A 57,671-nucleotide genomic window follows, 5' to 3' on the forward strand; every position below is an offset into this window, starting at 1 on the left:
CGTCCTGAGCCAGGATCAAACTCTCCATAAAGGTGTTTGACTTGCTCATTTATAACGTTGACTTGCTTCACTCGTTGTTCAGTTTTCAAAGAACAAATTTCCATGTCGCTTTCAAGCGGCGACCTTCATAATATATCACAGTCGCCTAGATTAGCGCAAGCATAATTTTTCAAGATTTCTTGAATCCCTTGATAACACTGCGTTTTTCTCTGTCCCTCTCGAAGCGGCGAGATTTAATTTAACACATGCATCAAGGAGCCGTCAAGGGCTGTTCGACATTTTATTGATATTCTGTTCTTGTCGTCAGCCCCCGAAGCGGCATTGCCTTATTGCTGGCGATGAACACCTGCTGCTCCCGCCGTATAACCGATAATCCGCAGCGGAACTTCCGCTTTCTTTCGAACGCCGTTTTCATACTGGACCTCGAATTGAACGGAATACAGGCCTTTCTCCAAACCCGAGTCCAATTCCCCCCACTGGGCGTGGTGCATTTCTCCGCTATAGACAGTATTGGCAAGCGTAGGCTTAAGCACCGTTCTTGTCTCCATTATGCCGCCGTCTTTCCCGACAGCCCGTAGATAAGCAGTTACGTAACGCACTGGCGCCGGAGAAACATAACCATAGACGATCCACTTCTCGCCCGCGTAGAAATCCTTTGGATTTCCGCTGATTGCATGGCCTGCATCGGCATGGATACGCCGCCATTCCGATGTATGTTCAATATCGCCAGTCAAAGTGAGCGGCAGGACTTGGATCTGTTTGGTTATCTCGCTTTGAAGTTTGCCGTCGCTCACCACAAGCCGAACGCGGTACATCCCTGGCTCCGCCGAAATAATCGTCGAAGCACTGTTCACAATGGTACGTTGCCCGGATGGGCTGGCAATCTCCCACGTTTCCGTAAGCGGATCCCCATCAGGATCAGAGGAGCGATCCAGCAGTACCAACGAGTCCCCTTCATATGTAGGTTTAGGCGACCAGTCAAATTCGGCGATAGGCGGTCGATTGGGCTTGATCCAGAAATAACCGGGATCACTCCATGCGCTCCAGTCAAACCCGTCGAAAACGCGGACCTGTATATACATATAGACACCCTCGGGCAAATCGGAATTCGGTCTCCAGCTATTGGCCGTGCCTGGCAGGACAGAGGAATCGAATAGCTTCTCTCCGCCATACCGGTAAACGATAAGTTGAAAACGAGTTTGGACATCTTGATCAGAATCGGAATAAACAAATCGGAATAAGGGCTTCCGTTCCATCATCTCGGTTGGCTTAAGCTGATCCTTGCTCGCCGGATCGGCAAGCATGACAGACGGCAACCGATTAAGAATGGTTACCTGTTTTTCCATCTGGGCCTCAGACCCGCTTGAATCCTGCACCAATTGACGAATGCGGAACAACCCGAGACTGCTGAACGTTTTTTGCCAGCTCGTACGAGAGCTGCTGGCTATCGATTCCCCGCCGTTGGTCGTTGCATTTCGCAAATACCAAGTATGAGGGAGATTCTCCCGACTTCCGTCCTCCTTGTCATAGGCAGTGGAGTCAAACGTGATGGAAACGCCACGAAAAGTGCTCATGTACGTTTGATTGAATCCAGGAATCGGAGGAGTGTTGTGGGCAGGTATAACCCCTATGTTCACCGTCTGAATGGAATACGCTGACCAAGCCCCGTACTCATCCTTGACGGCCATCCCGACTTCGTAAATTCCTCTTTCTTGAGGTGTGACGAGTTTCTGATAGACGGTTTCCCCGGATGGCGTCACATAGTAGAACTTCTTCTCCAAGATTCCCTTTGTCGTCCAATAATCGATGCCAGTATTCTCCGTAGAGAAGTTAGTTGAACTAACATATCGGTCCGGATCATAGCTGCTATCGGTCCAGATGACCTTTCCATCCGCTGCAGGCGATACCGTGAACTGAGAAACCGGGCGCCGGTGAACCGTCACCTTTTTGATGAAAGGATTCGAATCTTTACGGTATTCTCCGAATCGATCGTCCGGATAGCGGTAATCCGGATGCGGATCGTCCTTTGCCTGCAGCCTGACGAGGTAATCCCCCACCTTATCAAAAGTCAGCTGCTCGGATTCAAACGTGCGGCCGTTGAGAGCCGACAAGCTCTGATTATTCAGGAATCTTGGCGTGTGTTCAAAGCTCCATAAGTAGGAGCCCGCTCTAGGATCGCCTTCCGGATCGAAGAACTGAATGTTTTCATACTGCACATCAGCCCGCGCCGTGCCTTCATCCCAAATGGCATAATCCGCAGACCACTCCACTTTGTTTTCGACGGCCTTGTAAGTCAGAGCGCTGAATCTGACATAGGCTTTGTTGGCGTAGTATCCGAACTTGCCCTCTGTAAACTGGCCGTCTGTGGCGCTTAGAGTGGGAATGTTGTTCAGGAACGCTTCGATATTATTGCCTACTGTCTTGACCTTCAATCCGTAGCTGACATCCGACTGGAAAGGGTAGCTGCCGCTCTGCAGGACGGACCTGGATCCATTCACATACTTGACCAGATCGAACGAGTGTCCATCCGTCTCTATCGCGTACCGGTTCCGTGGATCCTGCATGCGGAAGCTGAATCCCATGCTCTCCTGATCAACGTCCACATCCGTCATGCGAAGACTGAATTTCATCTCCGCATCGTTCAGCGAAACGTCGGATACCATCTGTCCGTTCGTGAACGTTTGTCGTGCGAGTGGACCGGTCGTAGGATTACCTACGGCCATATAGACGTAAGGAATTTTTTGCGGGTAGGCAGGTTCCAAGACTTCAAACAGCACCCCGTTGCCTGTGTACTCTCGGAAAAATGCGCATCCGTAAGCATTGCAGTCGCCGCCGGTGTTGGCATTATCCGCTGTAAGGGTCGTGTTGCTTCCCGTCCTGTTTCCGTTCCAATCTAGGAAAGTGCTCGTTCCTGCGGGGAGCTGTTCCTTGATTGTGCCATCCCGCATGCTCAGCCGCAGCACGCTGGATTCAATGTTTGTCGATCCCCCGTTTTGAACAAGAGGGACGTATAAATCATCCGTCGATGGCGACATCGTCATTGGATGATAATTCAAGGTCGTCATCCCCCGGTAAAACCCGACCTGGTTCCTGTTTAGTCCGGCTTCTCGATTGATTTCATTCAGGTACTTCTTCCAGACTAGATTCATGTTGGAGTCGTATTTGTTAACCGTTAAGTCCAGGTAAGAGTGAATCGGGTTCCATGTCTGTCCTGAAGTAATTTTAGTGCCATGGCCTTCATACGTGTATGTGTTCCCATATGGGTCGGTATACCATTCATCCGCAATATGATAATCAAAGCCGGTCCAATACGTTCCCGGCCTTAATGGTACGGATTTGATCGTTCCAAGACGCTTCGGAGATAAATCAGGACCAAGCTTGACGAAGTATCCTGCATCCCCGCCGTCAGGCAGCGTGTAGTCGGAGGAATGATTATTGTAGAAGCTGCTAAAAATGATGGTTCCGTCATTTCCGGAACGGGATATTTTCCATTCGTCAAAAGATCCCCATGACTTGTCTCGCTCTGCTACGGTTCCGTCAAAGCTGGAGGTGAAGCTTCTTTCCTTGACGAGTTGTCCAGTTGCTACATTGTAGGCAGCAACCCTTACTTCTCCCTGAGCCGTCTGGATTAGATACAGGTAGGTTCCCGATACCGTAAACCACTTCCGGTAGGCATTGTCGATGGTGATCATGTACTCATACGGGCTGCCATTCGTCCATTTCCGTTTAGGGGAATAGGGATTGCTGTAATCCCACACGACAGGCGATAACTTCTTTGGATTTAAGCCATAGATCGTGTAGCTTGAGCCTTTGTAGCCAGAAAAAATCGTGAGTTTCTTCGTTGAATAGACTTGAGGCAGGAAGTGATTGTACAAAATGTTGCCGTCACTTCTAACTTGCATTAGTTCGTTGTCTTTATCTAGGATGATGTCATTAAAGGTGTTCTTGTTCGTGAGTGCGCGCCAAGGCGAAAGGGAGTTGGGTCCGAATCCATTGTCGGCTTGCGTTCCCATTGTCCAAAATACAGTGTCATTTCCTGTTGCTCTATTCATTTCGTATCGGTTCATGTTGTTCGCTGCCCCGCCGAAATTGCGGCCTTCGCCACCGACCAAGCTGCCGCCGTCAACACTCCACAGCTTGAGCTTGTCGTACACCTGTTCCAATGTGTTCGGGACATAAACAGGCCATTCGAGCATCTTCTCCGGACGAATAGTCGTGCTGGCGTCCAGATCCGGCTGCGGGTTTTTGCCTTTGAGATCGAAGGATACCTCTGGAGCATTGTTCACGATATTCAGCGTAAGCGTGGGCTGGGTTTGATTATCTGTATTGCCTGTCAGACCGTAGTCCTCGGTTACTTCTGTCCAAAACAAGTACTTGCCGACCTTGCTGCCGGCAAAAGTGACTTGCTTCAACGTCCCGGTTAATGTCTGCCAAGGATCATCTGCAAAGCCATTGTTCAGCGCGTCATATTTATACTTATATTTTGCTGTCACAATCTCATCGCCGTCAGGGCTGTATGACTTATTCAGAATGATATTGGGTTCGTTTCGGATTCCAAGTGTCGGCACATCTAGCTTGGCCACCGGCGGTATATCTGGCTTCACCGTAATATCGCAGACTGCCGGGGCATCGGATCTCCGTCCTTTTGTATCATAGACAGCCAGTTGGACCTGCACGATGATATCCTGACCGGTCCCATTCGCATAACTGGTTAACTTGTTCTGCCATTCGTCGCGGGAATGATCGATCGGTGTCCCATCTGGACTATAGCTGCCACTGGAATCAAATGAGCTGCTTGGAATGAAATGATTTTCAATGACCGTAGCCGGGCATTTGATGATTGGGATGGGACTTCGCGAGAGAACATTTATGAAGGTGCTGGCCTCTGCGGTTGCTCCCCATTGGTCGCGGCCAGTTCCGTAGACCGTATGAGTGCCTTTCTCCATTCGAACCTCGTACATGCCCCATTCATTTGTCGGGTACTTGCCATTTAAGCTTTTGATCCATGGCGTTCCTCGGGTGTAATCGAAACCGTCAAAGATGAAGTCATCCCCGTCCGGATCATTTGGGGTAGGGATTGATGGATCTTGAATAACGACAAGATCAAGGATATCTCCTTCCATAGCTTGACGAACAGGCTTTGTCGGTTCGCCGCGCTTTACCCAAGCAATTTTGAAGGTTGGTGGATGGTTGTTCTTTGGCCCTTTGACTTCGAGGGGCTTCGGGCCGATCCAATCGGTTGCTCCGCAATCGGTTAATACTTTCATATAGACCTGATGATTGCCTTGCCCGATTGCTCTTGGATAGTCTGACCGGGTATAGGACGTATCAGAATAACTGCTGAACCATCCGGTGACGCTTTCGTTGCTGCCGCGGACGTATTTGTACATGTGACCGGTATACGTGCAGCTCCCCAGCTGCAGATCCTTCGGGTGGACTGTGAAGCTATCCCCGTAATCAATTGAAGAGGGCAGGACGTCAAAATCGGCCTTGATCTCTTTGTTCGGAGTTGGCGTCGGTGTCGGAGTTGCACCAGGCGTAAAGGTGCGCTGAACCGTGTTGTTGTTCTCATTGGATTCATCGATGACAGCTCCACTATCTACTGTGAGCTTGAAGGTCTTAGAGGTATTGGCTGTGAAGGTGCTCGTGAACGTCAGGCTGGCCGATTCACCACTCTTAATTGATGGTTTGATATCGAGCTTGAGTGTGGCTCCTTTTTCGTCCGTCACCTTTACATTGAAGGCTTTATTGATATCCAAGCCCTCGTTATGATAAGTGGCCGTGAAGGTCGCTGATTTGCCGACCTCGATGGCAGTTGGGCCGGTAATGTCGTCAGCAATCAAATCTGGTTTAGTTGGGGTTCCTATCCTTTCGTATGTAACAGTTACCTCATATTCCAAAAGATATGTCACACCAGACCAAACTGTATTTGAATCAAGTAAATAATCTCTACCTTGAACGTTTCCGCCAAGTGAATTATCAACGCGGTAATCAATTCCTTCAAAATTATAATTTGCACTCAGTTGTTTGTGGACTTTCAGAAAACCGTAACCGTCAGCGCCCTTTCCTTTATAATCTATAACTAGACCTCTAGTGCTCGGGGTAGCTTGAGTAATATTAATTGATTTCGGATCAATTTTAGAAATTGACACTTCCTCTTGTGAGGCTGTAAACATTGAATCAGGTGGGGGTATTTTATCTGACCATGAAGCAGCGCTCCCATCAGAATATCTTAATTCCAAGGGGATGCTCTTTCCGCTATTATCTGTGCTTGGAATTAAACCTGGATATTGAGAAACCCCGCCAGTAATGGTTTCCGATGGCGCACTCCATATGAAGTCTCCTGTAGAGCTTTTGCCAGTCCTCCAATTCCTACCACTTGAATCTCTCCATATAGAAAAATACATAGTGGAAATTCCTGCAGAATCAACGTTTATTGGGTCACCATTGATTTGAGGTATTTCAATCTTCTTTATTGCTTTATTGTACGAACCAAGTTGCCCTTTTTCTAAGCCATTTTTTTTGATTGAATATGATTTCACGTCGAAGCTTTGATATTGGGGAACATTAATATTGAAGTCATTGATTATCTGGCTCGGATAAAATTTTTGGTATCCAGGATTATTGGTTGAACTGAATGTACTGGTAAATGTATCTGAAGATGCAGCTGAGACTGGTTGTGAAAATACTGAAATATCAGACGTAATAAATGAAAGAAGTAAAAGGATTACGAAAAAGTTCTTCAATTGTTACCACCACCGAAAATCCGTCCTTCTTTTTCTAAATAAATCTTATTTTGCTTATTGGACCAATCAAAGTACAAGAAAGGCCAATTACCGTTTTTAATATTGGTAAAATCCTTTTTATCTATGGTGACGAGATGCCATACTTCGGTCGTGCTGTTTTTTTGTGCTTTCAAGGTTTGAAGTTTATTTAATTTAGATTCGGAATTTGATGGGTAAATGGCTGCGAAATTCATATAAGGATTACTTATCATCTCTCTGAGGTAGCGTTCAGTATTTTGTAATGTATTTGTAGCAGTCATAACTACATTGAAAGCTAATAGATAATCGTTGCTCCAACTTTTACCATCTGCTCTGATAAGACTCGGCACTAGATTTCTGTAAGGACTATTTTTGTCAGCTAAATCTATTACGAGCATTTGCTTAAATGTACCTTTAGCATAAGGGGAGATATCTTCTGTGAATGGAAATGGTCTAATCATGGATGTTTCCCACATTGTTTCGGCATTTATTCCTCGATAAGCAACCTCTGCATAGGATGCTGCTCGTTTGTCTGCAGGAAGATTCCCCCCATTTAGAACCGTAAGCACACGATCCACAATAACCGTTGCCTGAGCGCGTGTAGAATTTTCTTTCAAGCCCAGCTCGCCGCCGGTTAGGCCGGACAGGATTCCGCGCTTCGTTGCTTCATAGACCAACTGCGTGTCGCTAGTCTTTGTATTCCGCAACGTTTGATCAACGGCCCTTACTGTAATGCGCGCCATTTCCTGGCGGCTGATCGGCTGAGTCCAATTTCCATTAAAATCGGATGTATTGTGTATGCCAGCTTCTACAGCTGCGCTTACATACGGCGTGTACCAGGGCTTGCCGGATAAGTTCGCGGGGATATCCAGTTGAAGGGAGACATCAACAAGCTTTAAGAATTCAGCCCGGCTGATCTCTTTATTGGGTTTGAACGTGCCGTCTTCGAATCCATTGACCAGCCCTTCCGAGATGAGTTTTTGAATCGAGCTGTAATACCAGTCGCTGGATTTCACGTCCTTAAAGGAAGCACTGGCGGCAATAGATGGAGCTGCCTCAATCGATGCTGAAACGGAAGAAAGGATAAGAGCTGCAGCTGTTAGACAGGTGGTCAGTTTGGATAGTTTCATTTAATCCGCTCCTTAACATTTGTTATAATCTTGCTGTTTCCTATACCTATTTGTGTTTGGTCTTATATGACTTGATCGGGCGATAGAGCAGCGACTTACTCTCATTGGTAAAATGGATGCTAGACTTTGTCCTTCCTTTATCATTTGACGGAAATATGCATAGCCGTCCGCTTTTTAGGAATAATACAGATTAATAAAATGGGTATAGTAGTTCCACTGTAGGTAACTGTATTGGTGTTCCCTGTTATAATTAAGCCAACACTAGGAAACGTTCTTAATTGCCATCTAGGAAAAGTGAAAGGTACAAAAATTTTATCGTTGTTCCCAAGCCTGCTCCGCAATAACCATCGATCTGGTCGAGCTGATGGATTCATACATGATCAAACCCGAACCGGCGAGCATAACCATAGCCGACAAAGTAATAAACACCAACCGAACCATGTTGCATTCCTCCAAAAACGTCTTTTTGCCTTATATCGGGAATTTTAATGATTTATTCCATATCCAGAACAAAAAAACACCCGTCCCAGCATCAGCTGCGGACGGGTGCTTCCCGATTCCAAATCATTCATTTCTTCCTATTATATCCATGTGGAATCATTAATCAACAACAAATTTAACTCGGGAGCTTGTATCTCAGCTCAAGCTCATCGGATTCACTAGGATCGGCCATGACAGCGACTTCCCGAACATAACCTCGCTGAACGAGCTTCTGCAGGATGATTGAAAGATCCACATGAAGCCCGTTCATGGAAGGATGGCTCGTCAGTTCCATGATGCTCCAAGGCTCCTCCCTCGTCTCCAGAATATGAAAGATCAGAGCGGAGCAGGACCGCATTTTGCTCATGATCGAAAACTCGCAAGCGAGAAGCACGAGCTGAATGCGCTGTTCAAGCGTCTCCGGACTCGACGTAAGCTCCTCATACAGCTTATAAATACCCGGATGGAATCTTCTCATCTGCCGCCAAACGGAAGGCTCCGGATGGAGTCCCGCTTCAATCAGCTCCATATGGGCATAATGATTCAGTGTTTTGATGATATCGTTATGAGCATCGAATTGAAACCCGTCCGAAAGGTTTTGCTTGGCTTGAAGGCATGATTTCAAAAAAGCCTCATACTCCACAAGCAGCTTCCGCTTCAAGAGCTCATCCGGGAATTGGCTGATGCGTGCCTTGATCTGTACGAGGAAGCTTTCCTTGTCGAAGACAACGTCTCCTCGAAGCAGCCATTCGATGATCTTGCTGTCACTCCCGTTGGAAACCCATTGCTCCAAGCCCACGCAGGTTGTCCGGCGGATCATGACGCGCTGCCCTTCCATTCGCAAATGTTCGATCGATGGCTGATTGCATGCCGAGCTCGTGATGACGAGCAGCAGCAGGTCCAACCCGTCGATCTGCGGATGAAACGGATAGGGATGAGAGACAGACACAAGCCCGATCACTCCTTCTTCAAACTGGAGCATACTCGAAACGTGTTTTTTCATAAGTTCCAAACGGTTATCCCCCATATAGCTTCCACCAGAAGTTTCCGCTATAATATTAGTCTGTAGGGTATGATTCGACAAAAACAGGCGGTTTCCTGCCTTGCTTACAAGAAATCGGGCCGCTATGCCCGAGCCAATGAAAGGGAATGAATTCGAGTGCTACTTAAATCCAGCAAGATCAACGAGTTCCGCCTCTGGGGGCTTGTCCTCATCCTTGTCGGCATGGGGGTTATGATTCTTGGTACAGCTGGCATCGTTTTCTGGGGCCAGACCGGCAAAGTGATTGCCGCCGTATTCATGGTTATCGGCATGATCGCCCTGCTCGTCAGCGTCGGCATCTACTTTTGGGCAGGCATGCTCTCGACCAGCGCGGTCATGCTCATCTGTCCGGAATGCGGACGCCAGACCAAAATTCTTGGACGCACCGACCGCTGCATGTACTGCAAGACGATCCTCACGCTGGACAAAGATATGGCGACGCACGGTCTGGACAGCGAAGAGGAGCTTCCTGCCGCTGCAGGCAAGACCGATTCGGGACCGGCGGCAGCCGCTCCGCCTTCGTCCCAGGCCTGAATTTCATAAAAGCCCTCCGCGCAGCGACTTCGCTTGGAAGTCATGGCGCCGAGGGCTTTTTTGATCGTGATTAAAGCGTCCTTGAATCAAGATGGATTGCTGAGGCCGTTGTGGATGACAGACCAGATATCATCCGCCTGGAAGGAGCGGCTCCATGTGGCCACGCCTGCCAATCCGTATTTATGGACCAAGGCGATGCGCGCCTCCAGGGAGACTTTGTCTTCGATCCATATCCGGCTCAGCCCTCCTTCTATGGGGTACTGAACGTAATTCTGGCCCGTTGACGGATCAAATTCCGGCTTCAGCTTATTCGTAGCGATCAGCTCTCTGATCTTGTTCATTCCGACAGCCTTCGACGATACTTTCACCGACCCGTCCGAAGCGGTTTTCTCCGTCCAGATCCGCGTGTATAGAGGCATGCTCAAAATAAGCTTGGAGCCAGGAATCTTATCTTCTTCCAGCAGCCTCAAAATCGAATTTTCCACCCAAGGCAGCGATGCGACCGAGCCCGACTCGGGACTGGATGCCCAATGCTCGTCATAGGCCATGAGCATCATGTAGTCGACGCTTTGAATCAATTCGGCCCGGTCCAGGAACAAGGACCACATTTCGCTGTTGGACTTCGGCGTCACATCAATGGAAACGACAAGACCCTGCTCATGCAGCATCGGCGTCAGCTCGCGCATGAATTGAACGAGTGCACCTTTGTCGGAAGTCCGTACATTTTCGAAATCGATGTTGATGCCTTGAAGCTGGTACATTTTGGCGTAGGCCAAAAGCTGTTGGATCATGGAAAAGCGGGTCTCGACATTGGCCAAAGCTTGAGTCGTCCGTTCCGGATCAAAGCCGTTGCTGAACAGCGCCCACACCTGGATACCCTTGCTTCTCGCCCATTTCGCATAGTTGGCATCCGCCTTGCTGCGGATTTGCCCGGCTCCGTCCATTAATTCGAACCAGGTGGGGCTGACGACGTTGACCCCTTCCATGGCGGGGAACTTGGCCGGATCGGGAGCCGCGTTGTACACCGCTTCCCAAGTCATATTGATTTTTTGTCCGGTCGATTTCCACGCCAATTCAGGCTGCTGTTCGACAGGCTCCTGGGTCGTCTGCTTGTCCGACAGCTGCAGCTCCGATTTGCGGGCATAACCGCTGTACCCGCTTGGCCCTTGGACGGAGTACCAATCTCCTTCTTCCTTCCAGACCGTGAGCTTGCCCTCCAATGGAACCTTTTCAATATAAGCGCTATGGATGCTCGGCTCGTTGCGGACAGCCATCTCCTTTTTGCCAGGAATCGCATACTGGACGCTGTCGCCTCCCTTGGCAAGCGTCACGGCTCCAGTCGCCGGCGATACTTGCGCTTGGACGCCGTACAGCGTGTTCAGCGGAGTCAAAGGCACATAGACGATGCCCTTCCGGGTTTCCGGTGCGACAGCCAGCTTGAACGGCTTGCTGCCAAGCTTGGCGGTGAGAGTATCCGTTTTCATCCTCAGCACTTGACTGCCATTGGTTAAAATGATGGATTCCGAATCGGCTTCATAGCGAATCGGAATCTCGCTTCCGAGCATGGAAGTGACGGCTTCGATCGGCAGCTTGATCTCATCGCCTTCCAGCAGAGCTCCCGCTTCCATGAAATGGCCTTTATAAAACAGCGGATGCTCGACCGAGAACACCGGCGTCTCCTGTTCGTTGCTGGGCATAAGAAGCTGATATCCTGCCCATGCTCCTGCCATGATACCGATACATACACAAAATCCCAGCAAGCGGCGAAATCCTCTTCCCTTGCGCCTGCCCGCAGAGGTCATGCCCCTTCTCATTGCTCACACTCCTTGCGTATACAAAGATTAGACGAATACGGAACGCAAAAAGTTGATCGACTCCTCTCTATGAGTCTATTAAGAGAGGGCTATATTCATGCAAATAAAAAAAAACCGTTTGGAAGCATCGCTTCCAAACGGTTTCAATTCACGGTCGTTTTAGCGCATTGCGTGCATACCCCGTAAATTTCCATTCGATGTCCTTCGACACGGAATCCGGTCTCTCTGGAAGCGGCTTGCTCCACCTCCATGAGAGGGGGATGCTCAAAGTCGACGATATCTCCGCATACTTTGCATATGGCGTGATAGTGGTCGGACAAGTCGGCATCAAACCGGCTGGAGTCATCCCCATAGGTCAGCTCCCTGACCAAGCCTGCCTCGACGAACAAACGCAGGTTGTTGTAGATCGTAGCGACGCTCATGCTCGGGAAGTCGGGTGACAAAGCTTTATAGATCTCGTCCGCAGTCGGATGAGTCATGGAATTCATCAGAAACCCAAGTATCGCGTGACGCTGCGGGGTCATGCGGACGCCGCTTGCCTTCAGCTGCTCCAGAGCTTGCTCAACGCTGGCTCCCATTCCCGATCACGTCCTTCGTAGTTTATAGTTGTATTTACTTTGTAGTAGTTCTATTGTAAGCCTGGATTTTACGTTTTGTCAATGAAGAGGCTTCCATCCAAGTTTTCTCTTTCGATGGGCCTATGCGGTTTCATCCGGGACCAGGATAAGAGGTAATCCGAATGTCGCTGTTGGCATCGACCCGGATCCGGTACGTACCGAGCCCGATTTGGCCTTTAACCGTCTTTTTCTCGATTTGGAGAGGAAGCTCGGCACGGATCGTCCCGAAGGTAACCGATCCATCTACCGTATAAGAGCCGTCCGCCGGCAAGGATAAGAGAATTTCGCCAATGGAGCTGTTGATGTCCCAAGTGCCCCCGACGACAGAGCTTGCCAGGCTGATTTCTCCATTCAGCGTATCCGCCTGCACGCTCCCGCTGACTTCACGGACATGGATGAATCCGTTCCTCGTCTCGAGCAGCGCTTCACCACGGACATCGTTGATGTCCAGATTGCCATTGGCCGTGGAAGCGGTCAGCTTGCCATGGATCGACGAGGCTGAGATCGCTCCTTCCTTGGCCGACAACGCCGCGTCTCCGGTAATTCTCCGGGCCTTCACCTCGCCGTTGCTAGTGCCTGCTTCCAGCGGTCCGGTCAAATCCATCGCTTCGATGGAACCGCTGCGATTGCGTACGACAAACCCGCCGGTTGCGCGGATGCCGCTTAGCTTGACGGAGCCGTTGCCCGCATTGAGCAGGAATTTGACCGATCTCTCAGGAGCAGCGGGAGGAGGAGCGGGACTCGCAGCGTCCGCCTCTGGAGAAGGGGATGGCTCCGTACCATCAGGAACATTCTCTCCTGGCAGGGCCGTTGCCGTCGAAATAGGAACCGGAGAAGGGGATGCTCCTGGAACGGACAGCAGCGTCTCCAAATCGGCTGGAATCGTAATCCGAAGATTGAAACGCGGCATCCGCGCCCCGTTGGCGCCGTAAGGCATCCCCTTCGTCTCGATATGCAGCTTTCCTTCCGCAGAAAGGGTGACGGCTGATTTTTGCTCCACCAGATCCGCTTCCTGCTTGTTGTCGGAATCGACCCAGAGCATCGCTTCAACGGTTACTTCCCGGCTGTACGGGTCTGTCGAAGGTACGACCGACACGTCTCCGTTGGGGTTATCGACCACGACATCGTTCAGCGGTTCCGTAATTACGGCGGATACTGGCTTCAAGCTGTAGCTATACCCCTTTTCCTCCGAAAGATTTTCCATCCTCGCACCCGTTCCGTATTGGTCCAGCCAGCGGAAAGGAAGCCCTCCATATTGGGTAATCGAGTAGGCTGATCCTGCAAGCAGAAGCGCTGCAAGAAGCGAGCCAGCGCCTGCCGACAGCCGGCGGCCAGCTTTTTTCCTCTCCAGCAGCTGGTAGACCAGCATTTCGATCCCGGCAAGGACGAACAAGAGCGGCCACCAGTCGGCTAACAGCCCGATGTCATTGCGTCCCGCAACCTGATCCCACAACAGCAGAACTCCGCATGCGGCCAGCACAGCGGCGCTGCTGAGCCTGCCGAAGCGGAAGAAGCCCGGCTTGATCCGAAAAGCCATCCATCCGGCGATGATCAGGAGAATGACTCCCGATGCCATATCCCCAAGCCAATCCAGTCTTGGCTGGACAGCTCTTGTCGGACGGATAAGGAAAAACAGAATGATTCCACCGGCGACAAGAATCATGCTATGAGTCATCGCGAAGCCTGCATGCTCCGGCTGAAGGCGCGCTTCGTCTTCAGACAGACGCCTGCGGCTGGCAATCTGCAGGGCATCGAACACGCTGACGAAATACAGCGCCGGCAGCGCCATTCCCAAATAAACGAGCAAAAGGGCTCGGCTGCCGCTCGTTGCATCGGAAAATCGGACGAGAGCCGCCAGATCCAGCAGCACCGCAAGCAAAATGACCAGGCCGCGTCCATAGCGACCGATATAGAGATGGCCTCCGCCGGGAAGCAAAAAAGCAAGCAGCCCGGCAAGCCAGCGACGTTTCGGTTGGGATCGGGTATTGTTCATTCCGCGCTCACGGCATGCACACCATCCAGCGATTTGATTTCTTCAAGCAACTTGATCATATTGCACGATCGGGGGAAATTGACATACAGCAGCAGCATCACCCTCGGCCCTTCCATTTCCCAGTCCCCGTGCTCCTGCAGCGACATCTTGCGCATGACGATGCCTTGCTGCTGGAGAAGAGCGCTGATCGCCTGAAGAAGAGCGTTCGTTTCGTCAGCCAGAATCTGCAGGTGATGTTCTTTTTTTCCGTTGCTGAATTTGCGTTCGACTTTATTAAGGACGATAAGGACGATAAGGACGATCACCGTGACGGACACGGCAGGAAACAGAAATCCAGCCCCGACCGCAAGTCCGATGGCGGAAACGACCCATAGCGTAGCGGCCGTCGTAAGGCCCGTAATGGATTTCCCGGTAAATAAGATGGTGCCCGCTCCCAGAAAACCTATGCCCGTAATGACTTGCGCAGCCAGTCGCGCCGGGTCGAGACGGACATTCGTCTCGTTGATGAAGGCTGAAAATCCATATGCCGACAAAAGCATCAGCAGACAGGAGCCAAGGCAAACTAATATATTGGTTCGAAGCCCCGCCGCATGATTCGACTGCTCCCGCTCGAAACCGACAAGCCCGCCGAGCAGAACAGCCATCAGCAGCCGGAGCAGCATCTCCCATTCGCTGATATACCACGGGCTGCTCGCAGCCAAGGATGCGCTCATGATGTCATCCCATCCTTTCTCTTCGTTGCTGCGCGCCTTTTCAGGCTATTGTACCTTACTGCATGCGTCGACATGAAGCATTCTTCGCTTCCTCATACTTTAACACGGATGCAAGGTTCCGTAACGGTCAAGACGAGCAGGAGCGATAAACTTCGTGCTCACATGGCATATTGAAAAAAGCCGCTCCCGATAGGGAACGGCCGTGAAATCAACGGTTGAGATAGTCGGTCAAAAGCTTGTTGACGAGTCCCGGGTTCGCTTTGCCGCGGGATTCCTTCATCACTTGGCCGACGAGGAAGCCGATTGCTTTTTCCTTGCCAGCGCGGTAGTCCTCCACCGACTGCGGGTTCGCTGCGACGACCTTTTCGACAATGCCTTGAATGGCTCCTTCGTCGCTGATCTGGACGAGTCCCTGCTCTTCCACGATCTGCTGCGGAAGCTTGCCGCTCTCGAGCATTTCCTTGAATACTGTCTTGGCGATCTTGCCGCTGATCGTTCCTTTTTCGAGGAGGCCGATCATTTCTCCCAAGCCTTGGCCCGTGATCGCGACGCCGTCGATCTCCTTGCCCGTCTGATTCAGATAAGCGAGAAGATCGCCCATGATCCAGTTGGACACGGATTTGGCATCGTTCGTATACGCCAGGCTTTCTTCAAAGAAATCAGCCAGCTTCTTGGAAGAGGTAATGACGCCGGCATCATAAGCAGGCAGACCGTACTGAGAGGTGTAGCGAGCTTGCCGTGCATCCGGAAGCTCCGGAATGGAAGCGCGGACGCGCTCCTTCCACTCGCTGTCGATCAGCAGCCGAACCAGGTCAGGATCGGGGAAATACCGATAGTCATGCGACTCTTCCTTGCCGCGCATGGAGAAGGTTTTGCCCTGGGAATCGTCCCAGCGGCGCGTCTCCTGCACGACGGTACCGCCGCCATCCAGAATGTCGGCCTGCCGCATCTGCTCGTACTCGAGTCCGCGCTGCACGCCGCGGAAAGAGTTCATGTTCTTGAGCTCGGCACGGGTTCCAAGTTTCTCCTGTCCCCATGGGCGCAGGCTGATGTTGGCGTCGCAGCGCAGGCTGCCTTCTTCCATCTTCACGTCGGACACGTCGCAATACTGCATGATGGCGCGGAGCTTTTCCAAATAGGCCTTCGCTTCCTCCGGGGTACGGAGATCCGGCTCGGATACGATCTCCACGAGCGGAGTGCCGACACGGTTGAAGTCCACGAGGGAGGCGAAGCCGCCTTCTACGTGGGTCAGCTTGCCGGCGTCCTCCTCCAGATGGAGGCGGGTAATGCCGATCCGCTTCGTCTCGCCGTTCACTTCGATGTCGATCCAGCCGTTCTCGCCGATCGGCTGATCGAATTGGGAAATCTGATACGCCTTCGGAGAATCGGGATAGAAATAGTTTTTACGGTCGAACTTGCTGATATCGGCAACGGTGCAGTTAAGCGCCATGGCTGCCTTCATCGCGTACTCGACCGCCTGCCGGTTCAGCACCGGCAATACGCCGGGATGGCCGAGGCAGATCGGGCATGTATGGGTATTCGGCGGCGCGCCGAACGATGTCGAGCAGCCGCAGAAAATTTTGCTGGCGGTATGCAGCTCCACATGCACTTCAAGCCCGATCACCGTTTCATACGAATTGTATTCCGTCATGGATAACGTTCCTCCTGCTTGCAAGATACGGGCGCTTACAGCTGCGGGCGCGCCTTGTGGTGGTCGGTATGCTGCTCGAATGCATGGGCTGCGCGCAGCACAGTCGCTTCATCGAACGCCTTGCCGATCAGCTGCAAGCCGACAGGAAGGCCGTCCGCGAAGCCGCATGGCACGCTGATGGCCGGCACGCCGGCCAGGCTGACCGGGATGGTGACGATGTCGTTGAGATACATCGTCAGCGGGTCGCCGATCTGCTCGCCGATGCGGAATGCAGGCGTCGGAGCCGTCGGTCCGAGCAGCAGGTCGAAGTTCTCGAATGCCTGGTCGAAGTCGCGCTTGATCAAGGTGCGGACCTTTTGCGCCTTCAGATAGTAAGCGTCGTAGTAGCCGGAGCTGAGCGCATACGTGCCGAGCATGATGCGGCGTTTCACCTCGTCGCCGAAGCCTTGGCTGCGGGACTTGCGGTACAATTCGATGAGATTGTCCGGATTGTCGGCGCGCACGCCGAACCGGACTCCGTCGAACCGGGCCAGGTTGGAGGAAGCTTCAGAGGAAGCGAGCAGGTAGTAGGTCGCGACCGCATACTCCGTATGGGGCAGCGATACTTCTTCCCATGTCGCTCCGAGGCTCTCGTACACTTTGAGCGCGGCCAGGACGGATTCCTTGACTTTAGGGTCGATGCCTTGACCCATATATTCCTTCGGAACGCCGATGCGAAGCCCTTTGACATCTCCTGTCAAAGCGCTGACGTAATCCGGAATGGAAACGTTCGCCGATGTCGAATCCATGCCGTCATGTCCCGCAATGGCTTGCAGCACATAGGCGGAATCCTCGACGTTTTTGGTCAGCGGCCCGATCGCGTCCAGCGAGGAAGCGAATGCGACCAGACCGAAGCGGGATACGAGGCCGTAGGTCGGCTTCAAGCCGACGACACCGCAATAGGATGCTGGCTGGCGGATGGAGCCGCCGGTGTCGGATCCTAGAGCGAAATACACTTGGCCGGCTGCAACCGAGGCAGCCGAGCCGCCGCTGGATCCTCCAGGGACATAGTCCGTATTCCAAGGATTGCGGACGGGGTGGAAGCTGGAGTTCTCATTGGAACCGCCCATCGCGAATTCATCCATGTTGAGCTTGCCGATCGTAACCGCTCCGGCATCGCGCAGCCTGGAAGCCGCGGTCGAGTCGTAGATCGGATCGTAATTGCTCAGGAACTGGCTGGCGCAAGTCGTGCGAAGCCCCTTCGTGACAATATTGTCCTTGATGCCTGCGGGAAGCGCGTGCAGCAGCCCCTTCTCCGCTCCTGCGTCGCGGTCCAGCCCTGCAGCCCTGGCACGCGCGGATTCCTCGTTCAGCGTCAGGAAAGCCCCTATCTTGCCGTCCGTCTCCGCGATGCGCTTGAAGGAAGCATCCGTCAGTTCAGCAGCCGAAAGCTTGCCGGCAGCGAGCTCGTTATGTACATCCTGAAGTCTCTTGTCAAATAAAGCCAAGCGTTGTTCCTCCTTTCAGCTAGGGATCCTATTCCAGCACGGCAGGCACTTTGAACTGCCCGTCCTCTTCATCCGGCGCGTTCAGCAGAGCGGTCTCGTTGGACACCGATTCGCGTACCTGATCTTTCCGCATGACGTTCGTCACCGGCAATACATGACTCGTAGGCTCCACATCCGTCGTATCCAGCTCTCCGAGCTTATCTGCATAAGCGAGTATGGCGCTGAGCTGCTGGGCAAATTGCTCCTTCTCCGATTCCGTGAACTCCAGCCGGGCCAGTCCCGCCACATGCTCCACATCCCGAATCGTTATATTCATCGCGCTGTTCCCCCTTGCCTGTTCGTCATTCCTTGTATTATACCTTGAGTTCGACAACATTCTCAATGAGCTGCATATGCAAAAAAAGAAGGCGTCCGCCAAGTTGGCGGCGCCTTCTGCGCTACTTGCTTGCTGTGCCGGAATATCACTTCCAGGCAGAGAGATCGACCTTGGAGCCCGGCTCGACGACCTGGCCCTTCAGGCCGAGCCCTCTCAGGCTCTCGACGAAAGCGCCGGCATCCTGACGGATCGGCGGAAACGTATCGTAGTGGATCGGCACGACATGCTCCGCTCCATACCATTCGGCCGCCTGCAAGGCATCCTCAGGCCCCATCGTGTAATGGCCTCCGATCGGGATGAAGGCGATATCCGGCTTGCTGCGCTTGCCGATCAGAGCCATGTCAGAGAACAGGCAAGTATCGCCGGCATGCAGAATCCGCTTGCCGTCCACCTCAATGACAAATCCGGCCGGCATGCCGCCGTATACGATTCTCTGCTCGTCATCGAGCACGATGCCCGAACTGTGGAAGGCCGGTATCATCGTCGCCTTGGCGAATCCGAGGTCGACCGTTCCACCCATGTTCATGTCGATCGTCTCGGCTCCTTGCCAGGACATATAGGCAGCCAGTTCGGGAATAGCGACGATCGGAGCTCCGTTGGCCTTGGAAATGTCTGCGGCGTCCAGAATATGATCCTGATGCGCATGAGTAAGGAGAACGTAATCCGTGCGGATATCGGACGGATTGCTCTTGGACAGCGGATTGCCGCTTATGAATGGATCGACCAGCAGGGACTTCCCGTTATCCGCCGTAATTTGAATGCAAGATTGGCCGTGAAAAATGATTTCCATCCTCATCATCCTCCTGTATCAACTAAAGTCCGCGCCTTCTTAAATCCAGGCCTTGAGATTGACTTGCCGGATAAAGTCGTCGCGGCTCTGCAGCTCTTTGGATCCGGGATCTTCGGCAGGCTCTTCGGCTTCTTCGCCGTTCATGATCCGGTTGAACAGCTCTTCGTTGCGGGTCGCCAAGGCATAATCGATCAGAGCCTCCCGCTCCACGCGGTCAGCCTCCAGACGAAGGAGGATCTCCTCCAGCTCCACGTCATCTCCCGGAACGAGAAAATTGCGGTTTTCCGCAGGTATGCGGACGACATAATCAAATACATTATCCGCATTGCGGTCATAAGCAATAATATATCCATACTCCCCGACAGGAAGATTCTGCTCATATTGATCAGCGATGATAACGACCTTGTCTCCGAGCTTCAGCATTGTCACTCGCCCCCCTGCTCTTTGCCGCGGCCCATTGAAATATACAGAAATGAAGGGCTCGCGGACAGCTCTTTTAAAAAGTTTACTAGAAGTAGCGGGGTAAGTGCAAACTGATGTGTTCAAGAGCTGGTAGATTAAGAGAATAAGCCGAGCTGGAGGAAAGGAAATCAATAGCCTTGACACGGAATTTTCCTGTCCGGCATCAACCATCCGCTGCGGTTCCTGATTAGGGGCTAACGCTCGAATAGACGGCATTCATCGGCCCGGTCAGCTCAGCCGTTCCTTTCACATGCCAGACAATCGGCTCCATCATGGAAAACAACCGCGGGTAAGAGACGGCTATGATCATGACGACGCCGGGCCGATCGAGCGTCACTTCGTAATTGTATCGGGAATTGCGGTACGTGAAAGGAAACGGCTGGCCGGCGTTGATGACCGCCCAGTCTTCCAGCACGACGAGCTGGCGCAGCCTGGAGCCGGGAAGCGGCTGGCCCGAAGCATCCAGCAGCAGATTGAGCTGTAAGTACTCCATTGCCGTTTCGTACGCCGCCTCTTCATTGATCGTGAACCGGCCTTCGGCCAAATCCTCCTTGTTCAGCTGCTGGGCGGCCGCATGGACGGCTCTGCTGACGGAATGCTTGCTCTCGAACAAGGTGCGGATCGATCTTTCCTCGTCGATCTGCAGCGCATGGGCGGAAGCCCAGACGGTCAGCATGAGCATGATAAGCAGCAGTTTGGACATGTTTTTCCCCTTGTATGATTAGGTTCAGGCATTATGGCACGTATTCGCTCATTTTAATGCCCGATGCGGACATCCTCTCCTCCGGATCAGGCACAGCAACCCCTATTAGGCTGTCGATCTGGAACAGCCTTTCGTAGGGATAGCTGATCGTAAGAAGCAGCCCCGTTCCTCTCAGCAAAGGTCTGGCCGAAGAAGTGGCGTCGCCTCCATCCGAAGCCGATATGCGATACCGGATCTGATCCCGCCTCATTCCAGCCTGCTCCAGCCTGCTGCGGGAGGCTTCGACCATGGCATCGTCGATATAGCCGCGGCTGCCGCTCGCCCCCGTCTCGAGAAGGAAATCCACTTCTTTCTGCAGGAGAGCTTCTCTGACGATGAAGACATGCTTGTAAAGCGGCGAAAACATCATCCAGCACAGCATTCCGGCAAACAGGACGAACACCAGAATCTGCTTCATGGATCGGTGCTCCGGATTTCTTCCGCCATCCGGCTGCCCATCGAGGCTAATCGGCCTTGGGACCCTTCCGCTCCGTCCACGACGGATAGATAAATGGCGATGACCGTTACCAATAAAAGCATGGATACGAGCAGTTCCTTCATGGATCCCCCTTGCTTTCAGCCAATCGATTGGACACTTAGTATTTTAGGGCAACAGACTGCTGATTTGGCCGTTCGCAGCCGTTCCGTGATTCTGAATCTGTACCCGCGTACCGGTGCCGTTATCCGCGATAATGGAGTTGAACAGCAGCATGACGACAACCAGCATCATGACCGTGACTAAAATATTGCGCATCATCTCACCTCCTTGAATAGCATTTGCCATAAACCGGATCATGGATCAATGGAGTCAAGCGGGAGTCGATCTAGTGAGTTGCTTTAGCTGTCCAGTCGGATGAGCTGTCGAGTTGCTATAGCTGTCGAGTTGGATGAGCTGTAGAGTTGGATGAGCTGTCGAGTCTGATGAGCTGAATCAGGTACTTGTTCAGCTCAGAGTGGTTGCGCTAATTGAGCGAATTGAATAGAACTTGGCTCTCCCTCACCCATGGATAGATAAAGACCTGAAAGGTATACAGAATCGGAATACCCGCGAGAACGAACAACATGTATGAGCTCGACTCCTTGCGGCTTTCCTTCAAAAGCTCCAGCTTGTCCTTATAATCGCGGATACGCTCCCTTAAGAGGACGTAATAAGCCTCATGATCATGCACCCGCAGCGATTCGATCGTCTCGGCGAAGCTCATTCCCTCCTCCGTCCCGATCCGTTGCTTGAACTGGCGGATGGATCCTTCGGCATCGTGATACCATTCGCCGAGCAGCCGCTGAAGGTCGCTCCGAATGGATCGTGTATAGAGCACGCATCTCATGAGTTTGGCGTGAATATGCAGGCTGGAGCCTTGCAGATACAGCAGCTGTACGCTGATGGCATGCACTTCCTGGATGACACGCCTCGATCGGGCTTTCTTCCAGGCACCGAGAATGGATTTGTCGGCATAGGCGCAGACAAATACCGCCGCGGATACAGCCATGATTGCTGCTTGAACGGGTCGCGCCGCTCCTAGTGCCATCCAGGCTCCAAATCCCGTCACCGCGAGCATGCAAGCCAGCATTGATATCCTCCGTACAAGCAGATAAAGCCCCGGATCGTATTCCAGACCGCATCCGGCCAGCAGCGCCGCCCTTGATTTATAATCGAGGCTGTCCTTAGAAAGCTTCCAAAATGCAAGCCGTTCATCCGTCACCCGAACATGCTTCCAAGGACGTTCGGGAAGATGGAGCCAGCGCTTGCGCCTCGCCGGAAGCAACCTCCCTAAGAAAATGATCGAAACCGCGATAAGCACGAACTGTCCCAAAGCAGATGCATAGAATATGGCAGTGGCCCAGCCTTCCATCATGATCATAAACACCTGTGTCCTTTACATTTTTTTGCGTGAGAGCCAAAGCCCCATCAAGAAAGACATGAATATAAGCAGCAGCGCATTCAGAAGCATGTCCCTGCCTGCGGCGTCCTGCAGATAATACCGGTAGGAATTGTCTGCGTTGTACCGGATATTGATTCCCATGAAGATGGCAAGAAAAAGGATCGGCGTAAAGTTCGCGATTCGAATCTCCAGAAGCTTATGGCGTTCCTGTTCTGCAATCCGCCTCGACTTGCGCATGTCTCCCACCAGTTCCCGCAGATTTTCGGATACTGGATTGCCTTCAATGAGGGCGATTCGGAGAATTTCGACCAGATAATCGCCCCACATATGACCGAGCGACGAAGCGAAGATCCGAAGGCTGGCTTCGTCATCCCCTCGGACGGACAGGTTGCGGTACAGCTGCTCGAAAACGGGCTGCATCGGTCCAAGAAGCCGCTGTTCCTCGACAACCCGCTGCAATGCCCTGCGGATCTGCCGTTCGCCCGTAATCATATAACATTGGTAAAAGAGTTCCACCGCCGGAAGGAAGTCCATTCTCGCCTGCATCTGGCGATGCAGCAGCAGGCTTCTAAGGAAAACGTAAGGGATCAGCCCTCCCATGGCTCCGGAAAGCAGACTTCCTTTGATGCTTAAAAACAGCAGCGCCCCTCCCGTTGATCCTGCAGACAAAAGAAAGAAGGATAAAAGCAAAAAGCCTTCGGGTTTGATTCTAGACTGCACCGATTCAAGCAAGAGAGAGAGATGACTGTACATACGCTCCTGCTTGGCCAACAAGGAAGCAAGCCTTGCCTTGAAGCTGCGGTCGCGGCGGTAGTGAAGTCTGGCAGCCGAATAATAGGCCCTCTCCCCGTGACGAAGCATCGTCATCACCAGGATGAAGAGGCATAGTCCGAGAAGCAGGGAGGCCGCGGCGGCAAGGACCCCTCCGGTCACAGCTGCAACGCCTTCATCGGAATCTCCGTCCTATATTCGCCAGCTTCAGCCTCGGAGACATCAAAACCGGCAGAAGACATCGAATAGCCTGCTTCGGCAAAGCGCCTGCAATCATCCGGATCAGGAGAAGCTGCCATATGCCAACTGCCTGATCCGCGTTCATACACGGCCCAGTCGAGCACGCTTGCTTGTCCACGATCCCAGCGTATCCGGCCTATTCTTACGATTCTTCGCTTGCCGTCCAAGACTTGCATCTGGATGCCGATCTGGGTCACATAACCTGCAATCCGCTTGGACAATCGTTCCGGATTCATGGCTCTTCCATCAAGCATGCACATGTCGCAGATCGTATCCGGTATATCTTCAAGACGGTTCGCATGAACGGTCGTCATGCTGCCCGAGTGCCCCCGGGTGCAGGCCCTTACGTAGATGTTCGCATCGTCATCCCGAATCTCGGCATGGATGATCCTATCGGGGGATTGTCTGAGCGCCAGCTTGAATGCTTGTCCGGAACGGTGGAGGGGATCATCCTCGTCCATTTCGTATTCCACCGCGTTCTTATTTGGAAAATCGCGGCTCAGCATCATCTCCAGCCGGCTTTCCAGCGTGACGAGACGCTCGTCGTCGGGCAGTTCCGCGATGAGAGCCTTAAGCAGATGGGTTTTGCCTGATCCCGTCGGTCCGATAATGACCAGATTGTACCGGCACTCAAGCGCGGCTCTAAGCATGGTTGCCATGGCGGCGTTCATCGTGCCGCACTCGGGAGAGATCAGCTCTTCCAGGCGAAAAGCCCTTGAAGCGTAAAAACGAAGCGTAAGCGTTGGCTGGGACGTGAATCCGAATCCCGTCATCGTAACGCGGGTGCCGTCCCGCATCATGACTTCGGCCCATCTTTTGCGGGGATTGATGCGGTCATTATTGTAGAGAACAAGATTTTGCTGGATCCGCTCCACCTCCTTCAATGACTGGAAGCGACACGGAGATCGCGAGACCTGGCCTTCCCGCATCACATAAATTCTTGTTCCTACGACCTGGATTTCTTCCAAGCCGGTCCGCTCCTTAAGGACAAGCTCCAGCGCCCCCAGCCCGATGACTTCTGCGAACAGCGCCTCCGCCAAGGAAGGGTACCCGCCAGCCGTTCCGGGCAGCTCGTGAATGCGAAGCCTCAACAGCCTGTCCGTGATGAGAGCCAGAATCTCCTTGCGCTCTCCCGAATAACCGAGAACGGCCCGATTCAGCTTCTCGCCGTATTCTCGCCGCTCTTCCTCCGTCAAGCCGCGCGGCGAAGCTAGATATGCCCTCATGTCATCGGCCGCTTTGGCAAAGTCGGATGGCTTCCGAGCCTGATCCTCGTCAGCTTCACCGACGTCTTTCATCATCATCCGGACGACCGGAACAGTTCCGGCTTGCTTCGGCAAGCTTTCGTTCGCGTCCTCGTTTTTGAGCTTCGCGGAATAGGCGGAGGGGGAAAATCTCTTCTCTCCGCTCATACTCCCAGCTCTCCCCGATGAGCGCGCAGCCGGCGATACCAAGGCTGCGATTCCACAGCCGGCCGCTGCCTCAGGCCATGCCGATTCACAAGCGTCTCTGCTGGACCGCTCATGACCTGGGTACCGGCAGCATCCTTCTTGAGCCAATGCCCGTATCGGCCATGGTCAAGGGAATCATAAAAGGCTTCGTTCGTTTGGAAACTTCCGATCAGCGGCAATCCTGTCTCTTTTCCGATTTCCTTCATCTTGTATCCTCCTGTTCTCCATGGAGAGTGTATGGGAAGCAGCTCATATCGGCTTGGATCGACTCCGAACAAAGGGGACACCTGGCGAATCCAGCGGCTGCAATCCTCCTGGAAATGCGAGAGCGCTCCGGTCGTGCACAATACCCGGGAATCGGCGCGCCGAGCCGCGCTGATTGTCGCGGCATTGTCCCAGTAGCAGCCGGCATCCGCCACGACCGCCGAGAAGGTCAGGGCAGCTGTCTCCAGCAAATGCTCTGCTTCCTCCGGCGTGAAATATTCGGCCTGGTCCCTGAGCAGATTGCCAAAGAGAGCATGTACGCCAGGCTCATCCGGGGATGGCCAGCAAGCTCGCCTCAGCATCCGCGGTGTCAGGGAGCGGGATTTCAGCTCGGGACGGATCGCATCCAGAGTATGCGCAGGAGCATCGCTCCCAAGGTAACGATGAATCTTGGCGCTCTTCAAGTTCAGGCATAGGAAGCCGACCTCTCCGCCGGTCTGCTCCGCGATTCGGCAGGCCGCCGCATACGCCGCCGCCGTCGTCCCGATGTTGGGCGTCGTCCCGATAAAGGCGATCAGCGGTGCCGTCATGGCCTGCCTCCCGCGGCGGCAGCCGCCACAGCGTTGAGCGAGTCTGGGCTATAGGCCACGACGAGCTTGCTCTCTCCCGACTTGCAAAGCGAATCGATCCGGAGCCACTGCTCTTCCGTCAGATTCAGGTTGATGTCCTCGATCCTTCCGTTCGCATCCCGGCGGGAAGCATACATCTTCTCGCGGTCGCCAGCGGCAAGCGACAGCAGATTGGGATTGTCCATGTCGTCGATCTCCTGGTTTCCTCCAGTCTTCACCGAAGCGACGATGACGGGTTCCGGGAACAGCCTTTCCGACAGCTCAGCCGCTCCCGAGACATACAGCTGCACCCGATCGCCGGCGCGGATGCCGTTGGATACCGAAAGCACATAGCTTCGGGGCAGCTGGAAGGTGGATTCGTTCTTGGCCGGCATCAGCCGGTATCCATCCATCTTCCAGCTTCGAAGCGGCTCTCCTTCCCCAAGCGGAACGACGGCCTCCTTGCCTGCCGCCAAACCCATATCCGTCATCATGTCGGAATTGAACGCCATCTCCGGAATCGCCATGTAACGGAGATCTTCCGCCGATATCCTCTCCCCGGCCGCAATGAAGCGCTTGGGAGCGACGATCTGCACCGACTGCTGCCTCTCCAGCATCTTGGATTGGACTTGATAAAGACCGTATACAAGTACGGCTGATAGCGCAGCTGCCAGAAAAGCGGTGGATTTCTGATTTCTTTTGAACATGTCGCTCCCTTCTCTGCCCAGGAAAAACAAAAAACGCAAGCAGGAACCGGTGATCCGGTTCAACTGCTTGCGTTCTTCGCGAGCAAAACGATGCCATGCATCGTATACGGTTATGTTTGAGTCTATAGTATCAACAGAATAAATACCTGTCCAGCATTTTTTTCCATATTTGCCTCATCAGACACAGTCGCCAGGCAGAAAATGGCGGAACCGATTCCTGCCGGCTTAGAAGTCGATCAGACCAACGCTGATCTGCAGCGCGTCGTCGACATGTCTCATCATCTCGTCGTCGAGATGCGTGATCTTGTCTGTCAGACGCTGCTTGTCGATCGTGCGGATCTGCTCGAGCAGGATGACCGAATCGCGATCGAAGCCATGAGCCTTGGCATCGATCTCAACATGGGTAGGAAGCTTCGCCTTCTGGATCTGGGCCGTAATGGCCGCTACGATGACCGTCGGGCTGAAGCGGTTGCCGATATCGTTCTGAAGGACAAGCACCGGGCGCACGCCGCCTTGCTCGGAGCCTACGACGGGAGATAAGTCTGCAAAGAATACGTCGCCGCGTTTGACGATCAAGAGCTACACCCCGCTGACGAGGCGGCCCAGCGCACGGTCTGCGTCTTCCTCCGCGTGGAAAGCTTCCGAGGCCATGTTCAAGTTGATCTTAGCCATTTCCAGATAACCGCGCTGCATCAATTCACGGATCTGACGTTTTTTGCGCTCCACCAGGTAAAGTTTCATCGCCTGCCGGATGAACTCGCTGCGGTTGGAGTTCTCTTTGGCCACGATTCCGTCCACTTCTTCAAGGAGCTGGTCCGGGATACTGATCATGATTCGTTTGGTATTCTGCAGATTGGCCACCAACTCGCACCTCCAAAACTTGTCAAAGCCTATTACCATTATGTCTCCGTTGGTATCGAGCTATACTCAACCATACCTATGAAAGGGCACTTTTCGTTAGAACGGCAAGATCCTTCAATAGTCGTTAAAAGGCTATTCGCCGCATAGCGACGCGATTCCTGCTTGACTTCTTCAAAAAATGACAAGAAGCCTCACATCCCTCCGCCGAGAAGCGGATTCGACACTTCGACGACTGCACCGCCGCGCGTATAGATGCGCGGCACGCGCGCAGCCAGCATGCATGTAAGCTCGTAATTGATCGTGCCGAGCATGCCGGCCACTTCTTCGGCCGAGATCGTCTCCTTCCCTTGGGAACCGATGAGCACGACTTCCTCGCCCGGGCGCACCGCCGAACAATCCGCCTGGTCTGCGGCTGCAAGCGCAATCATGCACTGATCCATGCAGATCGTGCCGACGACCGGTACTCTGCGCCCTCGCAGCAGCACTTCCGCCTTGCCGGTGAGCATCCGGCTGAAGCCGTCGGCATACCCGACCGGCAGCGTGCCGATGCGGGTATCCGTCGCGGCAACGAAGCGGGTGCCGTAGCTCACTCCCCAGCCAGGGGGCACCGTCTTCACGTGCACGACTTCGGTCTTCAGGGACATGACCGGCCGCAGGCCGACACTTTCGATGTCCACTTCATCCGAAGGATAGAGGCCGTACATGCCGATGCCGAGACGGAGCATGTCGCCGCCCAGCTCCGGAGTATCCATGCCTGCCGCCGTATTCGCGCTGTGCAGGATCGGAATCGGAAGGCTGCGGCTGCGCACGTAATGCATGATCTGGGCAAACCGCTCGTATTGCAGCAGCGTGTAGCTCTTGTCTGCCTCATCCGCTTTGGCGAAGTGGGTGAACACGCCGTCGACCTGGAGCTGCGGGATCGCGAGCGCCTTCTCGATGAACCGTTCGGCCGCTCCGCTGCCGTCGGCGAGCGTCCCGAGCCTGCCCATTCCGGTATCCACTTTGATATGAACCTTAAGCCTGCGCCCTTCATCCTCGGGCAGCGATGCCGCCGCCTCTAGCACATCCTCCCGGAACAGGGCGATCGATACATCATGCCGGCGCGCCGCCGGCAGTCCCTCCGGCGGAACGTATCCCAGCACGAGAATCGGCGCGGCAATGCCCGCTCTGCGGATCGAGAGAGCTTCGTCAAGAAAAGCCACACCCAGATAGTCGATTCCGCGAGCCTCGGCTTCGCGGGCGACCTGGATGAGGCCGTGTCCATAGGCATTCGCCTTGACGGATGCCATCATCTTCATGCGTGCCGGCAGCGTGGAGCGGAAGGCTGCGATATTGTGAGCCAGGGCATCCAGGGAAATATGAGCTGCGGTCGGCCGATAAAATGCCGCTTCATCCATCGTATTTCAGTCCTTTTCTTTTGAACCCAGTGCCTCTAATGTTATACGCTGACCCCCGGACTGTCAATGAAACGGGGCCGATTCGGCACTGGCACCTGTTGCCAATCCAGCATCGGCAGGTAGGAAAAAGAGGCGCCGCCTAATGCCCGCGAACGCCTCTTGCACTTTGATTTATTTGCCCATTTCATCCACTACAGACTGTGCTACCGCAATCATTTGGTCCTGCGGAAGATCGCCGCTAGTCAAGCGGAATTCCTTGCCTCCGTAGGTCCAGGTGAGCGTCGTCTGGTCGCCTTCGTTAAGCTGGGCCCACGTATAGCCGAGGTCCACCATCCGTCCGGTGCCCATGGCCACCGCCGTATCTTCCGGCTGGGTTTCGATCAGCGTGTAATTGTAGGTGCCCGTGTAACGCTGGATGTATCCAGGCTCTCCGCCGAATACGATCTCGCTGGAATCCTTCAGCGCGATGCCGTCGCCGCCCAGATAGGAGGGCTCCATCGGCACGAAGCTCGTCGGATCGGCTGCGGCATCCTGCTGCCCGTCCTCATCCTGCGCTCCGGATGGATCCGCCGAGCCGGCGCCTTGCTGATCATCGCCTGCAGATACCGCTCCGCCTTTGCCTGCATCCCCGTCTTTGCCGGCCGGGTCGGCAGCCTTGCCGTCCGTCGCATCCGACTCCGGAACGGCAGTCGTTGGCTGCGAGCCCGCCGCAGGAGAGGATTGGAGATTCGTCTTCGTATCGAACACGCTTTTATCCAGCTTTTCATTGAATTTGAAGGAATCGAACTTCACGTCGACCAGCACGGAAGCATTCGAATCGCTTACTTCGACCTGCTTCGGCGCATAGTCCGATTTATTCAGCCAGATTTTCTGCCGGGCCAGGGAAGCATTCTGATAATTAGCCATCACATCGAACACATAGCTGTCCTTTTCGGAGGCGAACTGGCGCGAGTTGTCGAGCAGGATGCTCTTCACCAGCGTCTGATACAGATAGACTTGACCTTGGTCTTCCGGCCAGTTGCTTTGGAAGCGGAATACCTTGTTCAAGCTCGGGGTCAGGACGAACACGCCCTCGTCGTTGCGAAGCACGATCTGCGTCAGGTCTTTCTTCTCGTTGGTAAGCGCGATCCGGTAATAGTTGGGCTTCTGGAACTTCACGTCCACCTTGTACTCCAGCGGCTGCGTGGCGGTATGGAGCGTCATCGTCCCCGTTCCTTGGTAAGTCTCAGTCTTGTCCTGCAGCTTGCCCAGCTCCTTCACCACCGAGCCGGCGTCCTTGCTGCCGCATCCGGCCAGCACCAGCGTAATGCAGGCAATCAAAGCCGCGATCCATGTGATGCGACGCATGTAATCATCCCCTCTGCACATTGGTTTTCCTAAGCTGATAACATGTCTATGAGGGGTCTTGGCCAATTATGCGGACGGGTTTCAGCTTGGCCGAGTTTTTGTCGGAAGCAAACCCGCAGAAGGCCTATAATTCAGTAGATTCATGCATGTGCAGGACTTTACCGGGCGGGGGGCCGCTCGATGCGGCTTGTGCCAATCAAATCCGCCTTAATGAAAGAATAGAATTCAATCTCCATATCCGAGCCGAACCAGGCACTCCGCATGCTTGCTATGCGGGAATGCGCCCCGAGATCCGAGCTCCGGAGCAATAGAGACTCCAGAACTCCTGAACCCCCATAATCCCAGAAACTCCAGAGCGCAATCGCCGCCGCGCTTCAATCGGCAACGCGACTTGCGGCCCATTGATTTCATCCCATCTTCCCTTCCTCTGCAGCATCTGGAAATAAAAAGATGATTTTCCCCTATTGGCCATAAAATAATCCCCCATGCCCGTAGGAATATCCCCCTCCTTTAGAACCAATCTTGCCTTGGCGGGCTGGTGGAAACCTTCTAGACTTTACTTAAGCAGATCAACGATCTGTACGATAAGACTTAGCTAAACTAAGGGGGATCATCGTCTATGAAGAAGAAGTCCCAAGCTCTATGCGCCCTTTCCGTGGCGACTGTGCTGCTCCTGTCCGCATGCGGCGGCAACAACAACTCCGGGAATACCGGCGGAGACGCAAGTCCGGCACCAAGCCCGGCTGCGAGCGCCGCGCCGAGCCCGGAACCGTCCAAGGCTCCGGAAGCCAAAGACGTCACGCTCCGCGTATTCTCCACCTTCGCCGGAACGGACGCAGCCAAGCCTGCTTTCCAGAAAGCGCTTGACGATTTCTCCGCCAAATTCCCTAACATCAAAATCACGAACGACGCGATGTCCGCGAACGACGACAGCTTCCGCACGAAGGTCAACACCGACATGTCCAGCGGCAACGAGCCGGACCTGCTCTTCTACTTCGTAGGCGCCGACGCCAAAGGCTTCGTCGATGCCGGCAAAGTCGTGCCGCTGAACGCCCTGCTCGACGAGGACGCGGACTGGAAAGCGGGCTTCAACCCTGCGGCTCTCGACGCCGTCAAGCAGCCGGACGGCAACATCTATGCCGCTCCGCTGACGGGCTACTACGAAGGCCTGTATGTCAACAAGGACATCTTCAAGAAATACAATCTGGAGCTTCCTACCGACTGGGATAAGTTCACGACGGCAATCAAAACGCTGAACGAGAACAAGGTCATCCCGCTCGCCGCTCCATACGATCAATCCCACTATCTGATCGAGCACTTCGTCCTCGGAGCCGCCGGCGGTCCAGGCCACAACTCCGGCATCCTGGACGCCATCAATCCGGATTGGGAGCTCGGTCTCTCCAAGCTGAACGAGATCGGCAAGCTGGGCGCCTTCCCTAAAGACGCCGCGACGATCGACCTGAACATGGCTGCCAAGTATTACTCCCAAGGCAAGGCAGCCATGGTCATCGAAGGCTCGTGGGCCCAGGGCGGCTTCTCCGACGAAGTCAAAGCAGCATCGACCGTTCTTCCTTTCCCAGCTATTCCAGGCGGCAAAGGCGACGGCAAATCCATCATCGGCGGCTTCGGCTCCGGCTTCTACCTGTCGAAGAGCACGTACGACAACGCGGACAAGAAGGATGCAGCTGTCCAACTGCTCAAGTACCTGACTTCGCCTGACACGATCAAAGCGATCGCGCAAGCCAACTCCGGAACTCCAGCCGCTGCCAACGTGCAAGTGGAAGGCCTGCCGCAACTCGCGCTGGACGGCTTCAAAATGGCCAGCGAAGCTCCATCCATCAACGCTCCGATCGACTCCCAAGTCGCTCAGGAAACGTTCACGACGATCCGCCAGCATGTCCAAGGCATCGTGTCCGGCAAAGATACGGCGAAAGCAGCCCTGGAAGCCGCGCAGAAGATCGAAGTCGCGAACAAGAAGTAAGGCGTCCATATCCAGGCGATAGCCAACCCGACTCGCCGCCCGCTTGCTTGAAGGGCGGCGAGTTTCTTTAAAAGAATGAGGCTCGACGATAAACCGCAAAAAGGTGATTTGATGAAGGGCGATAAGAACTATATTTTGGCTTTCCTGCTGCCGGCTTTCCTGCTGCTCGGCACCTTTGTGTACTATCCGTTCCTGAAGAGCTTCTACCTCAGCTTCTACCGTACGAACGGCTTCTTCAACAAGAAATTCGTCGGCCTGGACAATTACGAGCGCCTGTTCTCCGATAACCTGCTCGGCGCCGCTACCTTGCATACGCTGGAAATCATGCTCTACGTCCTGCTCTTCCAGGTCGGGATCGCCCTTGTACTGGCCGTCATGGTCGACAGCATCTCCAAAGGCAAGCAGTTTTTCCGCACCGTGTTCTTCTTCCCGATCGTCATTTCCGGAGCCGCAATATCCCTGCTGTTCGTGCTGATCTACAACTACCAGTTCGGCCTGCTCAACGGCATCATTGCCAAGCTGGGCCTCGAGCCGATCCTGTGGATGAGCGAGACGGGCTCCTTGAAAGCTGTCGCGGTTCCGACCGTATGGCATTACGTCGGCTTTTACTTCGTGCTCTTCCTTACCGCCATGTCCAAAATTCCTTCCGATTTCTATGAAGCAGCCAAGCTGGAAGGAATCGGCGGCATCAAAAAAACAACCATGCTGACCATCCCGCTTATTTTGAGCGACATCAAGGTCGTCATGATCCTTGCCATCACCGGCACGCTCAAAATTTTCGACTTCGTCTTTATTTTGACCCGCGGCGGGAACGGGACGGAACTGCTCGGCACGTACATGTACAAGAAGGCCCTCGTGGACCAGAACTTCGGTTACGGTTCCACTATTGCGATCTACATCGTCATTTTCGGGGTCATCCTGTCCTTGATCACGAACCGTCTCCTCAAAAGAGAAGAAGTCACATATTAAGTTGCAATGGGGTGGAAAGTGAATGCAGCAAGTCAATCCTGCCAATACCGTACCTGTAACGAGAGGCCGCGACGGCAAGCGATTCCCGTTCGGGATGGCCTTCGTTTATCTCTGTCTTTCCCTATGGGCGCTCACGACGATCTATCCGCTCATCTGGATCATCAACAATTCGTTCAAGTCGTCCGACGAGGTCATGGACAATTCGTTCAAGCTGGCGATTCCTCCGGATAAGCTGAATTACACGAACGCTTTCGAGAGCATCAGCATCGGCCGGGCGTATGCCAACAGCTTGATCATGTCCGTCTCCGTCGTCCTGCTCGTCTTGATTGTCGCCGGGCTCGCGGCCTATATTCTAGCCCGCTTCAAGTTCCGCGGACGCAATCTCATCAACTCGCTGCTGGTCGCGACGCTGCTCATTCCGACCTTCGCTACCGTCGTGCCCGTATACGAGCTGCTGATCAAGTGGAAGGTGGTCAACACCTACTTCGGCCTCATCCTGCCTCAGACGGCAGGAAATCTGTCCTTCGCCATCCTCGTCATCGCAGGGTATCTGGCTACGATCCCGAAGGAGCTCGAGGAAGCCGCCTTCATCGACGGCTGCAACCGGTTCAACATGTTCACGAAAATCTTCCTGCCCGTAGGAAGGCCGGTCTTCGCTTCGACGAGCATCTTCGTCTTCCTGTGGTCCTACAATGACCTGTTCTCCGCCATCATCTTCGTCAACAAGGAGTCGGTGAGGCCGATCGTGGCGCTGCTCGCCCAGATCAGCTCCCAGTACGGCACCGACTTCGGCCTCATGGCTGCCGCAGTCGTGCTCACCGTCATTCCCGTTCTGATCGTGTACCTCTTCATTCAGAAGTACATTGAAAAAGGAATGACCGAAGGCGCGATCAAAGGCTGATTCCATCGCAAAAACAAATAACCTCGCGGTCTCGACCGCGAGGTTATTTCGTCTTCATGTCCTTCATAGGGCTTGCTGCTAGCTCGATCCGTCTTCCGCGGCCTCATCGTCCCCGGAAGGAGCGGACTTCGGTTGATCCTCCGCAGCTTGCGGAGGGAGGCCCTTGAGCCTGCCGTTCTTCTTCAGCGATTCGCGAAGCAGATATTCGATATGAGCGTTTACGCTGCGGAATTCGTCGCCGGCCCATTTCTCCACGGCCTGGTACAGCTCCAGGTCCAGGCGCAGCGGAAACGCCTTGCGTTCTTTGGCCATTAGGCGGCCTTAATTGTAGAGCGTACCGGTGTTGATGACCGGCGTCGTTCCCCGTTCGGAGACGATGGCAACCATAAGATTGTTGATCATCGCCGCACGCCGTTCGTCATCCAGTACGATTCCGTGGTGCTTCAGCTGCTGCAGGGCCGACTCCACCATGCCGACAGCACCATCTACGATTTTTTGCCGGGCTGCTACGATGGCTTCCGCCTGCTGGCGCTGAAGCATCGCCCCGGCAATCTCGGCTGCGTAAGCGAGGTGGGAGAGACGGGTTTCCAGCACCTCCACGCCGGCAACGCTGAGGCGGTCCTGCAGCTCGGAGAGCAGCCTGCTGGAGATTTCGTCCGCATTGCCCCGGAGCGAGATGACGGAGTTGTCCTCGTACGTGTCATACGGATATTGCGCCGCGATATGGCGGATCGCCGTCTCGCTCTGGATTTCCACGAACGTCTCGTAATCGTCGACGTCGAATGCCGCTCTGGCCGTATCCGTCACCTTGAACACGACCACCGCGGCGATCTCGACCGGGTTGCCGGATGCATCGTTAACCTTGAGCTTCTGGCTGTTGAAGTTCCTGACTTTGAGCGACATCCTGGATTTGACCGTGAACGGAACGACGATCCACAGCCCGCTATCCGACACCGTTCCTTTGTAACGTCCGAAAAACGTGATGATCTTCGCCTGATTCGGCTGAACGACCGTAAGCGAGCTGAACGCCACGAGCGCCAGCAGCAGCAAGACGACGCCCAGCACATTCATGCCCGTCGATCCATCCTCGGCATTGCCCGACACAAAGCACCAGATTGCTGCCGCAAGCGCTGCGATAGCAGCCAGCGTCGCCAGGAAACCGTTCGCATGCCAAGCCTGATGTTCCTTCATCCCCATCACACTCCATATCAACTTGATATAATTATGATATCACTTTTTCTTTAAAATGGAAATAAAAAAATCCTTCCATATCGGAAGGATTTTTATCGCACCAGCGGAAGGATTTTTATCGCACCAGCGAAGGGATCTGATGCTGCTTCCATCGCCCCTCTTTCATCAAGAGGGCTGTGTACCGTCCGTCTGATGAGCCGGATCCTTCGGCGCAGGAGACTTCAGCTTGCCCTGCTCATGCAGGCTTTTCAGCTCGTCGCGAAGCTGCTCCTCGGACTTGCCCTCGACTTTGATGCCTTGCTTGGCGGCGAATTCCTTCATTCTCGCGAAGCGCTTTTCTTTCATGCTCGCTTTGAAGGCCATCCATTTCTCCGGCTGCTTTTCCTTGGCGGCATGAACTTCCTGGCGAAGCTGATCCTCCGTCTTGCCGTCGGCCTTGATGCCGAAATAAGCGGCGGCTTCCTTCAGCATGGCGAGCTTCCGGGCTTCACGATATCGGTCATGATGCGGATGGCCTTTCGGATTCCGCAGATCTCCTTGATGGTTGTAGCGATCCGGAGCGCCCATATCCTGCGATGCATGCGGAGATGCCTGCGGAACTGCCGGAGATGCCTGCGGCGCGGCGTAAGCGGCGGCTGGCAGGGCAAGGGCGGCAAGCAGCAAGGCGGCCGCTGTCCATGTTGATCTCATCGATGCTGTCATCCTTTCGGTCTTGTATTCCTTCCTTTCGTATACTCCCCTATTATTGTTTAATTATTCCAACCTTTCGAGAAATCAAAAAAGCGTCCCCGGAGGGACGCCCGCTGCTGTATGAAAAGGAATGGACTTATACGGACTGGCTTTGGAGCAGTTCGCTGAACTGCTGCTCCGTCAGATCGTCATCCAGCACTTCCGTCACGGGAATTTCCGGACAATCCGCTTTCGTGAACGACTTGCCTTTGAGATAATAACCGCTCTTCCTCGCAATGGAGTAGAAGCTGCACAGCTGATCCGCAATCTTGACCGCTTCTTCTTCCGAAGTGGAGCTGGCCAGATTGTTGCCGAAGCTGAGCGGATTTTTGGAGCTCTGAATATTGACTCGGTACGGAGCAACAGAGTCCGACTCTTCATGCTTGACCAGAATCTCGATGTCGGAGCAAGTATTACGATATTTGATGGTCATCATCAACACCGCCTGTTAAGACCTCGTTCGAGGTAGATTCGGTCAGTGCATTCCAGCGCTGCCGTACTAGCTATTACACGGCTCAGGCATCTGTTAAACAGCGTGCCCAAGCCTCCCCGCAAACATTTGCAGCCGAATGCCTTCACAGCCGCTCCCGGCGGTTGTCCTCCCGGAGAAGGTCCCCCATCCAGCCTTTCGTCCGCATCCAGAAATATACGCCGACCGTCGCCGCCAGAATGACGGCAAGCCCGAATACGTATCCGAGCTTCCACTTCAGCTCCGGCATCTGCTCGAAATTCATCCCCCAGATCGCGCCGATCGCCATCATGGGCGTGCAAAGAATCGTGAACACGGTGAGCGTCTTCATGATTTCGTTGCCGCGGTAGTTCGAGATATTGTCCTCGAGCAGAAGCAGCGACTCCACCTCCTGCCGGTACTCTTCCTGCAGCATGATCATTCTCTCCAGACGCGAGTTGAACGCCTGGTGGATGAGGCTTTCCTTCATCTCCTCGGGAAACGCCTCTTCAAGAGCGAACCGGATTTCGCGGACCGGCCTCGTCAGTCCGGTCCAGTGGAGCAGGCTGTATCGGAGCTCCAGAATGCGGTGGAACATGTATCCGCCATTGCGGTCACGGATATTCTCCTCCATCTCGCGCAGCTTCTGCTCGAACTTGTCCATCCCGTCGAAGAACGGCTCCATGATGCCGGCGAGCAGCTTGATGAATCCGTCCAGAGCCGTCTCCGACTGCTCGATTTCTGCAAAAAAATGAGCCGCTCCTTCGCAGCCGTCGATAATATCCTCTTCTTGAAAGCCGATCGTATACAGATTGCGATGCCCCAAGTAGAAATGCATCGTGCAATTGCTTCCCTGATCGTCATCCGCTTTTCCAACGACGAGCGTCCCGAACACCGCATTGCGTTTCCCTTGAAAGGAAACCGCCGCAAGATGGTTCACATCCCGATCCTTGCTCCTGTCTATCCATTTCCGCACAGCCTCGTCCTGCCGCCACATCTGCACAGCTTGCCCGCTGTCATCGCTCTGATGCCACGTCCAGCCCTCGCCTGCCGCTTCTGAGCGCTCCTCCTCGTTCCCCATCCTGATCCCACTCCTGACTAGCTGCATCTTGACCTGACTACCCTATCTTTACCCTGCCCGACCGTTCCCGGAATCAGTTGAAGGGATGGCAATGATTGAAAAAAAACCCCGCAAGCGGGGCTTCGACTCTCAGCCGATAATGATCCGGCCTTCCGGATATCGGAACGGTTCTTTTTTGGATTTGGAGCGGACCGCGAACGCCAAGGTAAGCAGCCCGAGCCTGCCGGCAAACATCAGGAAGATGATCACTCCCTTGCCGACAGCGGTCAGGTCCAAGGTAGCTCCGAGGCTGAACCCGACAGTGCCGAACGCCGACACGGCCTCGAAGAGAAGAACGAGGAAGGAAGAATCCTCTACGGTCGTCAGGATCATCGTGGAGGCGACGATAATGATGACCCCCATGAGCGTGACCGTGATGGCCCGATACAGCTCCTTGGCTGCAATCCGGTACCGGAAGATAACCGCATCCTCGCGGCCGCGCAAGATCGCGTGGATGCCGGCAAGCAGCACGACGAAGGTGGTCAGCTTGATCCCTCCCCCTGTAGAGCCCGGCGCGGCTCCGATGAACATGAGGATGATCATCAGAAGCTGGGTCGCCTGACGCAGCTCCTCGATCGGCACCGTGTTGATTCCTGCCGAGCGCAAGCTGAACGATTGGAAGAAGCTGGCCCAGATCTTGCCGTTCAGCCCCAGATGACCGAAGCTCCTTGTATTCGTAAATTCAAAGATGAAGAAAAGAATGGCGCCGCCCAATGTGAGGACGACAGAAGCCCATAACACGACCTTGCTGTGCAGGGATATTTTGCGCTTCTCGGGAAATCGGATCAGATCCGCCATGACAATGAAGCCGATGCTGCCGAAGAAGATAAGCGTCATCGTAATCAGATTGATGGCGGGATCGCTGACGAACTGGCTCCAGCCCCCGATAATTTCAAAGCCGGCATTGTTGAACACGGATACGGCATGGAATACGCCGAAGTAGGCCGCTTTGGACAGCGGCATGGACTCCATCCAGATGAGCGTGTACAGCAGCGCTCCGATTCCTTCGATAGCGGCGGAGAACAAAAAGATCCTTATAACGAGCTGGACGATTCCGCTCATTTCCGTCTGATTGAGGGACTCCTTGAGCACGAGGCGGTCACGGAGCGATATTTTGCGGCCGAACGCCAGGGCAAACCAGGTAGCGGCCGTCATGAAGCCCGTCCCTCCTAGCTGGAACAGCACGAGCAGCACGATTTGTCCGAACAAGGAATATTCGGTGCCTGTGTTCATAATGGTGAGCCCCGTCACGCATGTAGCCGAAGTCGCCGTGAACAGAGCATCCAGTACAGGAATCCGCACCCCGTCAGCCGAAGCGGCAGGGGTAGCGAGAAGAATCGTGCCAAGCACGATCAGAGAAAGAAATCCGCCCGCAAGCACCCTCGGAGGTGTCAGGTAGGTAGAGCGGATATAACGATTGGACAGCACGGCTCGAAGCCCCTTTCCGCTTCAGTTCTAAAAGCGTGGTGAAAAATAGATGACCTGCGGTCGGAACGGGTCGCCAATCGCTGTTGTCTCCTTGGCAAGCCTTCCCGGCCCGGACATGCAAAAAGCAGCCCACATCAATGCGTGGACTGCCTGCCCATGGTCCAGTCATAATCCAGATACCGGCCGATTATCGCTTCAAGCATCTCCAGCCGGATCGGCTTGCTGATATAATCGGTCATCCCGGCTTCCAGACAGCGCTGCCTGTCTCCCGGCAGCACGTTGGCGGTCATCGCCACGATGACCGGCTGCTTGCCGGCACGCGCGTCTCCGTTGATGAGCCTTGTCGCCTCAAGTCCGTCCATGACCGGCATTTTCATATCCATGAAGATCATATCATAGAATCGGTTTTTTGCCATCGTCACGGCCGCTTCCCCGTTCTCCGCCACATCCGCTTCGATGCCGAGACGATCGAGCAGCTTGAGGATCAGCTTCTGGTTCACGTCGTTGTCCTCGACGACGAGAACCCGGGAACGCTCGCTCGGCGCCGGCACGCCGCGATCTCCAGTGCCGAGCGTGAATGGCAGGACGTTGGCCTTCAGGACAAGGCGGCTGGCTGCGCTCGTCTCGCTGGCCGCAGTAGTCTCGGTATAGGTCTCGCTCAGCATGGCGGAGAAGGAAAAGGAATCCGAATGAGGAGGGGCTTCCCATGGACGTGAGCCGGGCAGCGGGTGGTCTTCGGCTGGATCTCCCTCCAAAGCCGGATAACATTCCTCCATCTGCTTGAGGCGGACGGTGAAGGTGAAGCAGGCTCCTTTGGGCTCATTGGCGCACGCTTCGATCGTCCCGCCCATCAGCTCCACCAGATTTTTGCAGATGGCTAAGCCTAGTCCGGTTCCTCCGTACTTGCGGGTCATGGAGGAGTCCAGCTGGGAGAACGGCTGGAACAGGAGGGGGAGCTTATCCTCCGGAATGCCTACCCCGGTATCGCTCACTCTGAACTGGACAACGATGCCCTCTTCCTGGCGCTCGGCATCGTCGGGCGAATCCTCGGCAAGGCGAACGTCGACATCAATATGCCCTTCATGCGTGAATTTGATCGCATTGCTGATCAGGTTCATCAGAATCTGGCGCAGCTTGGTTACGTCCCCGTACAGATACTCCGGCAAATCCGGGGATATTGAACAGAGGATATCGAGATTGCTCTCGCGCGACTTGGCGATGAACAGATCCAGCGATTCGTCCACGCAGCTCTTCAGATCAAATGGAACCATCTCGAGTTCCAGCTTGCCGGCTTCGATCTTGGCGTAGTCCAGAATGTCGTTGATGACGCTGAGCAGGCTGTCGCCGCTCTTCAGGATGATCTCGGCAAAATCCTTCTGCTCCTCGTTCAGTTCCGTCTCCATGAGAAGATTGGTCATGCCGAGAATGCCGTTCATAGGCGTGCGAATCTCGTGGCTCACCATCGCCAGGAACTCCGTTTTGGCTCTGTCGGCCACCTCCGCTGCTTCCTTGGCCGCTAGAATTTCCTCCTCCGACTTCTTGCGCTCGCTGATGTCGCTGACCGTGCAGGCGAAGATGACTTCCTCATCCACCAGCGTGCTGCCGAGCTTGATCTCGGCATGGAAGACACTGGCGTCCTTGCGGCGCGGCATGACTTCGATCAGGCGCCCGGAAGAGATTCCGTCCATCGCGGCTTCGCCCATGAGATCCAGCTGCCTGACGCATATTCCCGGGATAAGCTCATCGACCTGCTTGCCGACGACTTCTTTTTCCCGGTACCCGAACATCGGATAGACCGACGGATTCACCGTCAAAATGGTTCCGTTCTTGTCAAACGTAATCATCGTATCCATTGAAGTCGAGCTGATGACGCTTTTGACGGCTTCCGACTTGGTCAGCTGGTAGGCCGTGCGCATCAGCTCCTTGTTCATGCGCTCCAGCTCCTGCGTCTGCTGCTGAAGCAGGACGGCTTGCTGCTGCAAGGTTTTGTTGCCGACGTACATCCGGACAAAGCCTTCGATCTTGGAACGGAAAATTTGGGGAACGAAGGGCTTCAGCATATAATCGATCGCGCCGACGGCGTAGCCGGCGAACATATGCTGGGCTTCCTTGCTCGTCGCCGACACGAAAATGATCGGTATCTCCTTGGTCTTATCCCTGGATTTGATCATTCGAGCGGTTTCGAAACCATCCATCCCGGGCATCTGGACATCCATGACGATGACGGCAAAATCATCCTTGAGAAGCGCCCGCAGCGCCTCCTCGCCGGAAAGGCATTTGACGAGATTGTAGTTGAGATCGCCAAGGACGGCTTCGATAGCCAGCAAATTTTCGGGGTAGTCATCGACCAGCAGGATATTGATAGGCCCGTCATAAGAGATCATGGTTTCCCCCCTCCCTTGTCTGTGGCTTTACTTGACTTTGCGGTAGATCCGGTTGATCAGGTCCAGCTCATCGAACTGATCCGCATGCCGGGTGAAGTTGATGCTTTCCTTGGTTCCCAGCAGCAGCACGCCGAACATGCTGAGACTGTCGTAGAGCAGCCCATGCACATGGTTCTGGAGATCCTTGTTGAAGTAGATCATGACATTGCGGCACAGGATGACATGAAATTCGTTGAAGGAGCCGTCCGTGACGAGATTGTGCTGGGCAAAAACGATATTTTTCTTCAGGAAGCTTTGGAAAATAACCGATTCGTACTTGGCCGTGTAGTAGTCCGAGAACGACTCCTTGCCGCCGCCGTCCTGGTAATTGCGCGTATACTGCTGCATCCGCTCAATCGGGAATACGCCCTGCCTCGCTACATCGAGAACGGTCGAGCTCATATCCGTGGCGTAGATTCTCGTGCGGTCGTAAAGCCCTTCTTCATGAAGCAGAATCGCCATCGAATAGACTTCTTCGCCGGTCGAGCAGCCGGCATGCCAGATCCGGATGAACGGATACGTCTTGAGCAGCGGAACGACATTTTTGCGGAACGACTTGAACACTTCCGGATCGCGGAACATCTCGGTGACATGAATCGTGAGATCCGACAGAAGCCTTTCCATGCAGCCACGGTCGTGGATCACCCGGTCCGTCAGCGACGTGATCGTCGTCAGCCGTTCCGCATGCACCCGATGCCATATTCTCCTACGGATCGAGGCATAGGCATAGTTCCTGAAATCATAGCCGTAGAGCTTGAACATGGCCACGAGCAGCATCTCGATCTCCAACTGTTCTCTTTCGTCCGAGTCGCTCGGACGAGGTTTGACGCTATTTATACAACCACACCCTCATTAGTGAAAGAAGTTGATCAACGTTGACCGGCTTGGCGATGTAATCGCTGGCCCCGGCTTCAATGCATTTGTCCCGATCGCCTTTCATCGCCTTGGCGGTGACGGCAATGATCGGCAGCTTGTCGTAGCGGGAGTCGGCTCGGATGAGCCTCATCGCTTCGTACCCGTCCATTTCCGGCATCATGATGTCCATGAGCACGAGATCAAGATCGGGATTTTTCTCGATCTGCTCGATAGCCTCCCGGCCGTTCTCGGCATAGGTAATGTTCATCTTATACCCTTCAAGGACATTGGACAAGGCGAACACGTTGCGGATATCGTCGTCGACGATGAGAACGTCCCTGTTTTCGAAAATGGTCTCCACGCTGTGAAGCTTGCGCAGCACGTTGCGCTTGTCTTCCGGCAGCTCGGCTTCGACCCGGTGCAGGAAAAGCGTCGTCTCGTCAAGCAGCCGCTCCGGCGACTTGACGTCCTTCACGATGATCGTCTCGGCGTATTTCTTGAGCATCATTTCCTCGCGCTTCTCGAGATCGCGGCCGGTGTAGATGATGATCGGCAGATCATGCAGCTCTTCGTTGCGCCTGATCTGGTCCAGCAGCTCGAAGCCGGTAATGTCCGGCAGGCCGAGATCAAGGACCATGCAGTCGTAGTGATGCTCGCTCAGCTCCTTGAGCGCGTCGCGTCCGGACGATACTCCCGTAATGACCAGATCGTCGTGGCCGATAAGCTCTTCGATGGCGTGGCGCTGGATCTCGTCGTCTTCCACCACGAGCAGGCGCTTCATATTGCGCTCCATGAACAATCCGATCTGCGTAAACAGATTGTCGAGATGCTCCTTGGAGACCGGTTTCTTGAGATAGGCGATCGCTCCGAGCGCGAGGCCCTGCTGGACCTCGTCGATAACCGAGATCAGATGGACCGGGATATGGCGAGTGTTGGAATCGTTCTTCAGATGATGGAGGACGGACCAACCGTCCATGACCGGCATTTGGATATCCAGAAGAATCGCATCCGGCAGATACGTTCTTGCATAAGACAAGCCTTTGTCTCCCTGTCCGGCCACGATGGCCTTGAAGCCTCGCGAGCGGGCGATATCGACGAGAACTTTAGCGAAAGCGACGTCATCCTCGACGATGAGGACGACTTTGTCCTCCTCCTTCAATTCCTTGAGGTCGTCTTCCACATCGAACGCATGGCGGGCAAGCTCCGGCTTCATCGGCTGCCGTACCGCCGGGATGACAGGCGACGGAAGGGCCGCCGCCGCTTCGTCCATGCCGCTGAACGAGCTTCTTGAGACTTCGAAATCGGTCCCCTCGTTGGTTTTGACGAGATGGAATTCCGGCAGCGCGAGCACGAAGATGCTTCCCTCTCCCGGCTTGCTCGTCAGATGGATATCTCCGCCCAGCAGTCTGGCCAGATCGCGGCTGATCGCCAGGCCAAGTCCGGTACCGCCGTATTTGCGGCTCGTCGTCCCGTCGACCTGCTGGAAAGCTTCAAAGATGATCGCTTGCTTGTCTTCGGGAATTCCGATGCCCGTATCCTTGACTTCAAAGGAAATCCAGCTTCCCTGAGCGCCTTCCGGCATCTCGGCCTGAGTGGATTTGCGGATCAGCATGCTGATGGAGCCTTGGGTCGTGAACTTGAACGCGTTGGACAGCAGATTGCGCAAGATCTGCTTGACGCGGTGGCTGTCCGTAAACATTTCCGCGGGCACGTCCTCCTCGGTGTTCGTATGGAACGGCAGCTCCTTCTGGATGCTGAGCGGCTGGAAGCTGCGTACGGCGTATTGCTCGAGATCCCGCAGAGGCACATGCTCGGTTACGACATCCATCTTGCCAGCGCCGATCTTCGACAGGTCGAGAATTTCGTCGATCAGCTTGAGCAGATCGCTGCCCGAAGTATGAATGGTCGTCGCGAATTCAATCTGCTTCTGAGTGAGATTTCCGTCCTTGTTGTCCGACAGCATTTGGGACAGAATAAGCAGGCTGTTGAGCGGAGTCCGCAGCTCATGCGACATGTTGGCCAGGAACTCGGACTTGTACTTGGAAGCGAGGCCAAGCTGGACCGTCTGCTTCTCGAGCGCATCCCTCGTCTGCTCGATCTGCTGGCTGTGCCTTTTCGTCTCCTTCATCTGAAGCTCCAGCAAATGGGTTTTCTGCAGCAGCTCCTCGTTCGTCTGCTCCAGCACTTCCTGCTGGCTCTGCAGCTGCTCTTCGGAAGCCTTGAGCGCTCTCGTCTGCTCTTCGAGACGCTCGTTGGAGCTGCGCAGCTCTTCCTGCTGGCTCATCAGCTCTTCGGACTGGGATTGGAGCTCCTCGCTCATCGTCTGCGATTCGCGCAGCAGCTCCTCGATCCGGATCCTTCCGAACAGATTGTAGAGCACCATCCCTGCAGATTCGCCCATCTGCTCCAGCAGCTCGTGGTGCAGGCCGGTGAACGACTGCAGGCTGCCGAGCTCAAGCACAGCCACGACGGAATGCTGATAATGGATCGGCAGCAGATAGAGCTCCCGGATCTGGGCCTGCCCGATGCCCGAGCGGATGTTGAGGTAGCCTTCCGGCACCTCCGTCAGATGCATCGACTTGTTGTCCGCTGCGCTCTGGCCTACGAGCCCTTCTCCGAACCGGAAGGAAGAAGCCGCTTCAAGACCCTCCGTCCCTGCATAAGAAGCACGCAGCGTGAAGGTCCTGCCTTCTCCCAAATGATCGCGGATATAGATGGCTCCATAGGTCGCTCCCGTAAGCGGGGCGACGGCGGAGATGAATTTCTCCGCCAGGATTTCAAGCTCTGTGATGTTCTGCACGCCAACAATGACGTTGGCCAGGCTCGTTTTAAGCCAGGTCTGATCCTGCATCGTCTGATTGTATATTTTCTCGGCCCGCGTCTTTTCTTCCAGATCGTCCGCAAGCTTGTAGAAGGAATCGGCGACCTCCTTGAACTCTCCCTCTTGGGCGAGCGCATCCAGACGCGTCTCCCGGGTGGATTCTCCTCGAGAGAACCCGACGATTGCGGAGGAGATGAACCGGAAGCCGCGGTTGAGCCTCTTCGTATTCCAAATCATAACGAAGAGTCCGAGCAGCTCGCCGGCAATCGCAACGGCAATCATGATATTGACTGTCGCCTTGTTGTCATTTCTCGTCTGTTCGACCAGCTGATCCAAGGCGCGCTGATGATAGGCAACCATTTCGTCGGCATTGTTGACAAGCGTCTCCTGGTAGCGGAGACCTTCGCTTTCCCGCAGGGCGACGGCTCCCGCTCCGTTGTTCGATTCGACGAGCTTAATGGACCGGTCAATATAGGAGAAATAGTCCGACATCCCGGACTCCATCTTGTCGAGCATCTGATATTCGGATTCGGAAGAGGATATGCCTTCCAGCTTTTTAAGGGCGGTTTGTGCCATTTCTTTATTTTTCTCGATGTCGTCGATGTTGCGGTCTACCGATTCCTTGGTGGGAACAGTCAGAATATTGACCATGTACTTGGCAAGGTTGTTCACGTTGCCGCGCATGTCAGTCGTCGTGGCCACCTTGGTGTATCTCTGATCGTAGATCTCGTTCAGCTGTTTGCTGAGATTGGACAGATTGCGTATTCCCGCGCTGCTGAGGACAATCATGATGGCAAACATGATGATGAACCCCAGTTGAACTTTTGTCCTTATTTTCATGTTGGCCGATCACCGGATCCTCTCTGAGTAATAGTGGATGAGCTGTATATGCGGAGAACCTTAATCATTCACTCTATGAATACAATTGCACAAATAATAGAGCCTGGATTCATTTTCTCTCGACGTATGGGGAACATTTCCTGGTCAACACACGAATCGGCCGCCTCCCTCAAGGGTTGCGACCGGATCACAAGTGAATCTTTTCTTTTTGTTACCCTATCGAAATCGGATTGAAACACTGCGTTCGACAGAAATCTATGTTTTTTTCATTATCGGTTATTCTTCTATTCCATGTCCGCCCAGAAGAAATCGACCGATAAAACACGGCCCGTCTTTTCATCCAGGAACAGCTTGGCGGCAAAACCGTTGGCATCCACATACCCGACTCCATCCTCCGCCCTGTACTGAGGCTCGCCGTAGCGGCTTGCCCAGCCTTCCAGCGTGACGGGAAGCACTTCCTCCCCGACCTGAACGGATCCATTCGAGGAAGGCACGCTCACATAATCGACTTCCGTGCCGGTGAAAGCGATATTCATGTCGGGATAAATCCAGCGCGTCTGATCGACAAGCAACTCATCCTGAGCCGCTTCGAGCGGAAGTCCAAGCTCGGAGACGATCTGCTCCTTGTCGTCCGTCAAGCGGACTCCATTGATCGTGCCGAAATCCATCGTCTCCGGAACGGCATTATTCGAGGATGCCGAATCCTCTTTCAGCAAAGCAATGACAGCGGGAGGAGCAGGCTGACCGGCAGCCGTCTCCGTACCTTTGGCCGGCGCGGCGGCGGACGGCAGGGATACGACGGAGCGGGTCAAGGAAATCGCCATGGCCATAACTAGGAATATGCATGCAATCGAGGCCAGAATGATCGTCTTTTTCACATTGCTTCCTCCCTTTCCACAAGCTGCTGATCCAATAGTATCCATTAACCAACCGGCTCAGCGCGCGAAACAGCAAATAAGCCTGCCGGAAGCCGGCAGGCTGGAGGTCGTCTTATTCGGCTTTCCCTGTATATCCTGCCTCCAGAGCGGCAAGCCGCTCCAGCACTTCGCCGCGCGAGAAATGCTCTCCGATGAACACGATGGCGTCGCGCATGCTTTCGGCCGGAGAAAGAGGAATGAAATCCGTCTCCCTGTATGCGAATTGAAAATGGTACCGGCTGGCCGTGTCGGCGAATGTGACGATTCCTTTTGCCCGGTACACATTGTCCGGCAGCGACTGAAGCATGCTTTCGAAGTCCATGCTGTCGTAGGGCCGCTGCGGATAATAAGTCACTGCCATCAGATGCTCGTGGGCATGCACATGGCTTTCTTCCTTCCTGGCAGCGGAAGCAGACCCTGTCCCTTCGTCGGTTCTAACGGCGAACTCCTCCGGCCTCAGGGGAGCTCCAGGACCAGCAGACAGCACGCCCTCGATCCATTCCGCATCTGCGCCGCCATGCCGGACGGTGACGAGCGAAGCATGGGAATTGAGCTCCCGGATCCGCTGCTGAACCTCGACCAGTTCCTCGGGATGGAGCAGATCGGCTTTGTTCAGCACCAGCCTCGTCGCGCAGCGGATTCCGTCCTCCATCAGCTTCATCGTACGCCGGCTCCCCTTGAGGCGAAGCATGCCCGGGCCGTCGACGACAGTCACGACAGCGGACAGGCAGAGAGATTCATGCAAGGCGGCGTCCATTACGCCTTCCACCAGCTCCAGCGGATTCGCAGCTCCGGTAGCTTCGATCAGAATGACTCCGGGCCTCTCCTTCCTCGCCAGCAGGACCAGCTCTCCTGCCAGATCGCCCTTCATCGTGCAGCAGATGCAGCCGTTCAGCATTTCCTTGAGCGGAATGCCGGAATCGAATCTCGCCCCCTCCAGATGAAGGTCTCCCAGCTCGTTCAGAACGACTGCCGGCTTCATGCCGGCTTCCCGGCAGCCATCCAGCAGGCGTGTCAGCAAGCTCGTCTTGCCGCTGCCCAGGAATCCGGCCAGAACGATGACCGGTACAGGAGTGACTTGTTCTTCCATTTGCTTTCCCATCCTCTTCCGCTAATCGTCTTTGAACCTTTCCAGTATACCGGATTCCGTTCCGGCGGCACAAAAAAAACGTCCGACCGGATCGAATCGATCCAGCAGGACGTCCCAGCTTCGCGGGCGGCTCAGTGAGGCTTGGCGATGACCAGGATCTTGCCTTGGTCAAGAACTTCCTCATAGCGCTCGGCTTCCATATCAGTCAAGCCTACCGACTCCAGCTTGGAGCGCAGCGCATCGCCGCGGGAGCGGAACATATTCGCCATGGAGTCGAACACGCCTTCCTCCTGCATGCCGATGCTGTTCGCATCGGAATTTTCGGCCAGGCGATCCGTCTGGTCTTTATCGTGGGCAAGCACATAAATCTCGTCCTTGCCATATCCGCGGCGGTTAAGCTCGCGTACTGCCGACATAGCGTCCATTCCGCTTTCTACAACTTGAATGCTTGGTTTCATGTGACTATCCCTCCAATGGCATTGTTGTCGGTTCGGCCCCGCCGTGGCAGGGCGTTCAAGCTTACAGATTAGTACCCCTGCCCCGATGCTGATGAAACATTCCGCTTGACGCCGCTGAGGAGGCCATTCGGACTTTTTACAGATTAAAATGCCTGCGGAAAAACACGGAAAAAGGATATCATTGGAATTCTCTCATCTCGGTTTCAAAGATTTTCAGGCCGTTTACTTATACCGTATAACGAAATACGATCGAGACAACGGAGGTAACACAGATGAACCAGAACAACGAATGCATGGCAATGCTCCTCGCGGGAGGAGAAGGTAAACGGCTGGCGCCGCTGACGAACCGGCTTGCGAAGCCGGCTGTTCATTTTGGCGGCCGCTACCGCATCATCGATTTCCCGTTGAGCAATTGCGTTAACTCCGGAATCGGCAGCGTGGGCATTCTCGCCCAATACATGAAGCAATCCATCAGCAGCCATGTAGGCGATGGCTCTGCTTGGGACAACACGGACATTACGATCCTCAATTCCGAAGATAAAACGACCGGCTACAAGGGAACGGCAGACGCCATTTTCCAGCATATCGGTTTTATCGACTCCCATCATCCGGAGCATCTGCTCGTCATCTCCGGCGACCATATCTACCAAATGGACTATAAAGAAATGCTCGGCTTCCATAAAGCCCGCGGCGCGGCCGCCACGATCGCCGTCAAAGAGGTGCCTTGGACAGAGGCTTCCCGCTTTGGCCTCATGAATACGGATGACCGGCTGAACATCACCGCTTTTGAAGAAAAGCCGGCCAAGCCTCAGAGCAATCTGGCCTCGATGGGCGTTTACATTTTCCGGTGGGCCGACCTGCGCGAAGCGCTGATTCTCGATGCCATGCGCGCTGATTCTTCCCATGATTTCGGCAAGGACATCATCCCTTCCCTTCTGGCCTCGCAGGAGAAAGTCATCGCCTTCCCATTCAAAGGCTACTGGAAAGATGTCGGCACGCCGGGCAGTCTGTGGGAAGCCCATATGGATCTGCTCCAAGGCACAATCGACCTCAATCGTCCCGAATGGCCGATGTATACCCCTTCCCTTTCGGTCAGCCCAGCAATCTACGTGGAAGACAAAGGGGAAGTGAGCAATTCCATCGTCCAGCGGGGCTGCCGGATTCAAGGAGACGTGGAAGGGTCCATCCTCTTCCACAGCGTCCAGATCGGAGAGGGCAGCACCGTAACGGACAGCATCATCATGCCGGGGGCAAGAATCGGCAACAACGTGAGCATCCACCGCGCCATCATCGGCGAAGGCGCTTATGTCGCGGACGGCTCCTTCATCGAGGGCAGCGATGACAACCTGACCGTCATCGGCGCCGGCGAATTCCGCTACAGCCGCTCCCCGCTCCGCAGAACCCGCCCTGCAGCGATGCTGGGAGATGTACGGACCGGCTCATGATTTTAAACGACGCAAAAAAGTCTGCCTTTTACGGGCAGACTTTTTGTTGTCGGCATCAAAAAATGTCCATGCTGAGATATCTCTCTCCGCTATCAGGCGCAATGCACAGAATGCGCTTGCCCTTGCCGATGCGGCGAGCTTCCTGAACGGCGGCCCAGACAGAGGCTCCACCCGATGGGCCGAGCAGGAGGCCTTCCTTGGCGGCGAGCTCCCGACAAGCGGTGATGGCCGCATCGTCCTTGACCTGCACGATGTCGTCGTAGACATCTGTATTCAGGATCGGAGGCACGAAGCCTGGACTCGTACCGACCAGCTTATGGGGTCCGGGCTGGCCGCCAGAGAGGACAGGGGAGCCCTGCGGCTCCACGACAAGAATGCGCACTTCCGGCAGGAGCTTGCGAAGCTCTTCGCCTGTGCCGGTAATCGTCCCTCCGGTGCCGCTGGAAGCGACGAATACATCCAGCCGGCCCTCCATCTGCTCCATGATCTCCAGCGCCGTCGTTCCCCGATGCGCATCTGGATTCGCGGGATTTTCGAATTGAAGCGGAATATAGCTGCCTTCAATTCCTGCAGCCAGCTCCTTCGCCTTTTGAATCGCTCCAGGCATTCTCTCCGCGGCCGGCGTCAGGACAACTTCGGCTCCGTAAGCCCGCAAGATTCCGATCCTTTCCTTGCTCATATTGTCCGGCATGACAAGAATCGACTTGTATCCTCTCGCCGCCGCATTCATGGCGATGCCGATGCCCGTATTGCCGCTTGTCGGCTCGATGATCGTTCCCCCCGGCTTCAGTAGACCGTCCCTCTCCGCTTGCAGCATCATATTGGCGGCGGCCCTGTCCTTCACGCTGCCGCTCGGATTGAACTTCTCCAGCTTTACATATACCTCGGCGTCCTCGGGACCGACGAGCCGGTTCAGTCTGACTGCCGGCGTATCTCCGATCAGCTCCGTGACGGAATTTACGATTCTAGGAGGCATTGGCATCTTCCTTTTGTTCAGATTCAATGGATTACTATGAATAGTACAGGAATGGCCTTGGATTCTCAAACGCAGCTGCCGAAGGAGCTGAGCCAGGATGAGCTTCAGCTCCATTTCGATCAACTGCTCCCGATTCACCCGATTCACGCCGTTCGAGCGTGCAGCTTACTGACAGTCGAAACCACTAAAAAGCTCTTAGGAATGGTCTCGGTATCCTCCTTGAAGCTTGGGACAGCTCAGCTAACTTTTACCTTCATGTTGGTATTCAAAGAAGTTGTGATAAACTTGAATCATGCGATTTAATTCACTCAAAACTTAGATGAGCGTTGGCGCACCATAAGGAGGTTGCCATGAAAGGAAGTATAATTGCCCGTAATAACGTCAACATATTGGGCAACGGAACGCAGACAATCATTTTTGCTCACGGCTTCGGCTGCGATCAAATTATATGGCGTTACTTAACGCCGGCCTTTGAAGAAAACTATCGCATAGTATTGTTTGATTATGTCGGTTCGGGGAAATCTGAAATTCAGGCGTATGACGCCGACCGATACGGAAACTTGAACGGCTATGCGCAAGATGTAATTGACATTTGCCATGCGCTTGAATTGAAAAACGCCATCTTTGTCGGTCATTCCGTCAGCGCCATTATCGGGCTTCTGGCTTCAATAAGGGAAGTGGACTTGTTCGACAAGTTGGTGCTGATCGGACCTTCCCCTCGCTATCTGAACGACTTTCCCGATTATATTGGAGGATTTCAGCGGAAAGATCTAGAAGAATTGCTGCTTTTGATGGAAATAAACTATGCCGGCTGGGCAAACTACCTTGCTCCAGCGATCATGGGGAATTCGGATCGCCCCCAGCTCGCTCATGAGTTGGAACAAAGCTTCTGCGCAATGAACCCGGAGATCGCTCGGCAATTCGCCAGGACTACTTTTTTGGCCGATAATCGAAAAGACTTGAAGCAGGTCACCGTTCCATCCCTCATTCTTCAATGCTCGCAGGATATTATCGCTCCGCTTGAAGTGGGCACCTATGTGCATTACCAGACCCCTAATAGCACCCTGCGATTCATGGAGGCTACTGGACATTGCCCGCATATGAGCCATCCGGAGGAGACGATACGACTGATTGAGGAATACCTGGAGACTACAGCGTAAATCCTGGCACGGAAGGAACGATGCATGACAATCAACGGACAAGTGAAAGTAGAGTTGAACGCAACATTTTGCCTTAGTGAAGATCATATTATTTTGGATGCCGATGACACGCTTCTTTGTTTGCTCGGCTATGATCTTAAAGGCTTGCTCGGATGTCAGTTTGAATCGATTCTTACCCAAGCCAGCTCGGCTTTTCTTCATTTACATTTTCAACCGCTAATGAAATTGCAAGGCAGGGTTGAACAGATGAGTCTATTTCTGAAAGCCGCGAATGGGCATGATATACCGATTCTTTTGCACGCAGATCGGCAAGTGCGGGACGGTCAGGTCATTCATCAATGCTGGATAAAATATCGGAAATGATTACCGATAAGGATTTCATAAATGCTGTGCCGGAATATAGAGGTACCTATAAATAGGACCTATGAAAAGGCATTCAGGCTGTGGGTTCCATTTTTTATATTCAACTAGGGATAAAGATAGTGAACATCTTCCGTGGCCGGTCGATTGAGCTAATTGAGAATTGTTTGTTCAATAAAACAGCAGCAGTCTAGGACTTTATTTTCACGTCCATGGCTGCTGCTGTTTTGTTTCTTGGGTCAGTCTAACACTAATTTTTCGGAGTTCGGCAGATTATATATCGAAAAATCGCACGGATATAACACATAAAGTCTAATACTTTATTTTCTCTAGACACCAAGCAGCTCCAGCTAACAATCCTCGTTTTTAGACTTCCCCTCGACCATAAGGCCAGCAGGCTATACATAGAGCTTCTTGGTCGATTTGTTCCATTTCACGTCGAGGCCGAACGCCTGCAGCGCCTCGGCAACAGGAGTGACCAGTTTGCCATCCTCGATCTTACCGGTCGCCAGCAGCTTGTTGTCCGCCAGGCGCACGACCTTTGGAACGATCTCGGCTGTATATAGAATCGGTTTGCGGCCGGTTAAGCACTTTTTATCTTTATGTTACAAAAAACAAAAAGAAAGAGGCCTCCCAAAAGTTCGCCGAACTAATGAGGGGCCTCTAATATCAAAACACATGTGGGCAGTTTGTGGGCAATCGATTCCCCGTATGCCCAAAAACATTGATTCTACGGGCTTTTTGGCCCTTCTTACATCATGCCGCCCATGCCGCCCATGCCGCCCATGTCAGGCATAGCCGGTTTGTCTTTTTCCGGTTTGTCGACGACAACCGCTTCGGTCGTCAGAACGACAGCCGCTACGGAAGCGGCGTTCTGCAGCGCGGAGCGCGTTACCTTCGTCGGGTCGACGATTCCGGCTTCGAACATGTTAACCCAGTCGCCGGTAGCGGCATTGTAGCCGATGCCGATGGCTTCTTTTTTCAGACGCTCGACGATGACGGAGCCTTCAACGCCTGCGTTGGTCGCGATCGTGCGAACCGGCTCTTCCAGAGCGCGCAGGATGATGTTGACGCCGGTTTTCTCTTCGCCCGTCACGTTCAGAGCCGCAACAGCTCCGTATACGTTCACGAGTGCCGTGCCCCCGCCGGATACGATGCCTTCTTCCACAGCTGCACGCGTGGAGTTCAGGGCGTCCTCAATGCGCAGCTTGCGCTCTTTGAGTTCCGTTTCGGTCGCTGCGCCGACTTTGATGACGGCTACGCCGCCGGACAGCTTGGCCAGACGCTCTTGCAGCTTCTCGCGGTCGAAGTCGGAAGTCGTTTCTTCCAGCTGCGTGCGGATCTGCTTCACGCGCACATCGATGTCGGTTTTGTCGCCGGCGCCGTCAACGATGATCGTGTTTTCTTTGGTTACGCGGATTTGGCGAGCGGAGCCGAGCTGCTCGACCGTCGTGGACTTGAGGTCCAGACCGAGCTCTTCGGTGATCACTTGGCCGCCCGTCAGAGCGGCGATATCGCCCAGCATCGCTTTGCGGCGGTCGCCGAAGCCAGGAGCTTTGACGGCTACGCAAGTGAAGGTGCCGCGCAGGCGGTTGACGATCAGCGTAGCTTGAGCTTCGCCTTCAACGTCTTCAGCGATGATCAGCAGCTGCTTGCCGGATTGGACGACTTTCTCCAGAACAGGCAGGATCTCCTGGATGTTGGAGATTTTTTTGTCAGTGATCAGGATGTACGGGCTGTCGAGGACAGCTTCCATCTTGTCCGTATCCGTGATCATGTACGGAGATACGTAGCCGCGGTCGAACTGCATGCCTTCAACCACTTCAAGCTCCGTATAGAAGCCTTTGGATTCTTCAACCGTGATGACGCCGTCGTTGCCGACTTTTTCCATCGCTTCAGCGATCAGCTGACCGACTTCGTCGTCGCCGGAGGAGATGGCCGCAACCTGCGCGATGGAATGCTTGCCTTCGATCGGCTTGGAGATATTCTTCAGCTCTTCCACGGCAGCGCGGACAGCTTTCTCGATGCCTTTGCGGAGAACGATCGGGTTCGCGCCGGCCGTTACGTTTTTGAGGCCTTCGCGGATGATCGCTTGAGCCAGAACCGTAGCGGTCGTCGTGCCGTCGCCGGCAACGTCGTTCGTTTTCGTTGCGACTTCTTTGACCAGCTGGGCGCCGGCATTTTCGAACGGGTCTTCCAGTTCGATTTCTTTGGCGATGGATACGCCGTCATTCGTGATCAGCGGGCTGCCGAATTTCTTCTCGAGCACCACATTGCGGCCTTTAGGACCGAGCGTTACTTTAACTGCATTTGCAAGAGCGTCGACTCCGCGCAGCATGCCGCGGCGTGCGTCTTCACTGAACTTGATTTCTTTTGCCATCGTCCATTACCTCCCGGTATATAGTTGTGGATGGAATGCTCTAAGTATGAAAATCTGATGTATGGCGAAACTTCGCAGCCAGAAGGTCTTAGCCGAAGATCGCGTGGATGTCGCTTTCTTTCATAATCAAATACTCTTTGCCCTCGTATTTGATCTCCGTTCCTGCATATTTGGAGAAGAGCACGCGGTCGCCGACTTTCACTTCCAGCTCAACGCGCACGCCGTCCTTCAGCGCTCCGCTTCCTACAGCGATGATTTTGCCTTCTTGCGGCTTTTCTTTCGCCGTGTCCGGCAGCACGATGCCGCTGGCGGTAGTCTCTTCCTTAGCGATCGGTTCTACCAATACGCGTTCACCCAAAGGTCTGATCATGAAAAAATAGCCTCCTTAATTAAATTTGTCGTATTTTGTTAGCACTCGTAAGCCCTTAGTGCTAACAACATGTTTTTATGATACTCAACTTGAGACAGGATTTCAAGTGGGAGGCATCGATTTTATGAGAAGTTTACATCACACCCCTTTCCACCCAAACAAAATAGCCGCCGGCTGGGGCCGACGGCTGACAGAAGAGAATGAACGTCATTTGTTGGAGGAATCGTCGAGAGCTTCAAGCTTCTCCGAGACGAGATGAAGCGCCGCTCCGGAAGTGTAGATGAAGACGCTGCCGATAAGGAATCCGATGCCGACCATAAGGGTCATATTCGTGTCGCTGAAGTGGGTGATATCCCACAGGCAAGCTACAACGCCGATCATCAAGCAGGTCCAAGCCATTATATTCATGAATTGGAAGAGACGATCGACCGCGGTCTTGCTTTGCTCGATTGGCTTGACAGAAATCATCTTGGCCATGAATGTCACATCCCGTTCAAAGTTGTAAGTGGTTTCATATCTATACTATACCACGTTTCGCCCAAATATGTTCAAATATTTTTCACTTTTTGATCAAATATTGGACATGTATCTGTCTCATATGGCTTAAAAGACTTTGCTGCGCCGCTTGACGAAGCCAAAGTCAATCATCGATTCCTCTCCATTTTGTCCAATTCATGTCCGTTTCATGACGTTCTGGAAAGCAGGCAACAAAAAAAGCCTGCCGCATGGGCAGGCTTGATGCAGGCGATCTATTTGCTTGCAGCGACAGCGTATTCCTGTTCGAAGCGCGCGTCCTTCTCCTGCTGGCGCTTGTAGATCCGAGCGCACATCAGGATGCTCAGCTCGTAGAGCAGGATGAGAGGAATCGCCACCAGCGTATCCGAGACGACATCGGGCGGAGTGACCGTGACGCCGATGAACACCATGATGAAGTAGGCGACTCTCCTCATCTTCCGCAGACCGCCCGGCGTCAGAATCCGGATCGCGGTCAGGAACATGAGCAGGAGCGGCAGCTCGAACAGAAGCGAGATCGGCACGATGATGTTGACCATGAACGTCAGATACTGCACGATGCCGTACGTTTCTTCAAGTCCCAGGCTTCGGGCGACCTTGGAGGTGAAGTGGAAAGCCATCGGGAACACGACGTAATAGGAGAACGCCAAGCCGAGCAGCAGCATGAACAGCGCATAAGGAACGTACCGGAGCGCGGCCCGCTGCTCAGGCACGCGAAGAGCCGGCTTGACAAAGGACCAAAGCTGGAAGAAAGCGACCGGAACCGCCGGAACGAGCGCGATGATGAAAGCGAACTTCATGTAGATTCCGATGCCGTCCCAGAGGGAGAAGGTATGGAAGCCTCCGATCTCCTTGGCCTGTTCCGTGGACGTCAAGTAGTTGTACATCGGTTCGGCGAAAAAGAGGCCCAGTATCAATCCCGCTATGAGCACCAGCAAAATCACGAAGATCCGCTTGCGCAGCTCTCCCAGATGGTCCATGAGGGACATCAGGCCTTCTTCCCGCAGCCGCGTGCGCTGCCCTGCCTTATTCCCCGTGGGGCTGGCCATACGTGATCCTCCTTACATGTACATGTTGAATCATTCCGGCTGTCCGCCGGTTATTCCGGAAGACGCTTCGAATCCGCGCGGACAGGCTCGCTGCCGGATACTTCCCCGTCTACTTCGATGCGCGACGCAGCGTCGCGGCGCGCAGGCTGCTGCTGATTGTCGTCTTCCATCAGATCGCGGGCGCCGGCCTTGAATTCCTTCAGCGTGCGGCCGAAAGCGCGGCCGAGCTCCGGGAGCTTGTTGGGTCCGAACAGCAGGAGAGCGATAACGGCGAGCAGCAGGAAGCCTGTAGCTCCAATTCCACTAAACATGATGAATGATTCCTCCTCTGGATTTCGCGAGAATCTCGCTGGATGTCTGGCGTCTCCAGCCATCCTTCCTTCCAGGAGCCATCATGCCTGAAGGGAAGGATGCTGAAGACGATCGGTATTGCGCGCCGCGGAAGCTTCAGCAGCCGTGCAGGCCGCCGTAGCCCATCGCGGTAATATCTTCCTTGACGATCTTATCCCCGGCCAATATCCGGGGAAGCAGCACATCGAATGACGTATAGGGGTCGTGCATGACGCAGCCCGGAAGGCCCAGCACAGGCGTCCCTCCGAGATAGCCGATGAGCAGCATCGATCCCGGCAGCATCGGCGTTCCGTAGCTGACGATGTCGGTGCCGGCCGAGCTGATGGCGCCTGGCGTGCGGTCGTCGGGGTCGACGGACATGCCGCCTGTAAGCAGTATCATATCATACTCTTTATTTTTGTACTCAAGGATTTTCCTTGCGATGGCGTCCTTGTCATCCGGCATGATCGCCTGCTCGGCGACCGCCGAGCCGAGCGCCTCGAGCTTCGCCCGGACCGCCGGCCCGAACCGGTCCTGGATCCGTCCGCTGTGCACTTCTCCGCCCGTCGTGATGAGGCCGGCCCGCATCGGACGAAGCGGCTTCACCTCGATCGGAGCCCTGCCGGTAGCGGAACGATAGTCGGCAGCGAGGCTTTCCACGGCCTCGATCTTGCTTCGGGATACCACGAGCGGAATGACGCGCGTCGCCGCGAGCTGTCCGCCCGCCTCGACAAGGCTGTTGCTGCGGATCGTGGCAAGGGCGATGTCCCCGAGCGCATTGACGGCGTTCACATATTCGGAATCGATCTTGGCAAGGCCTTGCATCAAGGACTTGACCGCAACCTTGCCCTCGTGC

52 protein-coding genes (1 of these 52 running past the window's edge) are annotated in these 57,671 nt (G+C 54.3%); 7 read left to right on the forward strand and 45 right to left on the reverse strand.

Annotated features, from left to right (window positions below; genetic code table 11):
• Positions 1 to 326 precede the first annotated feature (326 nt).
• The 3 genes from ACLBWT_RS19340 to ACLBWT_RS19350 all read right to left on the reverse strand — a co-directional run bounded on the left by ACLBWT_RS19340 (position 327) and on the right by ACLBWT_RS19350 (position 9,401).
• Positions 327 to 6,746 carry a CARDB domain-containing protein gene (locus ACLBWT_RS19340; protein WP_447664760.1) on the reverse strand — a complete coding sequence of 2,140 codons (6,420 nt, stop codon included), beginning with the start codon at positions 6,744 to 6,746 and terminating at the stop codon, positions 327 to 329.
• Entirely contained in the window at positions 6,743 to 7,894 is a 1,152-nt protein-coding gene (locus ACLBWT_RS19345) for an S-layer homology domain-containing protein (protein WP_447664761.1), read from the reverse strand. The genes ACLBWT_RS19340 and ACLBWT_RS19345 overlap by 4 nt, the downstream gene beginning before the upstream one ends.
• 616 nt (positions 7,895 to 8,510) lie before the next feature.
• Positions 8,511 to 9,401: a nucleotidyltransferase-like protein gene (locus ACLBWT_RS19350; RefSeq protein ID WP_447664762.1), complete on the reverse strand. Its 891-nt coding sequence runs from the start codon at positions 9,399 to 9,401 to the stop codon at positions 8,511 to 8,513.
• A 132-nt stretch (positions 9,402 to 9,533) separates the two neighbouring features.
• On the opposite strand from ACLBWT_RS19350, the gene ACLBWT_RS19355 reads away from it, so the two are divergent.
• Positions 9,534 to 9,950: a YgzB family protein gene (locus tag ACLBWT_RS19355; RefSeq protein WP_447664763.1), complete on the forward strand. Its 417-nt coding sequence runs from the start codon at positions 9,534 to 9,536 to the stop codon at positions 9,948 to 9,950.
• 86 nt (positions 9,951 to 10,036) lie between these two features.
• On the opposite strand, the gene ACLBWT_RS19360 is transcribed toward ACLBWT_RS19355, so the two are convergent.
• From ACLBWT_RS19360 to ACLBWT_RS19465, 22 genes are all read right to left on the reverse strand, one after another.
• The gene (locus ACLBWT_RS19360) at positions 10,037 to 11,647 is read right to left on the reverse strand and encodes a glycosyl hydrolase family 18 protein (protein WP_447664764.1); all 1,611 of its coding nucleotides are present in this window, start codon (positions 11,645 to 11,647) and stop codon (positions 10,037 to 10,039) included.
• 260 nt (positions 11,648 to 11,907) lie between these two features.
• The gene (gene perR, locus ACLBWT_RS19365) at positions 11,908 to 12,342 is read right to left on the reverse strand and encodes a peroxide-responsive transcriptional repressor PerR (protein WP_447664765.1); all 435 of its coding nucleotides are present in this window, start codon (positions 12,340 to 12,342) and stop codon (positions 11,908 to 11,910) included.
• Between the two features lie 130 nt (positions 12,343 to 12,472).
• On the reverse strand, positions 12,473 to 14,374 hold the full coding sequence (locus ACLBWT_RS19370; protein ID WP_447664766.1) for a DUF6677 family protein: 1,902 nt from the start codon (positions 14,372 to 14,374) through the stop codon (positions 12,473 to 12,475).
• Entirely contained in the window at positions 14,371 to 15,087 is a 717-nt protein-coding gene (locus ACLBWT_RS19375; RefSeq protein WP_447664767.1) for an MgtC/SapB family protein, read from the reverse strand. Before ACLBWT_RS19375 ends, ACLBWT_RS19370 begins: the two co-directional genes overlap by 4 nt.
• Before the next feature lie 208 nt (positions 15,088 to 15,295).
• On the reverse strand, positions 15,296 to 16,738 hold the full coding sequence (gene gatB, locus ACLBWT_RS19380) for an Asp-tRNA(Asn)/Glu-tRNA(Gln) amidotransferase subunit GatB (RefSeq protein ID WP_447664768.1): 1,443 nt from the start codon (positions 16,736 to 16,738) through the stop codon (positions 15,296 to 15,298).
• Between the two features lie 35 nt (positions 16,739 to 16,773).
• Complete coding sequence (gatA, locus tag ACLBWT_RS19385) at positions 16,774 to 18,225, reverse strand: Asp-tRNA(Asn)/Glu-tRNA(Gln) amidotransferase subunit GatA (RefSeq protein WP_447664769.1); 1,452 nt, start codon at positions 18,223 to 18,225, stop codon at positions 16,774 to 16,776.
• 28 nt (positions 18,226 to 18,253) lie between these two features.
• The gene (gene gatC, locus ACLBWT_RS19390; protein WP_447664770.1) at positions 18,254 to 18,541 is read right to left on the reverse strand and encodes an Asp-tRNA(Asn)/Glu-tRNA(Gln) amidotransferase subunit GatC; all 288 of its coding nucleotides are present in this window, start codon (positions 18,539 to 18,541) and stop codon (positions 18,254 to 18,256) included.
• A 145-nt stretch (positions 18,542 to 18,686) separates the two neighbouring features.
• Positions 18,687 to 19,391 carry a metal-dependent hydrolase gene (locus ACLBWT_RS19395; RefSeq protein WP_447664771.1) on the reverse strand — a complete coding sequence of 235 codons (705 nt, stop codon included), beginning with the start codon at positions 19,389 to 19,391 and terminating at the stop codon, positions 18,687 to 18,689.
• 39 nt (positions 19,392 to 19,430) lie between these two features.
• Entirely contained in the window at positions 19,431 to 19,814 is a 384-nt protein-coding gene (locus ACLBWT_RS19400) for an ATPase (protein WP_447664772.1), read from the reverse strand.
• 226 nt (positions 19,815 to 20,040) lie between these two features.
• Positions 20,041 to 20,556 (reverse strand): hypothetical protein, encoded by a 516-nt coding sequence (locus tag ACLBWT_RS19405; protein WP_447664773.1) that lies wholly within the window; start codon positions 20,554 to 20,556, stop codon positions 20,041 to 20,043.
• Between the two features lie 31 nt (positions 20,557 to 20,587).
• Positions 20,588 to 21,013, reverse strand: coding sequence for a hypothetical protein (locus tag ACLBWT_RS19410; protein WP_447664774.1), 426 nt, complete (start codon positions 21,011 to 21,013; stop codon positions 20,588 to 20,590).
• A complete protein-coding gene (locus tag ACLBWT_RS19415; RefSeq protein WP_447664775.1) occupies positions 21,010 to 21,156 on the reverse strand; it encodes a hypothetical protein in 147 nt (48 codons plus the stop codon). Before ACLBWT_RS19415 ends, ACLBWT_RS19410 begins: the two co-directional genes overlap by 4 nt.
• Before the next feature lie 43 nt (positions 21,157 to 21,199).
• Positions 21,200 to 21,349, reverse strand: a complete 150-nt coding sequence (locus ACLBWT_RS19420) for a hypothetical protein (protein WP_021877242.1) — start codon at positions 21,347 to 21,349, stop codon at positions 21,200 to 21,202.
• A 208-nt stretch (positions 21,350 to 21,557) separates the two neighbouring features.
• Positions 21,558 to 22,163, reverse strand: a complete 606-nt coding sequence (locus ACLBWT_RS19425) for a hypothetical protein (RefSeq protein ID WP_447664776.1) — start codon at positions 22,161 to 22,163, stop codon at positions 21,558 to 21,560.
• A 306-nt stretch (positions 22,164 to 22,469) separates the two neighbouring features.
• A complete protein-coding gene (locus tag ACLBWT_RS19430; RefSeq protein ID WP_447664777.1) occupies positions 22,470 to 23,408 on the reverse strand; it encodes a type II secretion system F family protein in 939 nt (312 codons plus the stop codon).
• Complete coding sequence (locus tag ACLBWT_RS19435; protein ID WP_447664778.1) at positions 23,405 to 24,898, reverse strand: ATPase, T2SS/T4P/T4SS family; 1,494 nt, start codon at positions 24,896 to 24,898, stop codon at positions 23,405 to 23,407. Before ACLBWT_RS19435 ends, ACLBWT_RS19430 begins: the two co-directional genes overlap by 4 nt.
• The gene (locus ACLBWT_RS19440) at positions 24,895 to 25,731 is read right to left on the reverse strand and encodes a hypothetical protein (protein WP_447664779.1); all 837 of its coding nucleotides are present in this window, start codon (positions 25,729 to 25,731) and stop codon (positions 24,895 to 24,897) included. Before ACLBWT_RS19440 ends, ACLBWT_RS19435 begins: the two co-directional genes overlap by 4 nt.
• The gene (locus tag ACLBWT_RS19445; RefSeq protein ID WP_447664780.1) at positions 25,728 to 26,456 is read right to left on the reverse strand and encodes an SAF domain-containing protein; all 729 of its coding nucleotides are present in this window, start codon (positions 26,454 to 26,456) and stop codon (positions 25,728 to 25,730) included. The genes ACLBWT_RS19440 and ACLBWT_RS19445 overlap by 4 nt, the downstream gene beginning before the upstream one ends.
• A gap of 225 nt (positions 26,457 to 26,681) precedes the next feature.
• Positions 26,682 to 27,032, reverse strand: coding sequence for a type II toxin-antitoxin system PemK/MazF family toxin (locus ACLBWT_RS19450; RefSeq protein ID WP_021877237.1), 351 nt, complete (start codon positions 27,030 to 27,032; stop codon positions 26,682 to 26,684).
• 3 nt (positions 27,033 to 27,035) lie between these two features.
• On the reverse strand, positions 27,036 to 27,317 hold the full coding sequence (locus ACLBWT_RS19455) for a CopG family ribbon-helix-helix protein (RefSeq protein WP_048745833.1): 282 nt from the start codon (positions 27,315 to 27,317) through the stop codon (positions 27,036 to 27,038).
• Between the two features lie 191 nt (positions 27,318 to 27,508).
• Positions 27,509 to 28,714: an alanine racemase gene (gene alr / locus ACLBWT_RS19460; protein WP_447664781.1), complete on the reverse strand. Its 1,206-nt coding sequence runs from the start codon at positions 28,712 to 28,714 to the stop codon at positions 27,509 to 27,511.
• A gap of 171 nt (positions 28,715 to 28,885) precedes the next feature.
• Positions 28,886 to 30,061, reverse strand: a complete 1,176-nt coding sequence (locus ACLBWT_RS19465; protein ID WP_447664782.1) for a LolA family protein — start codon at positions 30,059 to 30,061, stop codon at positions 28,886 to 28,888.
• A gap of 619 nt (positions 30,062 to 30,680) precedes the next feature.
• On the opposite strand from ACLBWT_RS19465, the gene ACLBWT_RS19470 reads away from it, so the two are divergent.
• The 3 genes from ACLBWT_RS19470 (at position 30,681) to ACLBWT_RS19480 (ending at position 33,912) form a co-directional block, all read left to right on the forward strand.
• Entirely contained in the window at positions 30,681 to 32,042 is a 1,362-nt protein-coding gene (locus ACLBWT_RS19470; RefSeq protein WP_447664783.1) for an ABC transporter substrate-binding protein, read from the forward strand.
• Between the two features lie 111 nt (positions 32,043 to 32,153).
• The gene (locus ACLBWT_RS19475; protein WP_447664784.1) at positions 32,154 to 33,011 is read left to right on the forward strand and encodes a carbohydrate ABC transporter permease; all 858 of its coding nucleotides are present in this window, start codon (positions 32,154 to 32,156) and stop codon (positions 33,009 to 33,011) included.
• A 22-nt stretch (positions 33,012 to 33,033) separates the two neighbouring features.
• Complete coding sequence (locus tag ACLBWT_RS19480) at positions 33,034 to 33,912, forward strand: carbohydrate ABC transporter permease (protein WP_447664785.1); 879 nt, start codon at positions 33,034 to 33,036, stop codon at positions 33,910 to 33,912.
• Positions 33,913 to 33,990: 78 nt separating this feature from the next.
• On the opposite strand, the gene ACLBWT_RS19485 is transcribed toward ACLBWT_RS19480, so the two are convergent.
• From ACLBWT_RS19485 to ACLBWT_RS19540, 12 genes are all read right to left on the reverse strand, one after another.
• Positions 33,991 to 34,224: an Arc family DNA-binding protein gene (locus ACLBWT_RS19485; RefSeq protein WP_447664786.1), complete on the reverse strand. Its 234-nt coding sequence runs from the start codon at positions 34,222 to 34,224 to the stop codon at positions 33,991 to 33,993.
• 9 nt (positions 34,225 to 34,233) lie between these two features.
• The gene (locus ACLBWT_RS19490; protein ID WP_447664787.1) at positions 34,234 to 35,103 is read right to left on the reverse strand and encodes an SPFH domain-containing protein; all 870 of its coding nucleotides are present in this window, start codon (positions 35,101 to 35,103) and stop codon (positions 34,234 to 34,236) included.
• A 165-nt stretch (positions 35,104 to 35,268) separates the two neighbouring features.
• Entirely contained in the window at positions 35,269 to 35,793 is a 525-nt protein-coding gene (locus ACLBWT_RS19495) for a hypothetical protein (RefSeq protein WP_447664788.1), read from the reverse strand.
• 136 nt (positions 35,794 to 35,929) lie between these two features.
• Entirely contained in the window at positions 35,930 to 36,268 is a 339-nt protein-coding gene (locus ACLBWT_RS19500; RefSeq protein ID WP_447664789.1) for a hypothetical protein, read from the reverse strand.
• 139 nt (positions 36,269 to 36,407) lie between these two features.
• Positions 36,408 to 37,361, reverse strand: coding sequence for a magnesium transporter CorA family protein (locus ACLBWT_RS19505; RefSeq protein WP_447664790.1), 954 nt, complete (start codon positions 37,359 to 37,361; stop codon positions 36,408 to 36,410).
• Positions 37,362 to 37,490: 129 nt separating this feature from the next.
• Complete coding sequence (locus ACLBWT_RS19510; protein WP_447664791.1) at positions 37,491 to 38,828, reverse strand: TrkH family potassium uptake protein; 1,338 nt, start codon at positions 38,826 to 38,828, stop codon at positions 37,491 to 37,493.
• A gap of 134 nt (positions 38,829 to 38,962) precedes the next feature.
• Complete coding sequence (locus ACLBWT_RS19515) at positions 38,963 to 41,212, reverse strand: response regulator (protein WP_447664792.1); 2,250 nt, start codon at positions 41,210 to 41,212, stop codon at positions 38,963 to 38,965.
• Positions 41,213 to 41,239: 27 nt separating this feature from the next.
• Positions 41,240 to 42,028, reverse strand: a complete 789-nt coding sequence (locus ACLBWT_RS19520) for a CheR family methyltransferase (protein ID WP_083436370.1) — start codon at positions 42,026 to 42,028, stop codon at positions 41,240 to 41,242.
• A 52-nt stretch (positions 42,029 to 42,080) separates the two neighbouring features.
• On the reverse strand, positions 42,081 to 45,767 hold the full coding sequence (locus ACLBWT_RS19525) for a response regulator (RefSeq protein WP_447664793.1): 3,687 nt from the start codon (positions 45,765 to 45,767) through the stop codon (positions 42,081 to 42,083).
• A 284-nt stretch (positions 45,768 to 46,051) separates the two neighbouring features.
• Positions 46,052 to 46,645 carry a hypothetical protein gene (locus tag ACLBWT_RS19530; protein ID WP_447664794.1) on the reverse strand — a complete coding sequence of 198 codons (594 nt, stop codon included), beginning with the start codon at positions 46,643 to 46,645 and terminating at the stop codon, positions 46,052 to 46,054.
• A gap of 112 nt (positions 46,646 to 46,757) precedes the next feature.
• A complete protein-coding gene (locus ACLBWT_RS19535) occupies positions 46,758 to 47,774 on the reverse strand; it encodes a CobW family GTP-binding protein (protein WP_447664795.1) in 1,017 nt (338 codons plus the stop codon).
• Positions 47,775 to 47,905: 131 nt separating this feature from the next.
• On the reverse strand, positions 47,906 to 48,232 hold the full coding sequence (locus tag ACLBWT_RS19540) for a general stress protein (RefSeq protein ID WP_447664796.1): 327 nt from the start codon (positions 48,230 to 48,232) through the stop codon (positions 47,906 to 47,908).
• Between the two features lie 272 nt (positions 48,233 to 48,504).
• Here ACLBWT_RS19540 and ACLBWT_RS19545 point away from each other — a divergent pair, with 272 nt between their 5' ends.
• Complete coding sequence (locus tag ACLBWT_RS19545) at positions 48,505 to 49,677, forward strand: glucose-1-phosphate adenylyltransferase (protein ID WP_447664797.1); 1,173 nt, start codon at positions 48,505 to 48,507, stop codon at positions 49,675 to 49,677.
• Positions 49,678 to 49,732: 55 nt separating this feature from the next.
• Here ACLBWT_RS19545 and cysK read toward each other — a convergent pair whose 3' ends face one another.
• The gene (gene cysK / locus ACLBWT_RS19550) at positions 49,733 to 50,653 is read right to left on the reverse strand and encodes a cysteine synthase A (protein WP_447664798.1); all 921 of its coding nucleotides are present in this window, start codon (positions 50,651 to 50,653) and stop codon (positions 49,733 to 49,735) included.
• A gap of 350 nt (positions 50,654 to 51,003) precedes the next feature.
• On the opposite strand from cysK, the gene ACLBWT_RS19555 reads away from it, so the two are divergent.
• Positions 51,004 to 51,813 carry an alpha/beta fold hydrolase gene (locus ACLBWT_RS19555; RefSeq protein ID WP_447664799.1) on the forward strand — a complete coding sequence of 270 codons (810 nt, stop codon included), beginning with the start codon at positions 51,004 to 51,006 and terminating at the stop codon, positions 51,811 to 51,813.
• A gap of 24 nt (positions 51,814 to 51,837) precedes the next feature.
• Positions 51,838 to 52,176, forward strand: coding sequence for a hypothetical protein (locus ACLBWT_RS19560; RefSeq protein ID WP_447664800.1), 339 nt, complete (start codon positions 51,838 to 51,840; stop codon positions 52,174 to 52,176).
• Positions 52,177 to 52,571: 395 nt separating this feature from the next.
• Here ACLBWT_RS19560 and ACLBWT_RS19565 read toward each other — a convergent pair whose 3' ends face one another.
• From ACLBWT_RS19565 to ACLBWT_RS19595, 7 genes are all read right to left on the reverse strand, one after another.
• The gene (locus ACLBWT_RS19565) at positions 52,572 to 52,709 is read right to left on the reverse strand and encodes a hypothetical protein (protein WP_447664801.1); all 138 of its coding nucleotides are present in this window, start codon (positions 52,707 to 52,709) and stop codon (positions 52,572 to 52,574) included.
• A 215-nt stretch (positions 52,710 to 52,924) separates the two neighbouring features.
• Complete coding sequence (gene groL / locus ACLBWT_RS19570; RefSeq protein WP_447664802.1) at positions 52,925 to 54,553, reverse strand: chaperonin GroEL; 1,629 nt, start codon at positions 54,551 to 54,553, stop codon at positions 52,925 to 52,927.
• An 88-nt stretch (positions 54,554 to 54,641) separates the two neighbouring features.
• Positions 54,642 to 54,923, reverse strand: a complete 282-nt coding sequence (gene groES / locus ACLBWT_RS19575; RefSeq protein ID WP_447664803.1) for a co-chaperone GroES — start codon at positions 54,921 to 54,923, stop codon at positions 54,642 to 54,644.
• Between the two features lie 207 nt (positions 54,924 to 55,130).
• Complete coding sequence (locus ACLBWT_RS19580) at positions 55,131 to 55,400, reverse strand: hypothetical protein (RefSeq protein ID WP_447664804.1); 270 nt, start codon at positions 55,398 to 55,400, stop codon at positions 55,131 to 55,133.
• Between the two features lie 272 nt (positions 55,401 to 55,672).
• Positions 55,673 to 56,485: a twin-arginine translocase subunit TatC gene (tatC, locus tag ACLBWT_RS19585; protein WP_447664805.1), complete on the reverse strand. Its 813-nt coding sequence runs from the start codon at positions 56,483 to 56,485 to the stop codon at positions 55,673 to 55,675.
• 50 nt (positions 56,486 to 56,535) lie between these two features.
• Positions 56,536 to 56,796 (reverse strand): twin-arginine translocase TatA/TatE family subunit, encoded by a 261-nt coding sequence (locus tag ACLBWT_RS19590; RefSeq protein ID WP_076359460.1) that lies wholly within the window; start codon positions 56,794 to 56,796, stop codon positions 56,536 to 56,538.
• 136 nt (positions 56,797 to 56,932) lie between these two features.
• On the reverse strand, positions 56,933 to 57,671 hold the 3' portion of the coding sequence (locus ACLBWT_RS19595; protein WP_447664858.1) for a molybdopterin-binding protein. It continues 269 nt past the right edge of the window; 739 of the gene's 1,008 nt are visible here — the last part of the coding sequence; the start codon falls outside the window, past its right edge — the gene reads right to left on this strand; its stop codon occupies positions 56,933 to 56,935.

It is taken from the genome of Paenibacillus sp. D51F (assembly GCF_053345695.1).

Coding starts and splice junctions, on each gene's coding strand:
- ACLBWT_RS19445 (WP_447664780.1), bottom strand. CDS start 26,456: ATGTTCAAAAGAAATCAGAAATCCACCGCTTTTCTGGCAGCTGCGCTA.
- ACLBWT_RS19520 (WP_083436370.1), bottom strand. CDS start 42,028: ATGCTGCTCGTGGCCATGTTCAAGCTCTACGGCTATGATTTCAGGAAC.
- perR (WP_447664765.1), bottom strand. CDS start 12,342: ATGGGAGCCAGCGTTGAGCAAGCTCTGGAGCAGCTGAAGGCAAGCGGC.
- cysK (WP_447664798.1), bottom strand. CDS start 50,653: ATGCCTCCTAGAATCGTAAATTCCGTCACGGAGCTGATCGGAGATACG.
- ACLBWT_RS19485 (WP_447664786.1), bottom strand. CDS start 34,224: ATGGCCAAAGAACGCAAGGCGTTTCCGCTGCGCCTGGACCTGGAGCTG.
- ACLBWT_RS19580 (WP_447664804.1), bottom strand. CDS start 55,400: ATGGCCAAGATGATTTCTGTCAAGCCAATCGAGCAAAGCAAGACCGCG.
- ACLBWT_RS19360 (WP_447664764.1), bottom strand. CDS start 11,647: ATGCCCAGCAACGAACAGGAGACGCCGGTGTTCTCGGTCGAGCATCCG.
- ACLBWT_RS19500 (WP_447664789.1), bottom strand. CDS start 36,268: ATGATGACCATCAAATATCGTAATACTTGCTCCGACATCGAGATTCTG.
- ACLBWT_RS19425 (WP_447664776.1), bottom strand. CDS start 22,163: ATGCTGGCTTGCATGCTCGCGGTGACGGGATTTGGAGCCTGGATGGCA.
- ACLBWT_RS19415 (WP_447664775.1), bottom strand. CDS start 21,156: ATGAAGGAACTGCTCGTATCCATGCTTTTATTGGTAACGGTCATCGCC.
- ACLBWT_RS19410 (WP_447664774.1), bottom strand. CDS start 21,013: ATGAAGCAGATTCTGGTGTTCGTCCTGTTTGCCGGAATGCTGTGCTGG.
- ACLBWT_RS19370 (WP_447664766.1), bottom strand. CDS start 14,374: ATGAACAATACCCGATCCCAACCGAAACGTCGCTGGCTTGCCGGGCTG.
- ACLBWT_RS19540 (WP_447664796.1), bottom strand. CDS start 48,232: ATGAAACCAAGCATTCAAGTTGTAGAAAGCGGAATGGACGCTATGTCG.
- groES (WP_447664803.1), bottom strand. CDS start 54,923: ATGATCAGACCTTTGGGTGAACGCGTATTGGTAGAACCGATCGCTAAG.
- ACLBWT_RS19535 (WP_447664795.1), bottom strand. CDS start 47,774: ATGGAAGAACAAGTCACTCCTGTACCGGTCATCGTTCTGGCCGGATTC.
- ACLBWT_RS19435 (WP_447664778.1), bottom strand. CDS start 24,898: ATGAGCGGAGAGAAGAGATTTTCCCCCTCCGCCTATTCCGCGAAGCTC.
- tatC (WP_447664805.1), bottom strand. CDS start 56,485: ATGGCCAGCCCCACGGGGAATAAGGCAGGGCAGCGCACGCGGCTGCGG.
- ACLBWT_RS19395 (WP_447664771.1), bottom strand. CDS start 19,391: ATGGAAATCATTTTTCACGGCCAATCTTGCATTCAAATTACGGCGGAT.
- ACLBWT_RS19545 (WP_447664797.1), top strand. CDS start 48,505: ATGAACCAGAACAACGAATGCATGGCAATGCTCCTCGCGGGAGGAGAA.
- ACLBWT_RS19400 (WP_447664772.1), bottom strand. CDS start 19,814: ATGCTGAAGCTCGGAGACAAGGTCGTTATCATCGCTGATCAATATGAG.
- ACLBWT_RS19495 (WP_447664788.1), bottom strand. CDS start 35,793: ATGAGATCAACATGGACAGCGGCCGCCTTGCTGCTTGCCGCCCTTGCC.
- groL (WP_447664802.1), bottom strand. CDS start 54,553: ATGGCAAAAGAAATCAAGTTCAGTGAAGACGCACGCCGCGGCATGCTG.
- ACLBWT_RS19405 (WP_447664773.1), bottom strand. CDS start 20,556: ATGTCCAAACTGCTGCTTATCATGCTCATGCTGACCGTCTGGGCTTCC.
- ACLBWT_RS19515 (WP_447664792.1), bottom strand. CDS start 41,212: ATGATCTCTTATGACGGGCCTATCAATATCCTGCTGGTCGATGACTAC.
- ACLBWT_RS19525 (WP_447664793.1), bottom strand. CDS start 45,767: ATGAAAATAAGGACAAAAGTTCAACTGGGGTTCATCATCATGTTTGCC.
- alr (WP_447664781.1), bottom strand. CDS start 28,714: ATGGATGAAGCGGCATTTTATCGGCCGACCGCAGCTCATATTTCCCTG.
- ACLBWT_RS19475 (WP_447664784.1), top strand. CDS start 32,154: ATGAAGGGCGATAAGAACTATATTTTGGCTTTCCTGCTGCCGGCTTTC.
- gatC (WP_447664770.1), bottom strand. CDS start 18,541: ATGAATATAACGATTCGGGATGTGGAGCATGTGGCGGGACTGGCCCGG.
- ACLBWT_RS19345 (WP_447664761.1), bottom strand. CDS start 7,894: ATGAAACTATCCAAACTGACCACCTGTCTAACAGCTGCAGCTCTTATC.
- ACLBWT_RS19560 (WP_447664800.1), top strand. CDS start 51,838: ATGACAATCAACGGACAAGTGAAAGTAGAGTTGAACGCAACATTTTGC.
- ACLBWT_RS19505 (WP_447664790.1), bottom strand. CDS start 37,361: ATGGGGAACGAGGAGGAGCGCTCAGAAGCGGCAGGCGAGGGCTGGACG.
- ACLBWT_RS19590 (WP_076359460.1), bottom strand. CDS start 56,796: ATGTTTAGTGGAATTGGAGCTACAGGCTTCCTGCTGCTCGCCGTTATC.
- ACLBWT_RS19350 (WP_447664762.1), bottom strand. CDS start 9,401: ATGGGGGATAACCGTTTGGAACTTATGAAAAAACACGTTTCGAGTATG.
- gatB (WP_447664768.1), bottom strand. CDS start 16,738: ATGACGGAATACAATTCGTATGAAACGGTGATCGGGCTTGAAGTGCAT.
- ACLBWT_RS19420 (WP_021877242.1), bottom strand. CDS start 21,349: ATGCGCAATATTTTAGTCACGGTCATGATGCTGGTTGTCGTCATGCTG.
- ACLBWT_RS19465 (WP_447664782.1), bottom strand. CDS start 30,061: ATGCGTCGCATCACATGGATCGCGGCTTTGATTGCCTGCATTACGCTG.
- ACLBWT_RS19470 (WP_447664783.1), top strand. CDS start 30,681: ATGAAGAAGAAGTCCCAAGCTCTATGCGCCCTTTCCGTGGCGACTGTG.
- ACLBWT_RS19490 (WP_447664787.1), bottom strand. CDS start 35,103: ATGAAGGAACATCAGGCTTGGCATGCGAACGGTTTCCTGGCGACGCTG.
- ACLBWT_RS19375 (WP_447664767.1), bottom strand. CDS start 15,087: ATGAGCGCATCCTTGGCTGCGAGCAGCCCGTGGTATATCAGCGAATGG.
- ACLBWT_RS19555 (WP_447664799.1), top strand. CDS start 51,004: ATGAAAGGAAGTATAATTGCCCGTAATAACGTCAACATATTGGGCAAC.
- ACLBWT_RS19440 (WP_447664779.1), bottom strand. CDS start 25,731: ATGACGGCACCGCTGATCGCCTTTATCGGGACGACGCCCAACATCGGG.
- ACLBWT_RS19480 (WP_447664785.1), top strand. CDS start 33,034: ATGCAGCAAGTCAATCCTGCCAATACCGTACCTGTAACGAGAGGCCGC.